This is a genomic window from Streptomyces sp. NPDC001100 (assembly GCF_053598575.1).
Window position 1 is genome coordinate 167,458 of record NZ_JBSFKO010000001.1, and the last position, 56,543, is coordinate 224,000.

At 71.2% G+C, this 56,543-nt stretch carries 50 protein-coding genes and 2 pseudogenes (2 of these 52 only partly in view); 36 read left to right on the forward strand and 16 right to left on the reverse strand.

What is annotated here, in order from left to right; translation table 11 throughout:
• Positions 1-139: the final stretch of a winged helix-turn-helix transcriptional regulator gene (locus ACWDEW_RS00795; protein WP_450508278.1), read on the forward strand. Its footprint begins 491 nt before the window's first position; 139 of the gene's 630 nt are visible here — the last part of the coding sequence; the start codon falls outside the window, past its left edge; it ends in the stop codon at positions 137-139.
• Positions 140-193: 54 nt separating this feature from the next.
• Here the strand turns inward: ACWDEW_RS00795 and ACWDEW_RS00800 are convergent, their stop codons facing one another.
• From ACWDEW_RS00800 to ACWDEW_RS00810, 3 genes are read right to left on the reverse strand one after another with little or no spacing between them, the layout of a single operon-like run.
• Positions 194-1,009: a hypothetical protein gene (locus ACWDEW_RS00800; RefSeq protein ID WP_450508280.1), complete on the reverse strand. Its 816-nt coding sequence runs from the start codon at positions 1,007-1,009 to the stop codon at positions 194-196.
• Entirely contained in the window at positions 1,009-2,274 is a 1,266-nt protein-coding gene (locus ACWDEW_RS00805; RefSeq protein WP_450508282.1) for a VWA domain-containing protein, read from the reverse strand. The genes ACWDEW_RS00800 and ACWDEW_RS00805 overlap by 1 nt, the downstream gene beginning before the upstream one ends.
• A 9-nt stretch (positions 2,275-2,283) precedes the next feature.
• A complete protein-coding gene (locus ACWDEW_RS00810) occupies positions 2,284-3,852 on the reverse strand; it encodes an IucA/IucC family protein (protein WP_450508283.1) in 1,569 nt (522 codons plus the stop codon).
• A 37-nt stretch (positions 3,853-3,889) separates the two neighbouring features.
• On the opposite strand from ACWDEW_RS00810, the gene ACWDEW_RS00815 reads away from it, so the two are divergent.
• Genes ACWDEW_RS00815 through ACWDEW_RS00825 form a run of 3 tightly spaced genes read left to right on the forward strand, consistent with a single transcriptional unit; the run spans position 3,890 to position 6,616 of the window.
• A complete protein-coding gene (locus ACWDEW_RS00815; protein WP_450508285.1) occupies positions 3,890-5,392 on the forward strand; it encodes an IucA/IucC family protein in 1,503 nt (500 codons plus the stop codon).
• Positions 5,393-5,415: 23 nt separating this feature from the next.
• Positions 5,416-6,330, forward strand: coding sequence for a HipA family kinase (locus tag ACWDEW_RS00820; protein WP_450508287.1), 915 nt, complete (start codon positions 5,416-5,418; stop codon positions 6,328-6,330).
• 16 nt (positions 6,331-6,346) lie between these two features.
• Entirely contained in the window at positions 6,347-6,616 is a 270-nt protein-coding gene (locus tag ACWDEW_RS00825; RefSeq protein WP_359613297.1) for a SelT/SelW/SelH family protein, read from the forward strand.
• Positions 6,617-6,640: 24 nt separating this feature from the next.
• Here the strand turns inward: ACWDEW_RS00825 and aceB are convergent, their stop codons facing one another.
• The gene (gene aceB / locus ACWDEW_RS00830; protein ID WP_450508289.1) at positions 6,641-8,263 is read right to left on the reverse strand and encodes a malate synthase A; all 1,623 of its coding nucleotides are present in this window, start codon (positions 8,261-8,263) and stop codon (positions 6,641-6,643) included.
• A gap of 186 nt (positions 8,264-8,449) precedes the next feature.
• On the reverse strand, positions 8,450-9,049 hold the full coding sequence (locus ACWDEW_RS00835) for a nucleotidyltransferase family protein (protein ID WP_450508290.1): 600 nt from the start codon (positions 9,047-9,049) through the stop codon (positions 8,450-8,452).
• A gap of 215 nt (positions 9,050-9,264) precedes the next feature.
• Here ACWDEW_RS00835 and ACWDEW_RS00840 point away from each other — a divergent pair, with 215 nt between their 5' ends.
• Positions 9,265-9,558: a DUF5955 family protein gene (locus tag ACWDEW_RS00840; protein WP_235029506.1), complete on the forward strand. Its 294-nt coding sequence runs from the start codon at positions 9,265-9,267 to the stop codon at positions 9,556-9,558.
• Here ACWDEW_RS00840 and ACWDEW_RS00845 read toward each other — a convergent pair.
• The gene (locus ACWDEW_RS00845; protein ID WP_450508291.1) at positions 9,555-10,247 is read right to left on the reverse strand and encodes a DUF6304 family protein; all 693 of its coding nucleotides are present in this window, start codon (positions 10,245-10,247) and stop codon (positions 9,555-9,557) included. The two genes, ACWDEW_RS00840 and ACWDEW_RS00845, sit on opposite strands and share 4 nt — an antisense overlap.
• On the reverse strand, positions 10,244-11,038 hold the full coding sequence (locus ACWDEW_RS00850) for an IclR family transcriptional regulator (RefSeq protein ID WP_359613303.1): 795 nt from the start codon (positions 11,036-11,038) through the stop codon (positions 10,244-10,246). Before ACWDEW_RS00850 ends, ACWDEW_RS00845 begins: the two co-directional genes overlap by 4 nt.
• 290 nt (positions 11,039-11,328) lie before the next feature.
• Here ACWDEW_RS00850 and allB point away from each other — a divergent pair, with 290 nt between their 5' ends.
• From allB to ACWDEW_RS00880, 6 genes and pseudogenes are all read left to right on the forward strand, one after another.
• Positions 11,329-12,666 (forward strand): allantoinase AllB, encoded by a 1,338-nt coding sequence (allB, locus tag ACWDEW_RS00855; RefSeq protein WP_450508294.1) that lies wholly within the window; start codon positions 11,329-11,331, stop codon positions 12,664-12,666.
• Positions 12,667-12,714: 48 nt separating this feature from the next.
• The gene (alc, locus tag ACWDEW_RS00860) at positions 12,715-13,830 is read left to right on the forward strand and encodes an allantoicase (RefSeq protein ID WP_450508296.1); all 1,116 of its coding nucleotides are present in this window, start codon (positions 12,715-12,717) and stop codon (positions 13,828-13,830) included.
• A gap of 111 nt (positions 13,831-13,941) precedes the next feature.
• Positions 13,942-14,757: an AIM24 family protein gene (locus tag ACWDEW_RS00865; RefSeq protein WP_450508298.1), complete on the forward strand. Its 816-nt coding sequence runs from the start codon at positions 13,942-13,944 to the stop codon at positions 14,755-14,757.
• A gap of 92 nt (positions 14,758-14,849) precedes the next feature.
• Positions 14,850-15,476, forward strand: a complete 627-nt coding sequence (locus ACWDEW_RS00870; RefSeq protein WP_450508300.1) for a dihydrofolate reductase family protein — start codon at positions 14,850-14,852, stop codon at positions 15,474-15,476.
• A gap of 91 nt (positions 15,477-15,567) precedes the next feature.
• Entirely contained in the window at positions 15,568-16,473 is a 906-nt protein-coding gene (locus ACWDEW_RS00875; protein ID WP_450508302.1) for a DMT family transporter, read from the forward strand.
• A gap of 194 nt (positions 16,474-16,667) precedes the next feature.
• Positions 16,668-17,753: pseudogene (locus ACWDEW_RS00880) on the forward strand (glycosyl hydrolase family 95 catalytic domain-containing protein); the annotation flags it as partial.
• Positions 17,754-17,851: 98 nt separating this feature from the next.
• Here the strand turns inward: ACWDEW_RS00880 and ACWDEW_RS00885 are convergent.
• From ACWDEW_RS00885 to ACWDEW_RS00895, 3 genes and pseudogenes are all read right to left on the reverse strand, one after another.
• Positions 17,852-18,850, reverse strand: coding sequence for a CHRD domain-containing protein (locus ACWDEW_RS00885; protein ID WP_450508303.1), 999 nt, complete (start codon positions 18,848-18,850; stop codon positions 17,852-17,854).
• Between the two features lie 357 nt (positions 18,851-19,207).
• Positions 19,208-19,345, reverse strand: a pseudogene (locus ACWDEW_RS00890) (STM4012 family radical SAM protein); the annotation flags it as partial.
• A 153-nt stretch (positions 19,346-19,498) separates the two neighbouring features.
• Positions 19,499-19,888 carry a ribonuclease gene (locus ACWDEW_RS00895; RefSeq protein WP_450508305.1) on the reverse strand — a complete coding sequence of 130 codons (390 nt, stop codon included), beginning with the start codon at positions 19,886-19,888 and terminating at the stop codon, positions 19,499-19,501.
• Between the two features lie 245 nt (positions 19,889-20,133).
• Here ACWDEW_RS00895 and ACWDEW_RS00900 point away from each other — a divergent pair, with 245 nt between their 5' ends.
• From ACWDEW_RS00900 to ACWDEW_RS00920, 5 genes are all read left to right on the forward strand, one after another.
• Positions 20,134-21,390: a sensor histidine kinase gene (locus ACWDEW_RS00900; protein ID WP_450508307.1), complete on the forward strand. Its 1,257-nt coding sequence runs from the start codon at positions 20,134-20,136 to the stop codon at positions 21,388-21,390.
• A gap of 39 nt (positions 21,391-21,429) precedes the next feature.
• Positions 21,430-22,116, forward strand: coding sequence for a response regulator transcription factor (locus ACWDEW_RS00905; protein WP_450508309.1), 687 nt, complete (start codon positions 21,430-21,432; stop codon positions 22,114-22,116).
• 65 nt (positions 22,117-22,181) lie between these two features.
• Positions 22,182-23,366 carry a cytochrome P450 family protein gene (locus tag ACWDEW_RS00910; protein WP_450508311.1) on the forward strand — a complete coding sequence of 395 codons (1,185 nt, stop codon included), beginning with the start codon at positions 22,182-22,184 and terminating at the stop codon, positions 23,364-23,366.
• 108 nt (positions 23,367-23,474) lie between these two features.
• Positions 23,475-23,873, forward strand: a complete 399-nt coding sequence (locus ACWDEW_RS00915) for a PaaI family thioesterase (protein WP_450508733.1) — start codon at positions 23,475-23,477, stop codon at positions 23,871-23,873.
• A 12-nt stretch (positions 23,874-23,885) separates the two neighbouring features.
• A complete protein-coding gene (locus ACWDEW_RS00920; RefSeq protein ID WP_450508313.1) occupies positions 23,886-24,386 on the forward strand; it encodes a hypothetical protein in 501 nt (166 codons plus the stop codon).
• Here the strand turns inward: ACWDEW_RS00920 and ACWDEW_RS00925 are convergent.
• A complete protein-coding gene (locus tag ACWDEW_RS00925; protein ID WP_450508315.1) occupies positions 24,379-25,395 on the reverse strand; it encodes a Gfo/Idh/MocA family protein in 1,017 nt (338 codons plus the stop codon). The genes ACWDEW_RS00920 and ACWDEW_RS00925 overlap by 8 nt on opposite strands.
• Before the next feature lie 129 nt (positions 25,396-25,524).
• On the opposite strand from ACWDEW_RS00925, the gene ACWDEW_RS00930 reads away from it, so the two are divergent.
• The 8 genes from ACWDEW_RS00930 (at position 25,525) to ACWDEW_RS00965 (ending at position 36,528) form a co-directional block, all read left to right on the forward strand.
• Positions 25,525-26,262 (forward strand): GntR family transcriptional regulator, encoded by a 738-nt coding sequence (locus tag ACWDEW_RS00930; protein WP_450508734.1) that lies wholly within the window; start codon positions 25,525-25,527, stop codon positions 26,260-26,262.
• Between the two features lie 216 nt (positions 26,263-26,478).
• A complete protein-coding gene (locus ACWDEW_RS00935) occupies positions 26,479-27,627 on the forward strand; it encodes an ROK family glucokinase (protein ID WP_399117572.1) in 1,149 nt (382 codons plus the stop codon).
• Positions 27,624-28,205: a sugar kinase gene (locus ACWDEW_RS00940; protein WP_450508317.1), complete on the forward strand. Its 582-nt coding sequence runs from the start codon at positions 27,624-27,626 to the stop codon at positions 28,203-28,205. Before ACWDEW_RS00935 ends, ACWDEW_RS00940 begins: the two co-directional genes overlap by 4 nt.
• A 97-nt stretch (positions 28,206-28,302) precedes the next feature.
• A complete protein-coding gene (locus ACWDEW_RS00945) occupies positions 28,303-31,137 on the forward strand; it encodes a DEAD/DEAH box helicase (RefSeq protein WP_450508319.1) in 2,835 nt (944 codons plus the stop codon).
• Between the two features lie 446 nt (positions 31,138-31,583).
• Positions 31,584-33,521, forward strand: coding sequence for an SWIM zinc finger family protein (locus tag ACWDEW_RS00950; protein WP_450508736.1), 1,938 nt, complete (start codon positions 31,584-31,586; stop codon positions 33,519-33,521).
• A gap of 189 nt (positions 33,522-33,710) precedes the next feature.
• On the forward strand, positions 33,711-35,003 hold the full coding sequence (gene pcaDC / locus ACWDEW_RS00955) for a bifunctional 3-oxoadipate enol-lactonase/4-carboxymuconolactone decarboxylase PcaDC (RefSeq protein WP_450508738.1): 1,293 nt from the start codon (positions 33,711-33,713) through the stop codon (positions 35,001-35,003).
• 70 nt (positions 35,004-35,073) lie between these two features.
• The gene (locus ACWDEW_RS00960) at positions 35,074-35,718 is read left to right on the forward strand and encodes an MBL fold metallo-hydrolase (protein WP_450508321.1); all 645 of its coding nucleotides are present in this window, start codon (positions 35,074-35,076) and stop codon (positions 35,716-35,718) included.
• A gap of 30 nt (positions 35,719-35,748) precedes the next feature.
• Positions 35,749-36,528 carry an exodeoxyribonuclease III gene (locus ACWDEW_RS00965; RefSeq protein WP_450508323.1) on the forward strand — a complete coding sequence of 260 codons (780 nt, stop codon included), beginning with the start codon at positions 35,749-35,751 and terminating at the stop codon, positions 36,526-36,528.
• Positions 36,529-36,547: 19 nt separating this feature from the next.
• Here the strand turns inward: ACWDEW_RS00965 and ACWDEW_RS00970 are convergent, their stop codons facing one another.
• A complete protein-coding gene (locus ACWDEW_RS00970; RefSeq protein ID WP_450508324.1) occupies positions 36,548-37,789 on the reverse strand; it encodes a lipase in 1,242 nt (413 codons plus the stop codon).
• Between the two features lie 174 nt (positions 37,790-37,963).
• Here ACWDEW_RS00970 and ACWDEW_RS00975 point away from each other — a divergent pair, with 174 nt between their 5' ends.
• The 5 genes from ACWDEW_RS00975 (at position 37,964) to ACWDEW_RS00995 (ending at position 41,660) form a co-directional block, all read left to right on the forward strand.
• Positions 37,964-38,371, forward strand: a complete 408-nt coding sequence (locus ACWDEW_RS00975) for a DUF6278 family protein (protein WP_450508326.1) — start codon at positions 37,964-37,966, stop codon at positions 38,369-38,371.
• Between the two features lie 112 nt (positions 38,372-38,483).
• Positions 38,484-39,227 (forward strand): amino acid ABC transporter ATP-binding protein, encoded by a 744-nt coding sequence (locus ACWDEW_RS00980; RefSeq protein WP_450508328.1) that lies wholly within the window; start codon positions 38,484-38,486, stop codon positions 39,225-39,227.
• A 17-nt stretch (positions 39,228-39,244) separates the two neighbouring features.
• Positions 39,245-40,150 (forward strand): glutamate ABC transporter substrate-binding protein, encoded by a 906-nt coding sequence (locus tag ACWDEW_RS00985; protein WP_450508330.1) that lies wholly within the window; start codon positions 39,245-39,247, stop codon positions 40,148-40,150.
• An 11-nt stretch (positions 40,151-40,161) separates the two neighbouring features.
• Complete coding sequence (locus ACWDEW_RS00990; protein ID WP_450508331.1) at positions 40,162-40,806, forward strand: amino acid ABC transporter permease; 645 nt, start codon at positions 40,162-40,164, stop codon at positions 40,804-40,806.
• Positions 40,803-41,660: an amino acid ABC transporter permease gene (locus ACWDEW_RS00995; protein WP_359613345.1), complete on the forward strand. Its 858-nt coding sequence runs from the start codon at positions 40,803-40,805 to the stop codon at positions 41,658-41,660. Before ACWDEW_RS00990 ends, ACWDEW_RS00995 begins: the two co-directional genes overlap by 4 nt.
• Positions 41,661-41,696: 36 nt before the next feature.
• Here ACWDEW_RS00995 and ACWDEW_RS01000 read toward each other — a convergent pair whose 3' ends face one another.
• Both ACWDEW_RS01000 and ACWDEW_RS01005 read right to left on the reverse strand, forming a co-directional pair.
• On the reverse strand, positions 41,697-43,265 hold the full coding sequence (locus ACWDEW_RS01000) for a CocE/NonD family hydrolase (protein WP_450508334.1): 1,569 nt from the start codon (positions 43,263-43,265) through the stop codon (positions 41,697-41,699).
• A 116-nt stretch (positions 43,266-43,381) separates the two neighbouring features.
• The gene (locus ACWDEW_RS01005; RefSeq protein ID WP_450508336.1) at positions 43,382-44,137 is read right to left on the reverse strand and encodes a hypothetical protein; all 756 of its coding nucleotides are present in this window, start codon (positions 44,135-44,137) and stop codon (positions 43,382-43,384) included.
• Between the two features lie 143 nt (positions 44,138-44,280).
• Here ACWDEW_RS01005 and ggt point away from each other — a divergent pair, with 143 nt between their 5' ends.
• Entirely contained in the window at positions 44,281-46,083 is a 1,803-nt protein-coding gene (gene ggt, locus ACWDEW_RS01010; RefSeq protein WP_450508338.1) for a gamma-glutamyltransferase, read from the forward strand.
• On the opposite strand, the gene ACWDEW_RS01015 is transcribed toward ggt, so the two are convergent.
• Positions 46,067-48,643 carry an ATP-dependent Clp protease ATP-binding subunit gene (locus ACWDEW_RS01015; protein ID WP_450508340.1) on the reverse strand — a complete coding sequence of 859 codons (2,577 nt, stop codon included), beginning with the start codon at positions 48,641-48,643 and terminating at the stop codon, positions 46,067-46,069. The genes ggt and ACWDEW_RS01015 overlap by 17 nt on opposite strands.
• Positions 48,644-48,785: 142 nt before the next feature.
• Positions 48,786-49,556 carry a type I methionyl aminopeptidase gene (map, locus tag ACWDEW_RS01020; protein WP_450508342.1) on the reverse strand — a complete coding sequence of 257 codons (771 nt, stop codon included), beginning with the start codon at positions 49,554-49,556 and terminating at the stop codon, positions 48,786-48,788.
• A gap of 32 nt (positions 49,557-49,588) precedes the next feature.
• Here map and ACWDEW_RS01025 point away from each other — a divergent pair, with 32 nt between their 5' ends.
• From ACWDEW_RS01025 to ACWDEW_RS01050, 6 genes are all read left to right on the forward strand, one after another.
• Positions 49,589-49,840 carry a helix-turn-helix domain-containing protein gene (locus tag ACWDEW_RS01025; RefSeq protein WP_019071243.1) on the forward strand — a complete coding sequence of 84 codons (252 nt, stop codon included), beginning with the start codon at positions 49,589-49,591 and terminating at the stop codon, positions 49,838-49,840.
• Between the two features lie 166 nt (positions 49,841-50,006).
• On the forward strand, positions 50,007-51,884 hold the full coding sequence (locus tag ACWDEW_RS01030) for a hypothetical protein (RefSeq protein ID WP_450508345.1): 1,878 nt from the start codon (positions 50,007-50,009) through the stop codon (positions 51,882-51,884).
• A gap of 158 nt (positions 51,885-52,042) precedes the next feature.
• Entirely contained in the window at positions 52,043-52,885 is an 843-nt protein-coding gene (locus tag ACWDEW_RS01035; protein ID WP_450508347.1) for a nitrilase-related carbon-nitrogen hydrolase, read from the forward strand.
• Positions 52,882-54,168, forward strand: a complete 1,287-nt coding sequence (locus ACWDEW_RS01040; RefSeq protein WP_450508348.1) for an aspartate aminotransferase family protein — start codon at positions 52,882-52,884, stop codon at positions 54,166-54,168. Before ACWDEW_RS01035 ends, ACWDEW_RS01040 begins: the two co-directional genes overlap by 4 nt.
• 27 nt (positions 54,169-54,195) lie before the next feature.
• Positions 54,196-55,758, forward strand: a complete 1,563-nt coding sequence (locus tag ACWDEW_RS01045) for a PucR family transcriptional regulator (protein WP_450508349.1) — start codon at positions 54,196-54,198, stop codon at positions 55,756-55,758.
• A gap of 155 nt (positions 55,759-55,913) precedes the next feature.
• Positions 55,914-56,543 carry the 5' portion of a nitrilase-related carbon-nitrogen hydrolase gene (locus ACWDEW_RS01050; protein WP_019071248.1) on the forward strand. It continues 213 nt past the right edge of the window, so only the first 630 of its 843 coding nucleotides appear in the window; the start codon lies at positions 55,914-55,916; its stop codon lies beyond the right edge, outside the window.

Sequence of the window (56,543 nt, forward strand, 5' to 3'; positions counted from 1 at the left end):
CGACGCCCGGCTGGTCCTCGGCGTCGAGACGTGCACGGCCGTCGCCCAGGGGGAGTTGAGCCTTGCCGAAGGGGTGCGCGCCGGACGCATCGACGTGAGCGGCGACGGCACGCTCGCGAAGGCCCTGCGGGAGGCCTGAGAAGCGCCTCGAAATGGCAGAAGGCCCGCCAGGGGCGGGCCTTCTGACGAGACGTCACATACCAGGTGGCGGTACCCGCCGAGGCCGTCCCGACCCCCGCGTCAACGCATACCCGCCGATCCCCGCGAGCGCGGCCAGCACACCGCCGATGCCGGTCCACACCCAGCGGTCCGACCACCACCCCGACGACCAGCCGCCGTCGGGCTCGATGCTCGACAGCGCGGCCGACGTCGACGACGAACTGTCCTCGTCCGAAGACGACTTGACCGCGATCCCCGGTGTCAGCGGCTCCGCCAGCGAGCCGTCCACCGCCGCCGAACCGCCGATGTCCTCGGAGTCCACGCGCAGTTCGGTGCTCACCGGCTGGCCCAGGTCCGAGGACTGGAGGTCCACGACCGTCAGCCGGACGTAATAGGTGCCGGGCAAGGGGTCGTTGGCCCACTGCTCCGACCAGGCGCGGACCGTGCGCAGCGTGCACGCCAGGTCCAGGGAGGCGGTGCCCTGCGCCGCGGTGCGCGTCGCGGCCCCGTACTGGCAGGCCTGGCGGCGCCGCAGGCCGTCGTAGACATCGAGCTGCCAGGTCTCGCCGGCGTGCGTGTCCGGGAGCTTCACCGTCGCCTTGACGGTGGGGCGTTGACCGGCGTCCGCGGCGAACGACCAGTACAGGTAGTCACCCGTGGAGCCGCTCGCGGTGGCCTGCCGGCCCTGGTCGAGTTCCGTGGCCGTACGGAAGGAAGTGCCGGCCTGGGTCGGGGCCGAACCGCCGTCGGAGGAGGAGGCGCTCGCCGAGGGCGAGGAGTCCGCCATCGCGGGGCCCGCCGCCATCCCCGCCAGCAGCAGGGCCGTGCTCAGCACACGTGTGATCCGCATCAGTTGGTCCTCCAGACCGCGAGACGCCAGCGCGACAGCCAGCCCCAGAGCAGACCCGCGACGAAGCCGGTCAGCACGAGGGCACCGAGCAGCCACCAGCCGCGGCCGAGGCCGAAGGAGGCCACGTCGCTCGAACTGCTGGGCGCGTCCACGACGTCGACGGTCAGTTCCAGCGGCAGACCGGGCGTGGTCTTCACACCGGAGGCCGCCGAGAAGGAGTTGGTGACCTGGAGACACACGGTCTCGGCCGGTGCGTTGTCGTCGTCGCTCTCCGCCTTCGGGTAGCGAAGGCCGGTGGAGATGACGTCCGTACGGCCGTTGCCCGTACCCTCGCCGCGCACGATCTCACGGCCGTGCACGGTGACCGCCCGCAGCAACACCCCGTAGTCCGGGTTGACTTCACGGTCGGCGCCGACGCTGACCGAGGCGCGCAGCTCCTGGCCCGGGTCGACGTCCACGCGGTAGAAGCGCTGCTTGCCGAACTCCTCGCGGTCCGTGTACAGCCCGGACTTGAGGGCCGGGGCGCTGGAACACTGGGCGGTGCCCTCGGTGGCGACCGGAGTCACCACGGGGTCGGCCGCGCGGTCCACCAACTGGCCCACCCGGTCGGAGAGTTCCTCCTTGTGCTGCACCGAGGTGTACGTGCCGCCGGTCGCGTCCGCGATGCAGCTGAGCTGGTCGCGGGTCTTGGCGTCCGGCACCAGACCCAGGGTGTCGATGGTCAGGCCGATGCCCTTGGCCGCGATCTCGCGGGCCACCTCGCACGGGTCCAGCGGCTGGCAGGTGTCCTCGCCGTCGCTGATCAGGACGATACGGCGGGTGCCGTCACCGCCGTTCAGGTCGTCCGCCGCCTTGAGCAGCGCGGGCCCGATCGGCGTCCAGCCGGTGGGCTGGAGCGTCGCCACCGCGGTCTTGGCCTCGGTGCGGTTCAGGGTGCCCACCGGGTAGAGCTGCGCGGTGTCCTTGCAGCCCGTCTTGCGGTCGTTGCCGTGGTAGTTGGCGCCCAGGGTGCGGATGCCGAGCTGCACTTCCTCGGGTGTCGCGTCGAGCACCTCGTTGAACGCCTGCTTCGCCGCTGCCATCCGGGAGCCGCCGTCCATGTCCTTGGCGCTCATGGATCCGCTGACGTCCAGCACGAGTTCGACCTTGGGGGAGGCCGTGGAGTCCGTCTCGTCGGCGACCGCTCCGGCCGGGAAGGCGACCCCAGCCGAGAGGGTGGCGAGCAGGGCACAGATCCCCGCCGCCAGCCGTTGTCTTGTGATCATCGCCGGATCCTATTGATCAGATGGACCGGGCTCCAAAACGAGCGGGTTCGGCAGCCCCGTCCACTGGTCCCCGGACAGCTCCGGCGACAGCCGCATCAGGGTCAACGCCTTGGTGGGCAGCGGCTGTCGGAGGAGCGCGAGGAGGTCGGGCGTCCGCTCCAGCTTCGGTACGACGGTGGCCAGCGCAGCCCTGAGCGCCGTACCGGAACCGGCCGTGCCCGCGAGGGCGCCCGCCACCAGCGAGCCGAACAGCTTGCGGCGCAGGGTCGTTTCATCGTCGGTGACGATCCGTCCGCTCAGCTCCGGGACCGGAATCCCGTGCCGGGCAAGGCGCTTGGGGCTCACCCGGATGTCGGCGAGATCGCGGTAGACCAGACGGATCGGGGCACCCGTCCGTGACAGCACGACCAGCAGGTTCTGACCGTGGGCCTCAAGGGCCACACCGGACTCCAGCAGCCGCAGACCGACGACGAGGGCGAGACGCGTGAACTCGGCCAGCCAGGCGGGCGATCGGGGCAGGTCGGTGGTCGCGAGCGCGGCCACCGGCAGCACCCGCTCACCTGCTTCCGTGTCCGCGTACGTCTGCGGCGACTCCCGCAGCACGGCCGCCAGATCGGGGGAGTCGGCCGTGGCGGCGCCCAGGGTGCGGGTGACGTGCAACAGGCCGTCCGAGCGCGCCGCCAGGGTCTCCCCGAACGCCGACAACGCCGCCGACAGACCGATCGAGTAGACCGAGATGTCCCGCACCGAGGACGTCAGCCGGGCGCTCAAGGCGGTCTTGACGTGTGTACCGCCCGCCAGGGCCAGCGTGCGCAGCGACATCAGCGGATGCGCGTCCACCGGAGCGTCCCCCGCCCGCTTCAGCACATGGGCCGACTGCCAGGGGTGCACCGGGATCAACAGCCTCCCCGCGTCCCGTAGTTCGTCCGGCCACACGCCGGTCAGCAGACACTCCTCGGCCCGCACCGGCACCGACCCCAGCGCCACCACCGGCCGGTGCTCGGGCCCGTACGCGAGCTGCTCGGACACCGAGAACCCGGGCCGGGAACGGCAGTTGGGGTGGAACGGATGCCCGTCCACGATCCGCTGCTCCCACTCCCAGTCGTGCTCCGGCCACTCCTGGGTGTGCGTGGGCTGGTTGGCCCGCGACAGCGCCAACGAGGCGACGCTGTGTCCGAGTTCGGTGGCGAAGGCCGTCCCGTGCGGCACCGCGAGGTCGGTCATCAGCCGCGCCGGATCGTCGTAGGCCGTGCCGTCGAGGTGGACGACGGTGACGTACGCGGCGGTCGCGTACGGATCGGCGGGCGGGCCGTGCAGCGTCCGGCCGCCGGAGAGCCGCAGGACCGGGCCCGGGGACCGGCCGGTGATCCACGGCAGCGGCTCGTGGGCGAGCGCCCGCCACAGCCGGGTGAGGACCGCCGCACGGGCGCCGGGCAGCTCGGCCGCGTACCGTTGCAGGAGGTCGGGCCGTACGGCGGCGAGCTCCTCGGCCACCTCTGCCTCGGGATGCGGGGGACGGTCCACGGTCGACTCCTCGGGTGCGGACGGGGCGTCAGGGTCGGTGACGACGAGAGACATACTGATCGCGATCACAGGACACGGACTTAGGGAACGAATGGATCGCGTCGACTTCACACCTCCGGGCGCCGGCACGGCCGAGCGGGCCGACGCGTACGCTGCGGCGCCCCTGCTCAACTGTCTGCTCCGGGAGGTGGCCCGGCCACTTCCGGATCCCGGGGAGCGGCGGGTGTACCGGCTGCCGGCGAGCGGCCGGCTGCTGCGGGTTCGCGGTGCGCGGCGGCCCGCCGAACCCGAGGTGTACGCGAACGGCGACTGGCACCGCGTCGGCCACCCCGAACTCGTGAAACTCGTCGCCGACGAGCTGCGCGGGCACACCGGGGTGTCCAACCACGACCTGCCCGCCGAGATGACCGACAGCCGTGACGCGATCGCCGCGCTGCTCGCCGCGCGCGAGCGGGCGACGGCGCCCGACGACCCGTATCTCCGCTCCGAACAGTCCTTGATCACCGGCCATCCCTACCATCCCGCGCCCAAGGCCCGCGGCGGCGGCCCCGTCTCGGGCTGGCTGCCCTACGCCCCGGAGGCGTACGCCCGCTTCCCGCTGGTGCTGCTCGGGCTGCGCGAGGACGCCGTCGTGGAGGAGGGGGACGTGTCGGCGCTGGACGCGCTGGGCGAGGCTCCCCCCGGCTACCGGCTGCTGCCCGCCCACCCCTGGCAGCTCGACCTCGTCGGTGACGGACTCTCGGACGCCTTCGCGGACGGCCGGCTGATCCGGCTCGGTACGACCGCGACCGAGGCGTGGCCCACGGCCGCGATCCGCACGGTCTACAGCCCCGCCGACGACCTGTTCCTCAAGTTCAGCCTGGACGTGCGCATCACCAACGACGTGCGCCGGCTCTGGCGCCACGACCTGCTGAAACTCCGGCGCACCGACGCGGCCGTCCGGGCTGCCTTCGCGGCGACGGGCGGCCCGGCCGGCTGGCTGAGCGACCGTGGCTACCGCACCGCCGCCTTCGCCTTCGAGGAACTCGCCGTCCTGGTCCGCGACGGTCTGCGCGACCACGTGCTGCCCGGCACCACCCCGCTGCTCGCGGCGGCGTTGGTGGAGGGCTTCGAGGGCGACCCGCTCTCCGCCGCGGCCGACCCGGCGGCCTGGTGGAAGGCGTATCTGCGGCAGGTCGTACCCCCCGCGCTGGGCGCCTTCGCGGACCACGGCGTCGTACTCGAAGCGCATCTGCAGAACACGGTGGTCGCCGTCGACGCCGACGGAACGCCCGTGCAGGCGCTGTACCGGGACGCGGAGGGCGTGAAGCTGCTGCCGGACGTGGAACGGGCCGCCGGGTGGGAGCGGCTGGTGTACTGCCTGGTCGTCAACCATCTCGTGGAGGTCGCCGGAGTCCTCGCCGAACGCCACCCGGAGCTGGACCCCTGGCCCGCGGTCCGCGCGGAACTGGCCCGGCGGTCCGACCTTCCCGGGATCGCCGAACTCCTCGTCTCACCCACCCTGCCCGGCAAGACCAATCTGCTGCTGCGCTGGACAGGCGCGGACGGCGCCGACGCGCGCTATCTGCCGGTGCCCAGCCCGCTGGCCGGGTGAGCGCCTGACATACCCTGACCGGTGTGCTGCGCGAAGTGACCGCTGTCCGATACGTGACCCCGCTGAGGTCGGGCGGCTCCGTCCCCGGAGTCGTGGAGGCCGACGACCTCGGCACCTACGTCGTGAAGTTCACCGGCTCCGCGCAGGGCCGCAAGGCGCTGGTCGCCGAAGTGATCGTCGGGGAACTGGCCCGCGCCCTCGGGCTGCGCTTCCCCGAGCTGGTGCTCGTGCACTTCGACCCGGAGATCGCCGACGGGGAACCGCACCAGGAGGTCCGGGACCTGCACAGCGCGAGCGCGGGACTGAACCTCGGTATGGACTATCTGCCGGGCGCGCGGGACTTCACCCCGGAGGTCGCCGCGCGCTGCACGGTCGACCCGCTGGAGGCCGGGAGGATCGTCTGGCTCGACGCGCTGACCGTCAACGTCGACCGTACGGTCCACAGCTCCAACCTGATGATCTGGCCGACCCTCGGCATCGCGCCCCCGCGCCTGTGGCTCATCGACCACGGCGCCGCCCTCGTCTTCCACCACCGCTGGGACGGCGCCGACCCCACGAAGGCCTACGACTTCCGCCACCACGCCCTCGGCCGCTACACGCCCGACACCCGGGCCGCCGACGCGGAACTCGCGCCCCGGGTGACCGAGGAGCTGCTGCGCCGGATCGTGGCCGAGGTGCCGGACGCCTGGCTGGCCGGCGAACCGGGCCTCGCGACCCCCGACCTCGTCCGGGAGGCGTACGTCGACCACCTCCACGCGCGCGTGCGTGCCTCCGCGGCCTGGCTGCCCACCGACTTCCCCAGCGGGGAGGAACTCGCCGCCGAGGAGGCCCGGCGCGCGGCGAAGACACAGCAGGGCCGCCCGAGTTGGCTCAAGCGGGTCCCCGACCTGCACGGGAAGCCGGCGGCGGAACAGGATTGGTCGGTACACCTGGGATGACGGGAAGACGACGGGCATGACCCAACGAGTTCAGATCGAGTACTGCACCCAGTGCCGTTGGCTGCCGCGCGCCGCCTGGCTGGCGCAGGAGCTGCTGACCACCTTCGAGACCGAGCTGACGGAACTCTCCCTGAAGCCCGGCACCGGCGGTGTCTTCGTCGTCCGCGTCAACGACGAGGTCGTGTGGGACCGTCGTGTGCAGGGTTTCCCCGAGCCCACGGCCGTGAAGCAGCTCGTACGTGACCGAGTGGCCCCGGAGAAGTCCCTGGGCCACTCGGACAAGTGAGTTTCTTCCCGCGGTCGTTGGGCCTCAGCCCTTGAGCTGCTCGTACGCCGGCAGGGTCAGGAAGTCCGCGTAGTCGGCGTCGAGCGCGACCTCCAGGAGCAGGTCGTGGGCCTGCTGCCAGTGGCCCGCGGCGAACGCGTCGGCGCCGATCTCGGCACGGATGTTCTCCAGCTCCTCGGCGGCGATCCTGCGCGCCAGCTCGGGAGTCGCCTTCTCGCCGTTCTCGAACTCGACGTCCGCGTTGATCCACTGCCAGATCTGCGAGCGCGAGATCTCTGCGGTGGCCGCGTCCTCCATCAGGTTGAAGATGGCGACCGCGCCGAGCCCGCGCAGCCACGCCTCGATGTATCGGATGCCCACCTGAACGGCGTTGACGAGCCCCGGGTACGTCGGCCTGGCGTGCAGCGAGTCCACGGCGATCAGGTCGGCGGCCTTGACGTCGACGTCCTCGCGCAGCCGGTCCTTCTGGTTCGGCCGGTCGCCGAGCACCGCGTCGAAGGAGGCCAGCGCGATCGGCACCAGGTCCGGGTGGGCCACCCAGGAGCCGTCGAAACCGTCGCCCGCCTCACGGTCCTTGTCCGCCTTGACCTTCTCGAAGGCGACCTTGTTGACCTCCTCGTCCCGGCGGGACGGGATGAACGCCGCCATGCCGCCGATCGCGTGCGCCCCGCGCTTGTGGCAGGTGCGGACGAGGAGTTCGGTGTACGCCCGCATGAACGGGGCCGTCATCGTCACCGCGTTGCGGTCCGGGAGGACGAACTTCGGCCCGCCGTCACGGAAGTTCTTCACGATGGAGAACAGGTAGTCCCAGCGTCCCGCGTTCAACCCGGAGGCGTGGTCGCGGAGTTCGTAGAGGATCTCCTCCATCTCGTACGCCGCCGTGATCGTCTCGATCAGCACGGTCGCGCGGATCGTGCCCTGCGGGATGCCGACGTAGTCCTGCGCGAAGACGAACACGTCGTTCCACAGCCGGGCTTCGAGGTGCGACTCGGTCTTCGGGAGGTAGAAGTACGGGCCCTTGCCCAGGTCCAGCAGCCGCTGGGCGTTGTGGAAGAAGTACAGCCCGAAGTCGACGAAAGCGCCCGGGACCTGCTCACCGTCGACGAGGAGGTGCCGCTCGTTGAGGTGCCAGCCGCGGGGCCGCATGACGACGGTCGCCAGCTCGTCGTCCGCCTTCAGGTCGTACGACTTACCGGAGCCCGGGTCGGTGAAGTCGATGGCTCGGGTGTAGGCGTCGATCAGGTTGAGCTGGCCCGTGACGACGTTCTCCCACGTCGGCGCCGAGGCGTCCTCGAAGTCCGCGAGCCAGATCTTCGCGCCCGAGTTGAGGGCGTTGATCGTCATCTTGCGGTCGGTGGGTCCGGTGATCTCGACTCGCCGGTCGTTCAGCGCGGCGGGGGAGGGGGCCACCTTCCAGGAGTCGTCCGCGCGGATCGCGGCGGTCTCCGGGAGGAAGTCGAGCGTCGAGGTGCGGGCGATCTCCGCGCGGCGCTCGGCCCGGCGGGCGAGGAGTCCGGCCCGGCGGGGCGTGAACCGCCGGTGCAGCTCGGCCACGAAGGCGAGGGCCTCGGCGGTGAGGACCTCCTCCTGCCGGGGCAGGTGTTCGGCGTCGACGACGACCGGCGAGGACGGCGCTGGTGCGGACATGAACTGTCACTTCCTTCAGCGAGCGTGGCACCGGGTGCCAGATGACCCGGGTAGGACGGGGAGCACCCGAGGGCCGCCGGGCGCTTCTGAACAGTGGATACTAGTTTCCTCATCGTGGAAGTTCAATGGTTTGTTGATGTCGAGATTCTCCGCATCGAGCCAAAGTGGCGCTCAGTGTCACCCCGTTCACTCAAGGTGGACGAGATCCGCCTCAGTGTCGATGTCGTACGGCTCGGCCGCATCCCCGCACTCGACGAGCACGACCGAATCCGCGTGCGCCTTGAGGTAGGCCCGCGCTCCCCGGTCCCCGGTCGCGCTCTCGGCGATCCCGGCCCAGTGCGCGGCCCCGAACAGCACCGGATGTCCGCGTACCCCGTCGTAGGCGGCCGAGACGAGCGAGTCCTCGGAGCGGTGGGCCGCCAGTACCCGCGCCACCGCCTCCGCACCGATCCCGGGCTGGTCGACGAGCGACACGAGCGCCGCCCGCGCCCCCGTACCGGCGAGCGAGTCCAGCCCGGCCCGCAGCGAGGACCCCATGCCCGTCTCCCACTCCGGGTTCTCCACGACCACGCACCCGGTCAGCTCCGCCCGCTCCCGTACGGCGTCGGCGCGCGCCCCCAGGACCACGTGGACGCGGCTGAGCCCGGCCGCGCGCAGCACCCCGACCGCGTGCTCCACGAGGGGCCGCCCCCGGTGTTCCAGCAGCGCCTTGGGCCGCCCGCCGAGCCGCCTGCCGCCCCCGGCGGCGAGCAACAGCCCGGCCACCTGGTCTTCGTTTCGCGTCATGGGTCCTGCATACCTGACCGGGCGCCGACGGCACGGAATCCTCCGACTTAATTTCGGTCCGCGGAGTGGCGCAGCCCGTACCGGGTGGCGTTTACTGGCCCGCGTCCCTCGGTGCCCGACCAGTGTCGCGGGGTGCGCGGCGGGATCACAAAGTTCTTGCGCACGACGGCGTGCGAGGGGGGAGAGCTGTGTTGCGGAGCTTGGGGCAGAGGCCAGTGACCGGCAGCGACGAGGATCCGAGAGTGGCGGAACTGCGGACCGCGGTGTCCCGGTTGCGCCGCGAACTGGCCGCGCATCCGGCCGAGTTCCCCGACCGCGTCATCGCCGAGGACGAACTCGCGGCGCTGGCCGCGATGACCATCGACGGCATCCCCGAAATCCCGCGCCTGCGCCGCTCGTTGCTCCTCATCGCGGGCGCGATCGGCTCCGTGAGCGCCCTCACGAGGGGTTTGACGGACGTACGCAACGCCGTGGACCTGTTCGGGCAACCTCGCGGAGGCCAGGGCTAGTTCGGCGCCGGGAACGCTCCGCGGTAGCCCGCGTTCCCGGACCGGTGCTCGAACTCCCCGCACAGCCAGGTCTCCTGGACGAACTCGGTGTGTTCGTCCCAGAGGGTGAAGATGCCCGTCGCGCCGTGCTTGCCGTCGACCCGGCGGTAGCGGTCCTTGACGTCACGGAAGCAGGCCAGGCCTCCCATCAGCCCGCTGCCGAGCGGGCTGTAGTCGGACCAGGCGCACGCGATACAGGCCCGGAGCCGGACTCCCGCCGGAAGCCGGCGCTGGACGTCTTCCAGCGCCGGCTCGAAGTCCCCTTGCCCGTGCCTGTTCCGGTACTCGTGCCCGTCCAGACGCAGGGCGATGGTCAGCGTCTGAGCGTCCAGGCCCCTGCCCGGCCCGCCCGGCGCCCCGAGCCGCAGCGCGCAGTCCAGCGCCGCCGTACGTACGCCCTGCCCCTCGACCGCGACGGGGAGCGGCACCTCCCACTCCAGGAGGCAGGAGCAGAGCGCCCCGTCGAAGAAGGTGAACGAGGCGTCCGGAGGGTCCCCTCCGAGCGCGCCGAGGTCGTCCATGCTGTTGCCCTCGAAGCGGACGCCCCGGATCGTCGTGCGGATCAGCTCCCGGCCGTCCGACTCGAAGACGACCGCCTCGCCGCCGTGCCGGTCGGTGTACCGGCCCGGCCAGAACTGCCCGGCGCTCACGCGGGGTTCTGGCTGGCGAGCGCCTCCGACAGTTCGCCGGCCACCTGCTGGAGGATCGGCACGATCTTCTCGGTCGCCGACTCGGTGACCCGGCCCGCCGGACCCGAGATCGAAATCGCGGCGGCGGTGGGGGAGTTGGGCACGGAGACGGCCAGGCAGCGGACGCCGATCTCCTGCTCGTTGTCGTCGATCGCGTAGCCGAGTCGGCGAACGTCCTCCAGGGCCGCGAGGAAACCCTCGGGCGTGGTGATCGTCTTCTCGGTCGCGGCCGGCATGCCGGTACGGGCGAGCAGCGCGCGCACCTCGTGGTCGGGGGTGTTGGCGAGCAGGGCCTTGCCGACGCCCGTGGAGTGCGGCAGGACGCGCCGGCCGACCTCGGTGAACATGCGCATCGAGTGCTTGGACGGCACCTGTGCCACGTACACGATCTCGTCGCCGTCGAGCAGCGCCATGTTCGCCGTCTCGCCGGTCTCCTCGACCAGCCGGGCGAGGTAGGGGCGGGCCCAGGTGCCGAGCAGTCGCGACGCGGACTCGCCGAGGCGGATGAGCCGCGGGCCGAGGGCGTACCGCCGGTTGGCCTGCTGGCGGACGTAACCGCAGACCACCAGCGTGCGCATCAGCCGGTGGATGGTGGGCAGCGGCAGTCCACTGCTCGCGGAGAGTTCGCTCAGGCCGACCTCACCGCCCGCGTCGGCCATCCGCTCCAGCAGGTCGAAGGCGCGCTCAAGGGACTGGACACCACCCGTGGCGGACTTGGTGGAGTCGGTGCTGCTGGCGCTGGACGGCGGCACGGCGCGTTCCTTTCGGCACGGGCGGGAAGGGCTGAAGCCTACCCGGGGGTCGGTTGACTCCCCGCCTGTGCGTAGCTACGTTCTGCTTGCCGGAAGTTTAATTCCGCTTTGTGGAAACGTCCAGAGTGTGCGCGGTGGGCGCATCGTGGAGAAGTGTGCCCTTGACGGTACGGGAGCTGGAGTGAAGACTCCTTCAACAGAACGTTGAATTCCGTTACGCGGACGTAAATCCCGTTTCCCGGAAGTAACGGAAGCAGCGGAAGCGACGACGGCGGCAGAGAGGGGTCCGGGTGTCCGACGCTGAACTGGTGGTGCGCTCCACACGTGTCATCACTCCCGAGGGGACGCGAGCCGCGGCGGTCGCCGCAACCGGCGGAAAGATCACGGCCGTTCTCCCCTACGACGCCCAAGTCCCGTCCGGAGCACGGTTCGAGGACTTCGGCGACGACGTCCTGCTGCCCGGCCTGGTCGACACCCATGTGCATGTGAACGACCCCGGCCGCACCCACTGGGAGGGCTTCTGGACCGCCACGCGCGCGGCGGCGGCCGGCGGCATCACCACCCTGATCGACATGCCCCTCAACTCCCTCCCGCCCACCACGACGGTCGACAACCTCCGTATCAAGCAGGAGGTCGCGGAGGCGAAGGCCCACATCGACGTCGGCTTCTGGGGCGGCGCCCTGCCCGACAACGTCAAGGACCTGCGCCCGCTGCACGACGCCGGGGTCTTCGGCTTCAAGGCGTTCCTGTCCCCGTCCGGCGTGGACGAGTTCCCGCACCTCGACCAGGACCAACTGGCCCGTTCCCTGGGTGAGATCGCCGGTTTCGGCGGCCTGCTCATCGTGCACGCCGAGGACCCGCACCACCTGGAGGCGGCCCCGCAGCACGGCGGCCCCAAGTACGCCGACTTCCTCGCCAGTCGGCCCCGCGACGCCGAGGACACGGCCATCGCCGGGCTGATCGCGCAGGCGAAACGCCTCGGCGCACGCGTGCACGTCCTGCACCTCTCCTCCTCCGACGCGCTGCCGCTGATCGCCGCCGCCAAGGCCGAGGGCGTGCGCATCACGGTGGAGACGTGCCCCCACTACCTGACCCTCACCGCCGAGGAAGTCCCGGACGGCGCAAGCGAGTTCAAGTGCTGCCCGCCCATCCGCGAGTCCGCCAACCAGGACCTCCTGTGGCAGGCGCTGGCCGACGGCACGATCGACTGCGTGGTGACGGACCACTCGCCCTCCACGGCCGACCTCAAGACCGCCGACTTCGCCACCGCGTGGGGCGGCATCTCCGGCCTCCAGCTGAGCCTCGCGGCGATGTGGACGGAGGCGCGCAAGCGGGGGTACGACCTTGAGGACGTGGTCCGCTGGATGTCGTCAAGGACCGCACAGCTGGCGGGACTTGGGCAGAAGGGCGCCATCGAGGCGGGCCGCGACGCCGACTTCGCGGTCCTCGCGCCCGACGAGACGTTCACCGTGGACCCGGCCGCCCTCCAGCACCGCAACCGCGTCACGGCGTACGCCGGGAAGACCCTCAGCGGCGTCGTGAAGTCGACCTGGCTGCGCGGCGAACGCATCGTGCTGGACGGCGAGTTCACCGACCCGAAGGGCCAACTGCTGACCCGTACCCCCTGATTCACCCTCCCCGCACCCGCAGCGGCCGACTCCCGAAAGGCAAATTCAGTGACGGCGATTCCTCGTTTCACCGGCGACGCGAACCCCTACGGAGGCGGTGACCCGTACGCGGACTACCGCACGGCCGACTTCCCCTTCACCCAGTACGCCGACCTCGCCGACCGGCAGCTCGGCGCCGGGGTCATCGCCGCCAACGACGAGTTCTTCGCCCAGCGCGAGAACCTCCTGGTGCCCGGGCCCGCCGAGTTCGACCCCGAGCACTTCGGCCACAAGGGCAAGATCATGGACGGCTGGGAGACCCGCCGCCGCCGCGGCGCCTCGGCCGAGCACCCCTGGCCGACGGCCGAGGACCACGACTGGGCACTGATCCGGCTCGGCGCGCCCGGCGTGATCCGGGGGATCGTCGTCGACACGGCCCACTTCCGGGGCAACTACCCCCAGGCGGTGTCGGTCGAGGCCACCTCGGTGCCGGGTTCTCCGTCCCCCCAGGACCTGCTCTCCGACGACGTGAAGTGGACGACCCTGGTCCCGCGCACACCGGTCGGCGGCCACGCGGCGAACGGTTTCTCCATCTCGGTCGAACAGTGCTTCACCCACCTCCGCGTCAACCAGCACCCCGACGGCGGCATCGCACGCCTACGGGTCTACGGCGAGGTCGTCCCCGACCCCGAGTGGCTGGCGGCGCTGGACACCTTCGACGTGGTCGCCCTGGAGAACGGCGGCCGGGCCGAGGACGCCTCCAACCTCTTCTACTCACCCGCCACCAACACCATCCGGCCCGGCCGCTCCCGCAAGATGGACGACGGCTGGGAGACCCGCCGCCGCCGCGACCGGGGCAACGACTGGATCAGCTACGCCCTCGCCGCCCAGGCCCAGGTTCGCGCCGTCGAGATCGACACGGCGTACCTGAAGGGCAACAGCGCGGGCTGGGCGTCGCTGTCGGTACGCGACGGCGACACCGGCGACTGGCACGAGATCCTCCCGCGCACCCGCCTCCAGCCCGACACGAACCACCGCTTCGTACTCCCCGCGCCGGCGATCGCGACGCACGCGCGCGTGGACATCTATCCCGACGGCGGGATCTCGCGGCTGCGGTTGTTCGGTTCGCTGACTGAGGAGGGGGCGGCGGCGCTGGCGGCGAGGCACCAGGAGCTGGGCGGCTGACGCGAGTTTCCAGGGCCGAAGCGGGGGTCCGGGGCGCAGTCCCCGGAAGGACCCGAGCCACAACCCTCCCGCACCAGGAACCGGTACGACCCCCCGCCGCGTTCTCCTCTCGTGACCCTTCAGCAAGAAATCGTCGGCAACGCCATGCAGATGGCGGTCGTCAACCTGAGCCCCGGCCAGACCGTGTACTGCGAGGCCGGGAAGTTCCTCTTCAAGACGACGAACGTGACCATGGAGACCCGTCTGAGCGGCCCGCCCGGCGCCGGACAGCAGCAGGGCGGGGGCGGCTCCGGCGGTATGGGCGGCATCCTCCGGCAGGCCATGGGGACGGCCATGCAGGTCGGCCAGCGCGCGCTCGCCGGCGAGTCGCTGGCGTTCCAGTACTTCACCTCCCAGGGAGGCGAGGGCACCGTCGGCTTCGCGGGCGTGCTCCCCGGAGAGATGCGCGCCCTGGAACTGGACGGCACGCGCGCGTGGTTCGCGGAGAAGGACGCCTTCGTGGCCGCCGAGTCCAGCGTCCAGTTCGGCATCGCCTTCCAGGGCGGCCGCACCGGCATGAGCGGCGGCGAGGGCTTCGTCCTGGAGAAGTTCACCGGGCGCGGCACGGTGATCATCGCCGGCGCGGGCAACTTCATCGACCTGAACCCGGCCGACTTCGGCGGCCGCATCGAGGTCGACACCGGCTGCCTCGTCGCCTTCGAGGAGGGCATCCAGTACGGCGTCCAGCGCATCGGCGGCCTCAACCGCCAGGGCCTGATGAACGCCGTGTTCGGCGGCGAGGGCCTCTCCCTGGCCACCCTGGAGGGCAACGGCCGCGTCATCCTCCAGTCCCTCACCATCGAGAGCCTCGCCAACGCGCTGAAGAAGGCCCAGGGCGGTGACAAGCAGGGCCCGACCGGCGGCATGTTCTCGACGCACGCGGGATGAGGTGTCGTAGCGACGACCGATGAGTTGCGGGGGTGGGCGGGGTCTGAGCTGATGACACCATCGGCCCCCGCACCAGGAAGCAGGCACCCGACATGGGCAAGCTCGTCTCCACCATCTTCGTCACCCTCGACGGCGTCTACCAGGCCCCCGGCGGCCCCGAAGAGGACACCCGGGGCGGCTTCGAGCACGGCGGCTGGAGCTTCGTGTACGGCGACGACGACTTCGGCCGCTTCGTGGTCGAGGTCTTCGACCGCTCCGGCGCCTATCTCCTCGGCCGCCGTACGTACGACATCTTCGCCTCGTACTGGCCGAACATGACCGACCCCGCCGACCCGATCGCGTCCAAGCTGAACGCCCTGCCGAAGTACGTCGCCTCGGCCACCCTCACCGACCCCTCCTGGGCCGGCACCACCGTCCTCGGCGGCGATCTGGCGAAGGAGGTCACCGACCTCAAGGAGCGCATCGACGGCGAGGTCCAGGTGCACGGCAGCGGCGCCCTCGTCCGGTCCCTCCTGGAGCTGGACCTCCTCGACACCATCCACCTGGTGACCTTCCCGGTCGTGCTCGGCACCGGCCTGCGCCTGTTCCCCGAGGGCACCACGCCGAAGGCCTTCAAGCGCACGGGCGGGACCATCACCAGCACCGGGGTCTCCATCCAGTCGTACGACGTGGCGGGCCGTCCCACGTACGGCTCGTACGTCGACCCGGAAAACGCCTAGTCGGCCGGGGTCCGCGCGGGTACGGTGATCGTTCCGTGTGGCAGCCGCCGATGTCTCCACCCCTTCGCCGGAGACCGGGAGAGCCGCCCCCATGTCCTCGATCGCCGTACCGCGCGCCGCCGCGCCCCGCCGCACCTGGTCGACCGACCTGCCCGTCCTGCTCGTCGCCGTGGTCTGGGGCGCCAGCTATCTCGCCGCCAAGGACATCACCACCGCCCGCACGGTCCTCGCCGTCCTGGTCCTGCGCTTCGCCCTCGCCCTGCCCGTCCTGGCCGTCGTCGGCCACCGCTCGCTGCGCGCCCTGACGGCCGCCCAGTGGCGCGGCGCGGCCCTGCTCGGGCTGATCCTCGCCGGGATCTTCCTTCTGGAGACCTACGGAGTCGTCCACACCTCGGCGACGAACGCGGGCCTCATCATCAGCCTCACCATGATCTTCACTCCACTCGCCGAGGCCGCGGTGACCCGCACCAGGCCCTCCCGCGCCTTCCTCGGAGCGGCCGCGCTCTCGGTGCTCGGCGTACTGCTGCTGACCCAGGGCGCTGGCTTCAGCCGCCCCTCCCTCGGCGACCTCCTCATGCTGCTCGCGGCCCTGGCCCGCACCCTGCACGTGCTGGCCATGTCCCGCGTGAAGTCCGTGCGGGGCGCCGACGCGCTGCCCCTGACCACCGTCCAACTCGGCGCCGCCGTAGCGGTGTTCGCGCTGCTGTCGGCCGGCGCCGACTCCACACCGTGGGCGACGGCGGCGGACTTCGGGCCGCGCGAGTGGGCCGGACTGCTGTTCCTGTCGGTGTGCTGCACCCTCTTCGCGTTCTTCGTCCAGATGTGGGCCGTACGCCGGACCTCCCCGTCCAGGGTCAGCCTGTTGCTCGGTACCGAACCCCTCTGGGCCGCTGCGGCCGGTATCGCGATCGGGGGTGAACGGCTCGGCGCGTTCGGGCTGGCGGGCGGGGTGCTCGTCCTGGTGGGGACGGCGTGGGGACGCGGCGCCGCGCGGTGACTCCCGGAAAACTCAACGGTATCGGCCATTCATCCGATAAATAGTCCCGGTACGATCACTAATCGCCTTTTTGGTGGCGAAGGACTTCCTGTACCTCACGGACGGTTCGTTCTGGACGGGCGGGCGCAACGACACCCTCACCAGCGACGGCCAACATCCTTACCGCGCCGACGACTTCGGCGGTTTCGGGCTGCCGCTTCCGCAACAGCACGGGAAACGTGGCCGGCTGGGCCATCGCCTTCTCCACCAACGTCTACGGCGGCAGCGGCAGGGCCTGGCAGCCCTCGGGCAACGCCTGGCTCTGCGCCACGCTGTGGCGCCACTACGAGTACTCCCAGGACCGCGCCCACCTGGAGACGATCTATCCGGTGCTGAAGGGGGCCGCCGAGTTCTGGAAGGCGCGGCTGATCACCACCGAGGTGACCGACGCGGACGGCTCGTCCCACGAGGTCCTGGTGGACGACACCTCCTGGTCGCCGGAGCACGGACCGGACGGCAAGGGAAACACCTACGGGCAGGAGCTCGCGTGGGAACTCTTCCGGGAGTTCGCCGTCGCCGCCCGCACACTGCGCCGCGACGAGGACCTCGCCGCCGAACTGGACGCGATGCGGGCCCGGCTCCACCTCCCGCGCGTCAGCCCGAAGACCGGCTGGCTGGCTGGTTGGAGGAGTGGATGAGCCCCGACAACCTCGGCGAGACGACACACCGTCATCTGTCCCCGCTCATCGGATTCTTCCCCGGCGACCGGATCTCCGTGGACACCAGCCCGCGTGAACTGGTGGACGGCGTAGGCGCACTCCTCACCGCCAGGGGAATGGACAGCTTCGGCTGGGCCTGCGCCTGGCGGTCGCTGTGCTGGTCCCGGCTCAAGGACGCCGAAAACGCCTACCAGCTCTGTCTCACGGTGCTGCGCCCTTCGATGAACAACGGCAACGGGACCTCGGCGAACTGGTTCGACATGTACAGCCAGGGCCGCTACACGATCTTCCAGATCGACGCCAACCTCGGCGGCCCCGCCGCAGCGCTGGAGATGCTCCTGTACTCCGGGCCGGGAGTCCTCGAACTGCTCCCGGCGCTGCCGAAGGCCTGGGCGCCGAAGGGTTCCGTCACCGGGATCGGCGCCCGCGGCGGATTCACCCTCGACTTCTCCTGGCGGGACGGCAGGGCGACCACGGTGACGGTCCGGAGCGTCGGGAGAACGGAGACGGAACTCCGCGCCGGAAAGGTGCGCAGGAAGATCTCCCTGAAGGCCCGGGGCGTCCGTGACGATCGACCTCTAGCGAGGCGCGAAGCGTCCGTTGTCGCAAACACGCGGCGATGCGAGTCCGCGGGGGCTCGCATCGCCTGGCCGTGTTCGGGTGCGACCGTTCGGCCGCCGCTACTTGGTGGCGAGGAACAGGTAGTCGGCCGTGTAGGGGACGCGGACGGTGGGCTGCGTGGCCGGGTTGCAGGTGCCGGCCGGGGCGACGCCGCCGGCGGTGTTGAGCCGCAGGACCGAGGTGGTCTTGGACAGGAGTCCCTCACTCTTGCCGGTCTGCTGTGCGCGGAGCAGGAGTTGGGGGATGTTGCCCTTGCCGTTGTCGAACTTGTTGAGGACGGTGCCGGTCACCGAGGAGCCGTCGGGAGCGATCCACTGCGGCGGGCCGGCGGGGCCGTGCTTGGCGAAGCTGTGCTGGATGCCGCCCTGGAGGGTGGCGTCGACGTTGTCCTGGGTGAAGGCGTAGGAGCCGTCGTCCTGCTTGGTGCAGGCGTAGATCTGGGCCCCCTTGACGACGCCGGCCAGCGAAGAGTGCCGGACGGCGTCGGGCAGCGAGACGGCGCCCGGCAGTGCGACGGCCTGTCCGCGGACCGCGCCGCCGGGGAACTCGGCGGTGTGCAGGTTGAAGTAGAACCGGTCGGGATGCGCCTCGATGCTGCGCAGCAGGCCGGCGTCCTTGACCTTCACGGTGCCGAACACGAACGGCGTGCCGCCCTTGAGCTTCTCCATGAAGAACGGGATCTTCACGTCGCCGTTGGTGCCCCGCGCACCCTGGTGGAGGTGGGCCATGGTCGGGGTGCCGATCCCCGTCCACGCGAACGCGAAGGACACCTCGTGGCCCTGGATGCGCATGAGGGCCACCGCGCTGCCGTCCTTGTCGCCCACCGCCGGCTTGCCCTTGACGGGCACCTCGTTGTCACCGGTGAGGATCGTGGTGAAGTACCGCGCTCCCGGCGCGTTATGGGTGTAGCGGCCGATGGCCCCCGCCGCCTGCGTCGCCCCCGCCGCCGGATGGGACACGGTGGCGTCGGCCGCACCGTCCACGCCGTTGCAGGCGGTCAGGAGCAGGGTGCCGGTGATCGCGGTCGCGGCGATGGTCCCGAATCGCTTGAACATCATGTGTCTCGTTCTCCCCGTGATTGCCGATCCGCGGGTGCCCCGCGGTCGTTCTCCCTCCATCACGGGGCCCCTGGGGCGATCCCTCAGCCGATGACACTCCTGAGACACGCCTGAGAAGGGACGGCATCACTGAGGACACGATCTCGACATTCAGCCCCAGACGGCCGACGGACCCGCGCGCGGGCGCAACGTCGCCCGGTAGGAGCCGTCGTACGGGTTCCCCACCCCGTCGCGGACGAGGTGGCAGCGGCGAACCGCGCCGACGCCGTCGACCGAGACCACGGCCTCGCCGGTACGGCGGGGGAGTCCGGCGCCGCGCCGCGGGCACGGGCCGGACGGGAAGCGGGAGTCGAGCGCGGCCCAGTCGGCGGAGCAGTGCAGCACCGACGTGTACGAGCGGGCCCCGCAGCCGAGCCCGATCGTGCCGTCCGTCTGGCGGGCGCAGTCGTCGACGCCCTGGGGCGGGGCGTGGGCCCGGCGGAGCATTCGCGTCGACGCCGGACGGAGCCCGGCTTCGGACTGCGGCCGGACGTGCCTCGCCCCGCAGCCCATGAACGTGGGGGGAGCCGCGGGGCGAGGGGTGAGCGATGGTGCAGCCGGTGGGATCCGGGCGTCCGGGTGACTACGTAACGGACCTGACGGATCGGCTCAGCAGTCGAAGTCGATCAGGTTGAACGTGACGTAGTGGTCCGAGGTGTAGTAGTCCTCCTGGGTCCTCTCCCCGGTGACGATCCGGCGCGCTCCGCGCGTGGACGAGCCAGGAGTCTTGACCGTGTACTCGTGGTAGTAGCCGGAGGCCTGGCTGGGGAGGACGCCTTCCTGGTTGCGGAAGACGACGCCGTCCTGCGAGTACGGGAAGGGCCCGTTCGTCGCGATCAGGTCGAGTGTGTCGTACGCCTGGGAAGGCAGGTCGCTGTAGCAGATGCTGCCGACCGCGGCGGCCGCCGGGGTCGCGGTGGCGACGGTTCCACCGATGAGGAGAGTGGACAGGACGGCGGCTGCCGCGCCGATGCCGGTGATTCGTGGGGGGAATCTCATGGCCTCATGATGACGCGCGTAGATAGTGGCATGTCAATGACAACCGCAGAGATTTTCCCGTCAAGTCCGATGAGTTTTCGGGAAGTTAACCTGGCGCACGCCCGCTCCACGCGGTCTGCGCACGGACGGGGAACACCTCCGTGGGGGGCGCGCGGCGAGGCATGTCCGCCGAAAGTCTGTGATCCCGCGACTTTGGTCGACGATCCCCGTCGGGGTGGGGTGACCGGGCCCGGCCCTGCGTAGATTTGTCGACCGTGACCGATGACAGGACCGCGCAGGTATCGTCGGCGTTCGCGGGGCGCCGCTGGCTGCTGCCGTCCGCCGTGGCAGACGAACTCGACCCCGACGTCGAGCGGCCGGGACGGCCCCGCCGTACCGCCCGCGACTGGGTCGTCGACACCTCCTGCTTCCTGCTGGCCGTGATCATCGCGCTGATCGCCGCGCAGAGCCTCAGGGACGACACCTCGACCTCCCACGCCCTGTCCGTCGTGGACCAGTTGATCGGAGTCCTGGCCTGCTTCGCGGTGTGGCTGCGCCGCCGCTGGCCGGTCGGGCTGGCGATCGCCATGATCCCCGTCGGCCTCGTCTCGACCACGTCGGGCGGCGCCGGCCTGGTCGCCCTCTTCACCCTCGCCGTGCACCGCCCCTTCCGGTACGTGGCCTGGATCGGCGGCATCCAGCTCGCCCTGACCCCGATCTTCTTCTGGCTGCGCCCCGACCCCGACCTGCCGTACGCCGGCGCGGTCGCGTTCACCGAACTGTTCACCCTCACCGTCATCGGCTGGGGCATGTTCGTCCGCTCCAAGCGGCAGCTCATGCTCAGCCTGCGCGACCGCGCCCGGCGCGCCGAGACGGAGGCGGAGCTCCGTGCCGAGCAGGCCCAGCGGCTGGCCCGGGAGGCCATCGCCCGCGAGATGCACGACGTGCTCGCCCACCGGCTGACCCTGCTCAGCGTGCACGCCGGCGCGCTGGAGTTCCGGCCGGACGCGCCCCGCGAGGAGGTCGCGCGGGCGGCCGGCGTCATCCGGGAGAGCGCCCACGAGGCGCTCCAGGACCTGCGCGAGATCATCGGCGTCCTGCGCGCCGGCGAGCCCGACGACACGGGCCGCCCGCAGCCCACGCTCGGCGCCCTGGACGCACTGGTCACCGAGTCCCGCGAGGCCGGCATGAAGGTCACCCTCGTCAACCGGGTCACCGACCCCGCGGCGGTGCCCGCCTCCGTGGGCCGCACCGCCTACCGCATCGCCCAGGAGGGCCTCACCAACGCCCGCAAACACGCCCCCGGCACCGAGGTCACGGTGACCGTCAGCGGCACCCCGGGCGACGGCCTGGTCGTCGCCGTGCACAACCCGCCCCCGGAGGGCGCGGTCCCGCACGTCCCCGGCTCGGGCCAGGGCCTGATCGGCCTGACCGAGCGGGCGACCCTGGCGGGGGGACGCCTCGAACACGGCCCGGAGACGGGCGGCGGATTCCGGGTCCGGGCCTGGCTGCCCTGGGGGTGAACGGGCTCTGGTCCACGGGGCCGTGGTTACGTAGCCCCCATGACTGCGATCAGACTGCTCCTCGTCGACGACGACCCGCTGGTACGGGCCGGACTGTCCCTCATGCTGGGCGGCGCCGCCGACATCGAGATCGTCGGCGAGGCCGCCGACGGCAGCGAGGTCGAGGAACTCGTCGACCGCGTCCACCCCGACGTCGTCCTGATGGACATCCGCATGCCCTCGGTGGACGGACTGACCGCCACCGAGCGGCTGCGCGCCCGCGGCGACGCGCCCCAGATCGTGGTCCTCACCACCTTCCACGCCGACGAACAGGTGCTGCGGGCCCTGCGCGCGGGAGCCGCCGGCTTCGTCCTCAAGGACACCCCGCCCGCCGAGATCCTCGACGCGGTACGCCGGGTCGCGGCCGGCGACCCCGTCCTGTCGCCCGCGGTCACCCGACAGCTGATGGAGCACGCGGCCGGCACGGGCACCGGTACCGACACCCGTCGCGCACGCGCGCGTGCGCGCCTCGCCGTCCTGGGAGACCGCGAACGCGAGGTCGCCGTCGCCGTCGGACAGGGCCTCGCCAACGCCGAGATCGCCGCCGGCCTCTTCATGAGCGTCGCCACCGTCAAGACCCACGTCTCCCGCATCCTGGCCAAGCTCGACCTCAACAACCGTGTGCAGATCGCCCTGTTGGCGTACGACGCGGGCCTCCTCGAAGAGGACGGCGACGGCGGGCACTAGCCGCTGCCGCCGCGCGTTCCCACTGCACTGGGAGATCTCGGGGGATCGTCCGGAGGGGGCAGGGAATGACCGGGGCAATCGATTTAGGAGAGTTCGGCGAGGAGTTCCGAAGGGACCCGCATCCGGTGTACGCCAGGCTGCGCGAGCGCGGCCCGGTGCACCTCGTGCGCCTGCCGGAGCCGGAGGAGCGCCATGTGACCTGGCTGATCGTGGGGTACGAGGAGGCGCGCGCGGCGCTCGCCGACCCACGGCTGGCCAAGGACGGCAGCAGGATCGGGGTGACGTTCCTCGACGAGGAGCTGATCGGCAAGTACCTGCTGAGCGCCGACCCGCCGCAGCACACCCGCCTGCGCGGGCTCGTCACCCGCTCCTTCACCATGCGCCGCGTCGAGGAACTGCGCCCTCGCGTCCAGCAGATCACCGACGAGCTCCTCGACGCGATGCTGCCGCTCGGCCGCGCGGACCTCGTCGAAGCGCTCTCCTACCCGCTGCCCATCACCGTGATCTGCGAGCTGCTGGGCGTGCCCGACATGGACCGCGCGGAGTTCCGCAAGCTGTCCACGGAGGCGGTCGCACCCACCAGTTCGGGCAGCGAGTACGACGCGTTCGTGCGGCTCGCCGAGTACCTCGGCAACCTGATCGAGGACAAGCGCCGCGCGGGCCCGAGCGGCGACCTCCTCAGCGACCTGATCCGCACCACCGCCGAGGACGGCGACCGGCTCTCCCCGCAGGAACTGCGGGGCATGGCCTTCGTCCTGCTCATCGCCGGCCACGAGACCACCGTCAACCTCCTCACCAGCGGCGTCCACGCCCTGCTCACACACCCGGACCAACTCGCCGCCCTGCGCGCCGACATGACCCTCCTCGACGGCGCGATCGAGGAGATGCTGCGCTACGAGGGCCCGGTGGAGAACGGCACGTTCCGCTTCGCCGCGGAATCCCTGGACATCGCCGGTACCCGCATCGTGAGGGGTGACGCCGTCATGATCGGCCTGACCGCCGCCGACCGCGACGCGGGCCGCTTCCCCGCCCCGGACCGCTTCGACATCCGCCGCGACAGCCGAGGCCACCTCGCCTTCGGCCACGGCATCCACTACTGCCTGGGCGCTCCGCTGGCCCGCCTCGAAGCACGCACGGCGATACGGACGCTGCTGGAGCGTGCCCCCGGCCTCGCCCTGGAGGGCCCGCCCGGCGACTGGCTCCCGGGCATGCTGATGCGCGGGATGCGCAGCCTGCCGGTGCGCTGGTAGAACGGCCGCACCGGAAGGCCGTAGCAGCCGTCCAAGGTGTGACGAAAGCCGTAGTGGAAGCCCCAGGAGGCCCCTCTCGTGACCGCACTCGTGGAGTTCGACCTGGCCATGGCCCGGAAGGCGTTGGAGAGCCAACCCTTCAGCAGGCTGATCGGCGCGCGGCTGAGTGCCTTCGGGGACGGGGGCGCCACCCTGGAGATCGACATCAGGGAGGACCTCCACCAGCAGAACGGCTTCGTACACGGCGGAGTCCTCTCCTACGCCGCCGACAACGCGCTCACCTTCGCCGGCGGCACCGTCCTCGGCCCCGCGGTCCTCACCGGCGGCCTCACCATCCAGTACGTCCGCCCGGCCACCGGCACCACCCTGCGCGCCCGGGCCGAGGTCGTCCAGTCCGGCCGCCGCCAGGCCGTGGTCCGATGCGACGTCCTCGCGGTCGCCGACGACGGCACGGAGTCGCTGTGCGCGGTCGCCCAGGGCACGGTGCTGCCGGTCCGTACGGTCTGAGGGGAGCCGTACATGCTGCGCACCGCGGAGATCACCGCCGAGCTGACCGGGCCCTTCGCCGGGGACAACGGGCATCATCTGCACTGGAGTTCACAGCTGGAGTTCACCGTCGACTACTTCGTCTGCGAGCGGACCGGCCGCACGCAGGTGTTCGAGTGCGGTGCCGAGCGGGCCCTGTGCTCCGGCAGCCGCAGCGGTCTCCAGCGCCACCGCACGGCCGGCCGGATCGCCGCGTACGACACGACTTCGGGTCCCGAGCGGCTGGCCCTGCGGGCCCTGGTCGACTTCTGGTGGGCGCCCTTCGAGGACACCAGGAACAGCAGGCCCGCCATGGCCCCCACCAGTCACCCCTGGGTGCGGCTGCACCTGCGCTCCTACTGCCCCGAGGCGAAGGAGGCGGCCACGTACAGCATTCAGACCAACCAGGGACGGCCGCGCGAACTGCGTTGCCCCCACTGCGACTTCGGGGCCGCCACGGACGCGGCGACCCCTGCGATACGACTGCTCAGCTGAGGGCGTAGCCGCCCGCGATCTCACCGAGCCTGACCGGTCTTCGCTCGCGCCGGGACACCTCGCACGCCTCGGCGATCCGCAGCGCCTGGAGGGCCTCGCGTCCGTCGCACGGATTGGTGCGCTGACCGACCACGACCTCGACGAAGGCGATCAGCTCGGCCTCGTAGGCGGGCCCGAAGCGCTCCAGGAAGCCGGTCCACGGCTTGGTCGCGGCCGGCGGCCCGGACGGTTCGGTGGACGCGATCGGGGTGCGGTCGTCCAGGCCGACCACGATCTGGTCCAGTTCACCGGCCAGTTCCATCCGGACGTCGTAGCCCGCCCCGTTCAGCCGGGTGGCCGTCACCGTGGCCAGGGTGCCGTCGTCCAGCGTGAGGACGGCGGCGGCCGTGTCGATGTCACCGGCCTCGCGGAACATCGCGGGCCCGGCGTCCGACCCGGCCGCGAACACGTCGACCACCTCGCGCCCGGTCACCCAGCGCAGCATGTCGAAGTCGTGGATCAGGGTGTCCCGGTACAGCCCGCCGGATATCGGCAGATAGGCGGCCGGCGGCGGGGTCTGGTCGGAGGTCATCGCCCGGACCGTGTGCAGCCGTCCCAGCCGCCCCGAGCGCACCGCCTCCCGGGCACCCGTGTAACCCGTGTCGAACCGGCGCTGGAACCCCATCTGAAGGATCGTTCCCGCCGTCTCGACCTCGGCGATCGCCGCCAGCGAACCCGGCAGATCGAGCGCGATGGGCTTCTCGCAGAACACCGGGAGCCCGGAGCGCGCCGCCCTGCCGATTAATTCGGCGTGCGCCGATGTCGCCGTAGTGATCACCACGGCGTCCACGCCCCACTTGAAGATCTCCTCCGTGCTCGGTGCCGCCGTTTCCCCCAGCCGGTTCGCCAGCTCCTGGGCCCGTGCCGGGTCCACGTCGGTGAGGATCAGCGAACCGACCTCACGATGACGGCTGAGCGTCCTGGCATGGATGGTCCCGATGCGGCCCGTACCGATGACTCCGATGCGCATGGAAACAAACTGAGGGCCGACCAGGCACGCTGTCAATGCGTATGTCCGGACAATCGAACTACATCACTTCCCGTCAACCATTCACAGAGCTACGCTCGGCCCGTGCCGAAACCAGATGTGGACCCGACAGTGCCGCTCGAACTCAGCGTGGACCGGAGCAGCCCGGTGCCGCTGTACTTCCAGCTGTCCCAACAACTGGAGGCCGCGATCGAGCACGGCTCGCTGACCCCGGGCAGTCTGCTGGGCAACGAGATCGAGCTGGCGGCCCGGCTCGGTCTGTCCCGGCCCACGGTCCGCCAGGCCATCCAGTCCCTCGTCGACAAGGGCCTCCTGGTGCGCCGCCGGGGTGTCGGCACCCAGGTCGTGCACAGCCAGGTCAAGCGACCGCTCGAACTCAGCAGCCTCTTCGACGACCTGGAGGCGGCCGGACAGCGCCCCGCCACGAAGGTCCTCGTCAACACCGTCGTCCCGGCGTCCGCCGAGGTGGCGGCGGCACTCGGCGTGGCCGAGGGCAGCGACGTACACCGCATCGACCGGTTGCGCCTCGCGCACGGCGAGCCGATGGCGTACCTCTCCAACCACCTCCCGCTCGGCCTGCTCAACCTGGACACCGCGCAACTGGAGGCCACCGGCCTGTACCGGATGATGCGCACCGCCGGGATCACCCTGCACAGCGCCCGCCAGTCCATCGGCGCCCGCGGCGCGACGGCGGAGGAGGCCGAGCGCCTGGCCGAGACCGAGGGCGCCCCGCTGCTCACGATGCAGCGCACGACGTTCGACGACACGGGCCGCGCGGTCGAATTCGGTAGCCACACGTATCGACCGACGCGCTATTCGTTCGAGTTCCAGCTCTTGGTACGTCCCTGAGTGCACCGCTTCGCCCGCGATGTTCGTCGTAATGTCCGGACAACGCGGATTTGATCGGGGCTCGCCACAGAGCCCTTTCGGGCGCGGGGCTGTGTCGATTTGCGGCTCCGCCGCGGGGCGCGACCAGCCACGACGCACCCGCACAAGACAACGATCCGCACCCCCCGCACGCCCCCGCACAGCACCCACGGTCACGGTGAGGCAGAATCGGGCCTGATGAGCACCTACGGCAATTTCAGCGCCCCCATAGGCTCCCGCCGCGCCCCGGCGCTCCGAACCGTCGGCACGCGCGAGCGCAGGTCGCACCTGACCGCCCCCCGCGTGCCCACCGTCGGCATCGACATCGGCGGCACCAAGGTCATGGCGGGCGTCGTGGACGCCGACGGCAACATCCTGGAGAAGCTCCGCACGGAGACCCCGGACAAGTCCAAGAGCCCCAAGGTCGTCGAGGACACCATCGTCGAACTGGTCCTGGACCTGTCCGACCGGCACGACGTCCACGCGGTCGGCATCGGCGCGGCCGGCTGGGTCGACGCCGAGCGCAACCGCGTCCTGTTCGCGCCCCACCTGTCCTGGCGGAACGAGCCCCTCAGGGACCGCATCACGAGCAGGCTCTCCGTCCCCGTCCTGGTGGACAACGACGCCAACACCGCCGCCTGGGCCGAGTGGCGCTTCGGCGCCGGCCGCGGCGAGGACCACCTCGTCATGATCACGCTCGGTACCGGCATCGGCGGCGCGATCCTGGAGGACGGCCAGGTCAAGCGCGGCAAGTACGGCGTCGCGGGCGAGTTCGGCCATATGCAGGTCGTGCCCGGTGGCCACCGCTGCCCGTGCGGCAACCGTGGCTGCTGGGAGCAGTACAGCTCCGGCAACGCGCTGGTCAGGGAGGCCCGCGAGCTGGCCGCGGCGGACTCCCCGGTGGCCTACGGGATCATCGAGCACGTCAAGGGCAACATCGGTGAGATCACCGGACCGATGATCACCGAGCTGGCCCGTGAGGGCGACGCGATGTGCATCGAACTGCTCCAGGACATCGGCCAGTGGCTCGGCGTCGGCATCGCCAACCTCGCCGCCGCCCTCGACCCCTCCTGCTTCGTCATCGGCGGCGGTGTCTCGGCCGCCGACGACCTGCTCATCGGCCCCGCGCGGGACGCGTTCAAGCGGCAGCTCACCGGCCGCGGCTACCGCCCCGAGGCCCGCATAGTGCGCGCCCAGCTCGGTCCCGAGGCCGGCATGGTCGGCGCCGCCGACCTCGCCCGCCTGGTCGCCCGCCGCTTCCGCCGCGCCAAGCGCCGCCGGGTCGAGCGCTACGAGCGCTACGAGCGGTTCGCCGAGTCCCGGCGCGACACCCAGGACACCGCATGATCGCATCGCTGCCCCGCCAGGTCACCCCCAGGGACGAGCCGCCCCGCCCTCCGGAGGACCCCCGCCACAAGGCCCGCCGTCGAGCGCTCACCCTGCTCATCATCGTGCTGCTCATCGGCGTACCGGCCGTCTATCTGGTGATCTCCGCGAACCAGAGCCGCAACAGCGGCAAGGACAAGGAGGCCAAGTACTCGGCGACCGGCCTCACCGTGGGCTGGCCCTCGAAGGTCCAGCGCCGCCTCTACCAGGTACCGGTCCCGCACCCGGCGGAAGAGATCGCCTTCTACGAGACGAACAACTGGAAGACCAGCCGCCTCTACGTCCAGTTCCAGACCTCCGAGGCCGGCCTGGACACCTTCCTCGCCGGCATAGGAGTCGACCGGGACACGCTGAAGAAGAACGACATCACCATCGGCGACCGCGACCAGAAGATCACCGGCTGGAAGTTCACCCGCCCCGGCCCCTGGTGGGGCGTGGTCAACAAGCAGAAGGAGCCGGCACCCACCCAGGACGTCGTGGTGAACCTGTCCGATCCGGCCCTCCCCATGGTCTACGTCGTCTCCCGCACGGTTCCCTAGCGGGTGGCCCCGGCCGGTCGCCGGGGCCGATTGTCAGACCCCGCCCGTAGAGTCGAAGACAGCTGACGCGACCGACGGGCGGGAGGTGACAGGACGTATGACGGACACGGCACTCATGGAGCAGATCTCCGTACGGCTGGCCGCGGTCTTCCTGCCGTCCCCCGTCGTCCCGCGCGAGGGCCGCGTCGCCTTCTGGGACCCCGACGGAGAGCGCGCCCTCCCCGAAGCAGAAGAGGGCGTGGAACAGACCGAGTTGACGGTCGTACGACGACACGGCGCCGGAGTCCGCCGCAGGCCCACCCCCGCGCTGACCCTGCCGATCGAAGCGGCGCTGCCCCTGCTCGTGCGCGCCCGCCGGAACCCCGCCGCCCATCCCGCCACGGCCTGCTGGGGCGCCGCCGCCCTGCACGCACTGCGCCTCGCCGCCCGCGGCCGACTGCTCCCCGGCCTCACGGCCACGGGCCACGACGCCTGGCGGGCGGGCCCGCTGGATCCGGAGGACATCGCACACGTCCGCGCGGTCGCGGCGGCCCTCCCGTACGAGGGGCACTCGGTCCCGCTGCCCGGCCCGGGACCGCTCCGGCTGCCCGAGCCGGAAGCGCTGATGCGGTCCTTCCTGGACGCCGTCGCGGACACCCTGCCCCGCACCCCGGCCGCGCCGTACACCTCCGGGATGCCCTTCGCGGCCCGTCCGCCGCAGCGCCTGCGCGACGCCCGGGACTGGGCCGCCGAGGTCGCCGCCGGCATGGACGCGGGCGTGCGGATCTCGCTCCGCCTGGACCTCTCGGCCTACGACCTGTTCGACGACGGCGGCCGTGTACGCAGCGCGGGCGCGGCCATCGTCCAGGTGCACAGCCTCGCCGACCCCACCCTCGTGGTCGACGCGGCGGCCCTGTGGGCGGGCACGGCGGACAGCGCCTTCGGCCCCCGCGCGCGTGTGGACGCCGCGCTGGCCGTACGTCGGGCCGCCCGCGTCTGGCCCCCGCTGGACCGACTCACCGAGCAGGACGTGCCCGACGTACTCGCCCTCTCCGAGGAGGAGTTGGGCGATCTGCTCGGCATGGCGGCCACCCGGCTCGCGGCGGCCGGAGTCGCCGTCCACTGGCCCCGGGACCTGGCACAGGACCTGACGGTGTCCGCGGTGGTCCGGTCGGCGCCTGGCTCGGCGACCGACGGCACCGGTTTCTTCGAGAGCGAGGAACTCCTCCAGTTCCGCTGGCAGTTGGCGCTCGGCGGCGACCCGCTCACCGAGGCCGAGATGGACACCCTGGCCGAGGCCCACCGTCCGGTCGTACGGCTGCGGGACCAGTGGGTGCTGGTCGACCCGGCCCTCGTTCGCAAGGCCCGCAAACGCGAACTGGGCCTGCTCGACCCGGTCGACGCGCTGTCCGTCGCGCTCACGGGCACGGCGGAGGTCGACGGCGAACAGGTGGAAGCCGTCCCGGTCGGCGCACTGGCCACCCTGCGCGACCGCCTCACGGCAGGCATCCGGCCCGCCGAACCTCCGGCCGGCCTCCGGGCCACCCTCCGGGACTACCAACTCCGGGGCCTGGCCTGGCTCGACCTCATGACCAGCCTCGGCCTCGGCGGCTGCCTCGCGGACGACATGGGCCTCGGCAAGACCATCACCCTCATCGCCCTCCACCTGCGCCGCGCACACCGCGACCCCACCCTCGTGGTCTGTCCCGCCTCGCTCCTGGGCAACTGGCAGCGGGAGATCACCCGCTTCGCCCCCGGAGTCCCCGTCCGCCGCTTCCACGGCGCGGACCGCACCCTGGACGACCTGACCGGCGGCTTCGTCCTCACCACGTACGGCACGATGCGCTCGGCGGCGGCGACCCTCGCCCAGCAGCCGTGGGGCATGGTCGTCGCCGACGAGGCACAGCACGTCAAGAACCCGTACTCGGCGACCGCGAAGGCCCTGCGCACGATCCCGTCCCCCGCGCGCGTGGCCCTGACCGGCACCCCGGTCGAGAACAACCTCTCCGAACTCTGGGCCCTGCTGGACTGGACGACCCCCGGACTTCTCGGCCCCCTGAAGTCGTTCCGCGCCCGGCACGCGCGCGCGGTGGAGAACGGCGAGGACGAAGAGGCGGTGACCCGCCTGGCCCGCTTGGTCCGCCCCTTCCTCCTCCGGCGCAAGAAGTCCGACCCCGGCATCGTCCCCGAGCTGCCGCCCAAGACGGAGACCGACCACCCGGTCCCGCTCACCCGCGAACAGGCCTCGCTCTACGAGGCGGTGGTGCGCGAGTCGATGCTGGCGATCGAGACGACGGAGGGCATCGCACGCCGGGGCCTGGTCCTCAAGCTCCTCACCTCCCTGAAACAGATCTGCGACCACCCGGCGCTGTACCTGAAGGAGGAGCACACGGCGGCCCAGGCCGGCGGCGACCGCCTCGCCGCCCGCTCCGGCAAACTCGCCCTGCTGGACGAGCTGTTGGACACCCTGCTGTCGGAGGACGGTTCCGCGATCGTCTTCACGCAGTACGTCGGCATGGCCCGCCTGATCACCGCCCACCTGTCCGCCCGCGCGGTTCCGGTCGAGCTGCTCCACGGCGGCACGGCGGTACCGGAGCGGGAGCGCATGGTGGACCGCTTCCAGGCCGGCGCGACCCCGGTCCTGATCCTGTCCCTGAAGGCGGCGGGCACCGGCCTGAACCTCACCCGCGCGGGCCACGTCGTCCACTTCGACCGCTGGTGGAACCCGGCGGTCGAGGAACAGGCCACGGACCGCGCGTACCGCATCGGCCAGACCCAGCCGGTCCAGGTCCACCGCCTCATCACCGAGGGCACGGTCGAGGACCGCATCGCCGAAATGCTCGCATCCAAGCGGGCGTTGGCCGACGCGATCCTCGGCTCCGGCGAGTCGTCCCTGACCGAGCTGACGGACCGTGACCTGTCGGACCTGGTGCGGCTGCGGAGGGAGTCATGACGGCAGCTGAGGGGGTTGCGCAGGGTGCGGGTGACGCGGAGCGCGACGTAGAACTCGCGGTGGGCGAAGGCGAGTCGGGGCGGACGCGACCCGCGCCGCGCGGGAGCGAAGAGCCGGAGCAGCTGGCCGCGCGCCCCGCCGACCTCGCACGACAGGCACTGCGGGCCGCGCGTGAGCGGCGGGAGCGGGAGACGGAGAAGCCCGCGGGGCATGCGGCGGCCCCTGGTGAACCGGTGGTCAACATGCGTGCGTCGGCCGGTTCTGAGGATGCGGTGACCCGCGCGCCCCGGCCGACCGATGCTGGGAGGCCGGTGTCCCGCGTGCCTGTGCCATCTGGTTCCGAGGCGTCCGTGTCCCGTGCGCCTGTGTCGGCCGGTTCCGAGGCGTCCGTGTCCCGCGCGTCTGGGCCGGCCGATCCCGAGGCGTTGGCGTCCGCCGCTCCTGAGGTGACCGGCGCCGAGGACGCGACGGTCGCCGCACCCCCGGCCGCCGATTCCGCGCCACCCGCCCCACGCCCCGGTGACGCCGCCCGCGCCGCGCTGCGCGCCGCCCTGCCGGTCCGACGCGAGGCGACCGAAGCGGCAGCCCCCGAGAGCACCCATACCGAACCGGAGGCTCCCGACCCCGTAGACGCCGTGGAGCAGCAAGGCGACCACCCGGCACCCCCCGCCACCGTTCCCGCCCCCGGAGGCAGCGCCCCCGACCAGCCGTCCCCCCGGCCCGCCGACCTCGCCCGCGAGGCACTGCGAACCGCCCGGCGGGAGAGTCAGCAGGCCCGGGCCGACGTAGGGAGCAAGGGAGTTGAGTCCGCGTCCCGACCGCCCCGCCGGACCTCCGCCCCCTCCAGCACCCGCACCACCACGACCGGCACCGCGCGAACACGCGCCCGAGTGCCCGGCGGTGTCGAGGCCAACCGGGCGCGCGCCGTACGGGACATGCTCGCCGGTGCCTTCCGGATGCCCGAGGACGACGACCCCAGCACGGTGCCGCCCGCCGACAACGCCCCCGAAGACCAAGCGAGTTGGAACGAACGGACGCAGGACCACACCGCCCCCCGAGTCACGGCCGCACCCCCCGGCCTCAGTAGCGCCCCCGCAGCCCCCACGCTCCCCACCTCCATGGCCGCCCCCACCCGCGACGGCGACATCCGCCGTACCTTCCCCGCGCTCCCGCCCAAACCGTCGAAGGACCCGCGATTCGCCGAGACCTGGTGGGGCAACGCCTGGGTCACCGCGTTGGAGGAAGGCGCGCTGGACGCCAAGAGGCTGGTGCGCGGGCGGGGTTACGCCGAGAAGGGCCATGTCGACGCGATCACCGTGACGCCGGGGCTGGTGCTCGCGTATGTGCAGGGCAGCCGTCCGCGCCCGTACCGCGTACAGGTGCGGCTGCGGACGCTGGACGACGCCGACTGGGACCGGTTCCTGGACGCCGCCGCCGATCGGCCCGGGCACATCGCCGCACTGCTGGACAAGGAGATGCCCAAGTCCCTTGCCGAGTGCGGAGTTCCGCTGCTGCCGGGGCCCGGGGACCTGGACCCCCACTGCAGTTGCCCCGACGTCGGGCACCCCTGCAAGCACGCCGCCGCCCTCTGCTATCAGACCGCGCGGCTCCTCGACGCCGATCCCTTCGTGCTGCTCCTGCTGCGCGGCCGGGGCGAACGTCCACTGCTCGACGCGTTGTCGCGCCGCAACGCGGCCCGGGCCGCCCGCGCCGCGCAGGAGCAGGAACCGGCCCCGCTCCCCGGCGTGCGGGCCACGGACGCCCTCGCGCCGGAACGCCGACTCCCGCCGCTCCCACCCCCGTTGCCCACACCCCCGCACCCCGAGCAGCCTCCCGTGTACCCGGCGTCGCCCGGCGGCCCGGATCCCTTCGCCCTCGACCAGCTGGCGACCGACGCCGCCGCCCGCGCGCACGCGCTGCTCAGCACCGGCCGGGATCCGGTCGGGGAGCTGACCCTGTGGCAGGACGCGGTCCGGCTCGCCGCCGCCCGCCCGGGTTCGGGGCTGACCGCCACCACCCGCTCCCTCTACGCCTCCCTCGCCAGGGCCACCGGACGCAGCCCGGGCGAGCTGGCGCGCGCGGTCGCCGCCTGGCGGCAGGGCGGTATCGAGGGGCTCGTGGTGCTGGAGGAGCCCTGGGACCCGCCGGCCGGCCGCTTCGACCGGGCCCGCCCGCTGCTCCTCGCCGCCGACCTCCCGGCCTTCCGCCCCTGGCACAACCACCTCACCCACCCCCACGGCCACGTCCAACTACGCCTGGGCCGCGACGGGTTGTGGTACGCCTACGAATCGGAGCCGGGCCACGACGACTGGTGGCCCAGAGGCACCCCGGACCTGGACCCGGTCGGCGCACTCACGGGCCTGGGCGCCCCCGGCGAACTCTGAGCCTCGGCTCTCCTCCCGGCACCCACGATCACCGTCCGAGCCGCAGCTCACCCGCCGTCCACGCCCTGCCCGACGTCCGGTGAAGGCGATGTGAGGGTTCCCCACCGAAGTGTGGGAGCCGGGTGGGGAGACCGGGGGCCCCACAGCCGGGCCGTAAGAAACGGCGGTTACGTTGGAGCGGTGAGCGACATGAACAACAGCCCCGCCCTCCAGTACCGCTTCGACGGCCCCGAGGACGCCCCGGTTCTCATCCTGGGCCCCTCGCTCGGGACCACCTGGCACATGTTCGATCGCCAGGTGCCCGAGCTGGCGAAGCAGTGGCGGGTCTTCCGGTTCGATCTGCCGGGCCACGGCGGCTCGCCCGCGCACCCGGCCGACTCGGTCTCCGACCTGGCCGACCGGCTGCTCGCCACCCTCGACGCGCTCGGCGTGCAGCGCTTCGGCTACGCGGGCTGCGCGCTCGGCGGCGCGGTCGGTCTCGAACTGGTCCTGCGCCACCCGGAGCGGGTGGCCTCGCTGGCGCTGATCGCCGCCTCGCCCCGCTTCGGCACGGCGGACGAGTTCCGCCAGCGCGGGGTGATCGTGCGCACCAACGGGCTCGACCCCATCGCCCGTTCGTCGCCCGAGCGCTGGTTCACCGGCGGTTTCGCCGCCACGCAGCCCGCGATCACCGAGTGGGCCGTACAGATGGTGCGCACCACCGACCCCGGCTGCTACATCGCCGCGTGCGAGGCACTGGCCGCGTTCGACGTACGGTCCGAACTCGGCCGGATCGGCGTGCCGACCCTCGTCCTCGTCGGCTCGGACGACCAGGTCACAGGGCCCGCCGAGGCCCGCACCCTGGTCGCCGGGATCCCGGACGCCCGCCTCGCGGTCGTACCCGGCGCCTCGCACATGGTCCCGGTCGAGCAGCCCGCCGCCGTCACCGATCTCCTGGTCCGGCACTTCTCCACCGCCTGGCAGCCGGCCTACGACCAGTCCACCGGGCAGATGGCCATAGTGGCGTCCCCGGTCAGGCCGGTCCTCGCCGCGCCGCAGCAGGCCGCGCCCATCGCCGAGATCGCGCCGCCGCCCCCCGCGCCGCCGCAGGTCATGGGCCGTCCGGACCCCTACGACGCCGGGATCAAGGTCCGCCGGGAGGTGCTCGGCGACGCGCATGTGGACCGGGCGCTGGCGCAGGCGGACGAGTTCTCCGGGGACTTCCAGGAGTTCATCACGCGGTACGCGTGGGGCGAGATCTGGGACCGCCCGGGCCTCGACCGGCGTTCGCGCAGCTGTGTCACCCTCACCGCGCTGGTCGCGGGCGGTCACCTGGACGAACTGGCCTTCCACACCCGGGCGGCGCTGCGCAACGGCCTCACCCCGGTCGAGATCAAGGAGGTGCTGATGCAGGCGGCGGTGTACTGCGGAGTGCCCGCGGCGAACAGCGCCTTCAGGGTCGCCCAGCAGGTCATCCGCGAGGAGACGACCCCCACGGAGTGATCTTCAGCCCGGTACCGAAAGCACCAGTCTCAGGCGCCCGCCCGACGTCGGGCAGCGGCAGGATGGACCCATGACGCTCACCACGCTCACCAAGAAGTCGCACGCCTGCATCCGTCTGGAGAAGGACGGCCGGACGCTCGTCATCGACCCGGGCACCTTCACCGAGGAGGACGCCGCGGTCGGCGCGGACGCGATCCTCGTCACGCACGAGCACCTCGACCACTTCAACGAGGACCGGCTGCGGGCGGGCCTGGAGGCCAACCCGGGCGCCGAGATCTGGACCCTGAAGTCGGTCGCGGACCAGCTCTCCGCCGCCTTCCCGGGCCGGGTGCACACCGTCGGCCACGGCGACACCTTCACGGCGGCGGGCTTCGACGTCCAGGTGCACGGCGAATTGCACGCCGTGATCCACCCCGACATCCCGCGCATCACCAACGTCGGCTACCTCATCGACGCCGGCCGCGTCTTCCACCCCGGCGACGCCCTCACCGTCCCCGACCACGCCGTAGAGACGCTGATGCTCCCGGTCATGGCCCCCTGGAGCAAGATCTCCGAGGTCATCGACTACGTCCGCGAGGTCAAGCCGCAACGCGCCTACGACATCCACGACGCCCTTCTCACGGACCTCGCCCGCCCGATCTACGACCACCAGATCGGCGCGCTCGGCGGCGCGGAGCACCTGCGGCTGGCACCGGGGGACAGCGCGTCGGTCTGAGTGTCAGTGCCGTTCGGTAGGTTGTGAGGCATGCGCATCGCGACCTGGAACGTGAACTCGATCACCGCCCGTCTGCCGAGGCTCCTGGCCTGGCTGGAGAGCAGCGGCACCGACGTGCTGTGCCTCCAGGAGGCCAAGCTCGCCGAGGCGCAGTTCCCGTTCGACGAGCTGCGCGCGGCGGGCTACGAGGCGGCGGTCAACGCGACCGGCCGGTGGAACGGCGTGGCGGTGCTCTCCCGCGTAGGACTCGAAGACGTGGTCAAGGGCCTCCCCGGGGACCCCGGTTACGACGGCGTCCAGGAGCCCCGCGCCGTCTCGGCGACCTGCGGCCCGGTCCGCGTCTGGTCGGTGTACGTGCCCAACGGCCGCGAGGTGGACCACCCCCACTACGCGTACAAGCTCCAGTGGTTCGAGGCCCTCAGGGCGGCCGTCGCGGAGGACGCACAGGGCAGCCGCCCGTTCGCGGTGCTCGGTGACTACAACGTGGCACCGACCGACGACGACGTCTTCGACGTGGCCGCCTTCGAGGGCCTCACCCACGTCACCCCGGCCGAGCGCGCCGCCCTGACCGCCCTGCGCGAGGCGGGTCTGACGGACGTGGTCCCGCGCCCCCTCAAGTACGACCACCCGTACACCTACTGGGACTACCGCCAGCTCGCCTTCCCGAAGAACCGGGGCATGCGCATCGACCTGGTCTACGGCAACGAGCCCTTCGCGAAGGCCGTCACCGACTCCTACGTCGACCGCGAGGAGCGCAAGGGCAAGGGCGCCTCGGACCACGCCCCGGTCGTCGTCGACCTGGACGTCTGACCGGGCCCGCCCCGCCCGCTCAGCCCAGCGAGGCGAACCACCGTACGACGGCCCCCGTCGCCGCCTGCTGGGAGCCCAGATGGCGGGAGCCGCCGTAGTCCGGAGTGCCGAGGTCGACGAGCGGTACGTCGACACCCCGGGCCCGGAACGACGCCCTGCAGTGTTCGCTGTTCCCGTTCACGGCCTGCTCGTCGCCCTCGGCGTAGTACAGCCGCATGGGCATCTTCGGTGTCCAGCCCGTGCACACCCCGTCGGTGATCCGCAGCGCGGCGGCCAGTCCGCCCGTCGGGTGCGCGACCAGCGCCCGCCCGTGCCGGGTGAGGAGTCCGTCGATCGTGTCCGGGGTCCTGGCCACGACCTCCTGCCCGGTGTGCGTGCCGTCCAGCAGGCCCTCGATGGTGCGGGAGTACGGCGCCCGGAAGACCTCGCCGGGGCTGTCGTAGACGTGATGGAGCAGGTTGAAGGAGACCAGGGCCAGCGCGGTGTAGATCACGCCGTCCTTCGGGTTCGCCCGCCCGTCCAGCAGGGACGGGAACGCCACGTCCCGGAAGGCGTAGGCGCCGCTCACCGGTGCCACCGCCGTGACCCGGAAGCGGGGATCGGCCCCCTCCTGAAGGGCCCGGGTCAGCCCGAGGGCGGCGGTCGCGCCCTGCGAGAAGCCGGTGGCCAGCACCTCGTGCCCCAACTGCCGCCCCACCGAGGGCGCGTAGGAGTGGGCGGCCCGCAGCAGGTCCAGCGCGGCCGTCGTCTCGGACGGCACGTCCATCCACGCCTGGAGCCCGGGGCCGAGGCCGAGCCCCAGGTAGTCGGGGAGTACGACGGCGAAGCCCGCCGACGCGTAGGTGAGGGCGGGCGCCTGCCCCCACACCTCGCTCGACACCGAGGCGACATCGCCCTTGAAGAGTTCGGTGCCGTGCGTGAACGACACCGTCCGCAGCCGCCGCTCACCACCGCGCGGGAAGGCCAGCAGCCCGCTCGCGGTGGTCGGCCGGCCCTTGGCGTCCACCGTGCGGTAGACCACCCGGTACGTGTCCACGCCGTAGCGGACGCTCCCCGTGTACCAGTCCGGGCCGTCCTCGTCGCTCCTCAGCTCGGCGGCCACCTGCCGCGCGGACAGCGTCCGCAGCCGCACCACCGACACGACCCGCCCCCGCCCCGCGTCGTGCAGGGCCTGCGCCGACGGTGCCGGGACCGCCCCCGTCCCCACGGCACCCGCGGACACCGAACCGCTCACCACGAGGGCTGCGGCAACCGACGACATCACGATCATCCTGCCTGTCCGATTCATACTGCGACCGTACGAACGGGACATCGCGCCCACCATCCGGCCAACCCGCGCCCGGCCGAAGGGCTTTCCCCCCTCCGTGCGGGGTGCTGACACGCCACCCGCGACGCCCTGTGGTGCGTACGGCGATGCGAATGACACGCTGTATGTATGAACATCCCTTTCCTGGGCGACCGGGCCGAGAAGCACCGTATCCACGACGCCGAGGGCATCGCCGAGCTGCTGGCCGAGTGCGAGCTGCTCCGCTCGCACGCTGCCCGGGAGGGCATCCAACTCGACGACTCCGCAAGCTCGTTGGAGGCACTCGACCAGCTGGTGCCGCGCTGGCGGGACGACGAGGAGACCGTGTCCTGGCTCGGCAACGACGCCGGTCTGTATCTGGGCACCGTGATCGTGCGCGCGGTGGAGGGCGCCGCCTGGGAGATCCGGCCGGACGGTCAGCCCGTCGTACGGCTGGACTCCGGGCGCGAGTTCGACGTCGTGGCCTCCGGTCACGAGTGGGCCGCGAGCGGTGTGCCCGAGCTCTCGCAGCTGTACGCGGAGGTCGCCGAAGAGTAAGAGGGGCGTAAATACGGCTAATGCCCGAAAAGTGCGTGTCGTGCGTTAACTCCGTTCTTGTGTGGATAGTTTGCGGCAACCACGACACAGCTGAGAGTGAGTAGGGCTGGGCATGGCCGTCGATCCGTTGATCGAACTGCGTGACGTCAACAAGTACTACGGGGAGCTGCATGTCCTGCAGGACATCGACCTCACCGTCGGCAAGGGGGAGGTGGTCGTGGTGATCGGCCCTTCGGGGTCGGGAAAGTCGACGCTGTGCCGGGCGATCAACCGGCTGGAGACCATCGAGTCCGGGACGATCCAGCTCGACGGCCGGCCGCTGCCCGAAGAGGGCAGGGCCCTCGCGAGGCTCCGCGCCGAAGTCGGCATGGTTTTCCAGTCGTTCAACCTCTTCGCCCACAAGACGGTGCTGCAGAACGTCTCGTTGGCCCAGATCAAGGTCCGCAAGCGCAAACGGGACGACGCCGACAAGCGGTCGATGGAACTCCTGGACCGCGTGGGACTCGCCTCGCAGGCACCCAAGTTCCCCGCGCAGCTCTCCGGCGGCCAGCAGCAGCGCGTGGCCATCGCCCGCGCCCTCGCCATGGAACCCAAGGCCCTGCTCTTCGACGAGCCGACCTCGGCCCTCGACCCGGAGATGATCAACGAAGTCCTCGAAGTCATGCGGCAGTTGGCCCACGACGGCATGACCATGGTCGTCGTCACCCACGAGATGGGCTTCGCCCGCTCCGCCGCCAACCGCGTCGTGTTCATGGCCGACGGCCGCATCGTCGAGGACCGCACCCCCGAGGAGTTCTTCACCAACCCGCGCAGCGACCGGGCCAAGGACTTCCTGTCCAAGATCCTCAAGCACTGAGCGGGGGAGTGCGATCCATGTTCCGTACCACCCGTGTGCTCCTCGTGCTGATCCTCGTGCTGCTCGCGACCGCCTGCGGCAAGGAGGGCAGCCCGCCCGTGAAGGGTCCGGCCGCCGAGAAACTCCCCAACTACCAAGTGGCACAAGGCTTTCAGCTCCCCGACTCCACGACCTGGAAGCGGGCGAAGAAGCGCGGCCACTTCGTCGTCGGCGCCAAGGAGGACCAGCCCTACCTCGGCGAGAAGGACCCGGCGACCGGCACCTACTCCGGCTTCGACATCGAGATCGCCAAGATGATGTCGGCCTCCCTCGGCTTCGCCCCGAAGACCGTCCACTTCAAGACGATCGCCTCCGCCAACCGTGAAACCGCCCTGCAGAACGGCCAGATCGACTACTACGTCGGCACCTACACCATCAACGACATGCGCAAGAAGCTCGTCGGTTTCGCCGGCCCCTACTACATGGCCGGCCAGTCGCTCCTCGTGCGCAGCGACGAGCACGACATCCACGGCCCGCAGGACCTCGCCGGCAAACGCGTCTGCTCGGCGGCCGGATCCACGCCGTACCAGCGCATCAAGGACGACTACCCCAAGGCCCAACTCGTCGCCTACGACACCTACTCGGTCTGTGTCGACAACCTGCTCACCTACCAGGTCGACGCCGTCACCACCGACGACGCGATCCTCATCGGCTACGCGGCGAAGGTCCCCGATCAGCTCAAGGTCGTCGGCAAGCCCTTCTCGAAGGAGCCGTACGGCATCGGAGTCCCGCACGGCGACAACGCCCTGCGGTTCGCCCTCGACGACGCCTTGGAGGCCCGTGAGAAGAACGGCGACTGGAAGAAGGCGTACGAGGCGACACTCGGCCTGTCCGGAGTGCCCGCGCCCACCCCGCCCGCGATCGACCGCTACCCGGCGAGCTGAGCGAGGCCGATGTGAACGTACTGACAGACAACTTCTCGACCTTCGTCGACGGGTTCCTCGGCACCGTAGAACTCACCGTCTACGCCTCGGTGTTGGCGCTCGCCCTCGGCTTCCTGATGGCCTCCTTCCGGGTCGCCCCCGTCGGCTCGCTGCGGGTGTTCGGCACCGTGTGGGTCACCGTGCTGCGCAACACCCCGCTCACCCTGCTGTTCTTCGCGGTGCTGCTCGGCCTGCCGCGCTTCGGACTCGTGCTGCCCTTCAAGGTGTTCGCGGTCCTCGCGCTCGGCTGCTACACCTCGGCGTTCATCTGCGAGGCGCTGCGCTCCGGCATCAACACCGTGCCCAGGGGGCAGGGCGAGGCGGCCCGCAGCCTCGGGATGTCCTTCGGGCAGAGCCTCGGACTGGTCGTGCTGCCGCAGGCGTTCCGCTCGGTGATCCCGCCGGTCGGCTCCACGCTCATCGCGCTCGCCAAGAACTCGGCGATCGCGGGCGCCTTCAGCGTCACCGAACTCCTCGGCACCTACCGGACGTTGAGCGAGCTCGGCTACAACATCGTCTGGACCTTCGTCTGGATCGCCCTCGGCTACCTGATCATCACCCTCGCCATCAGCGCGCTGTTCAACGTGCTGGAGAGGAAGTGGGGAGTCGCCCGATGACCACCGCCAACGCCCTCTACGACGTCCCCGGCCCCAAGACCCGCAAACGCCACCGCCTTTACGGCATCGCGTCCACCGTCGTCATCCTCGGCCTCCTCGCCTGGATCCTGTATCTCCTGTTCGACACCGACCAGTTCACGTACACGAAGTGGATGCCTTTCGAGTACAAGGGAATTCAGGAACTGCTGCTGCGGGGCCTCGGCAACACGCTCAAGGCCTTCGGGCTCGCGGCCGTACTGTCACTGGCACTTGGCACCCTGCTCGCCGTAGGACGGCTGTCGGACCACCGGCCGGTGCGCTGGCTCTCCACGCTCGTCGTGGAGTTCTTCCGCGCCATGCCCGTCCTGGTGATGATCTTCTTCATCTTCGTGGCGCTCAAGGTGCAGCCGCTGCCCGCACTGGTCGCGGGACTCACCCTCTACAACGGCTCGGTGCTCGCCGAGGTCTTCCGCTCCGGGGTCAACAGCGTCGAACGCGGCCAGCGGGAGGCCGCGTTCGCACTCGGCATGCGCAAGACCCAGGTCATGTCGTACGTCCTCGTACCGCAGGCCGTACGAGCCATGCTGCCCGCCATCATCAGCCAGTTGGTGGTCGCGCTGAAGGACACCTCGCTGGGCTATCTGATCACCTATGAGGAGTTTCTCCACGCCGGGAAGCTGATCGCGTCGAACCTCGACTACGATTTGCCGTTCATCCCCGTGGTGATGGTGATCTCGCCGATCTACATCGGGATGTGCATGCTGCTCTCCTGGTTCGCCGGATGGGTGTCCCGCCGGGAGCAGCGCAGTCCCAAGACCGAGGCCGTGGACGTGGCCCCGGCCGAACCAGGGACGCTGCTGCCGCGGGTGCAGTAGTTGGAGGGCACTTGCCCGTCCGGCGGCAGCCGGAGATCACTGCTCGCGCAGCGGGATCGACACGTACGACGGGTCGTTCGTGGGCGAGGAGAAGGTCAGCTGCGCGCCGGTCGGGTTGTGCTCGATGTAGAGCGGGTCGACCGTGTCGACGACCAGGGCGAGACGATGCCCTGCCGGGACGTCGTAGGCCGTGGAGAACAACTCCAGGTCCACACCGAACGGCCGGCCGGGCGTCTGCCCGTGCCAGGTGTACGGCGCGTTGGTGACCAGCTTGCCGAGGCCGAGCGGGCCCACGTCGTAGAGGTATGCGACGAGGGTGCCGCTCTCCTTGGTGTCCGTGACCGTTGTGTGCAACTTGACGGTGCCGCGCACCTGTTGGGCGCTCGCGTACTTCTCCGACTGCCATACGGCGGCCCAGCGGCGGGGGAGGAGGGGAAGGGCGGCCACCGGAGGTACCTGCGCGACCTGGTCGAGGATGCTGGACAGGAAGACGATCCCGCCGTCGGCGCCCGAGTCGACGTTGGTGTGGATGGTGGTCGTGCCCGCGAGGTCGATCTTCTTGCGGGTCGCGCCCACCGACTTCCAGTCCGGATAGCCCTCGTAGCCGCCCGTGGAACGGGACTTGAGCTCCACGGGGTCCTCGCGGTTGATCCCGTTGTCCTCGCCCTTGAGGTAGTGGTCGAACCAGCGCTCGGTGTCCGTCCACACGCCGTTGGGCAGCCCGAACAGTCCGGTCAGCTCGGCGGTGGCGTGGTCGCCGGGGCGGATTTCGAGCCGCTTGGGGCCGGTCAACTTACCGTAGAAGTAGGCTATTTGGTTGGGCGGGAAGATCGTGTCGCCCCAGGCGTTGGCGAGCAAGATGGCCGCGCCGTTCTTGTTGATCTGATCGAGGTAGGTCGCGGGTGAGCGTTCCTTGCCCCAGTCGATCAACTCCTGTTCCTTGGAAAGGTCGGAGGCGAAGAAGTCCTTGAAGACCTGGCTCGTCTCCGCGCTCGGCCGGCCGGTGACGAGGCCGACGCCGTCCAGCAGGGCGGTCGCCTGGGAGTGTTCGGTGCGGCCCGAGTAGATCGAGTCGATCAGATCCGCCCAGCCGCTGAGAGACGCAACTGCCTTGATCCGCTTGTCGTGTGCCGCCGCGAGCAGGCTGATGCCGGCGCCGTACGACACGCCCGCCATGCCGATGTGCCCCGCGTCGGACGGGGTGTTGGCGAGCGCCCAGTCGATCACCTTGGACGCGTCGGCCACGTCGGCCGGGCCGCCGACCTCTATCCCGCCGCCGGACTGCCAGAAGCCCCGGACGTTGTAACTCACCACGACATAGCCGGAGTTCGCGAGCTTCTCGGCCTGGGCCAGGTACTGGACCTGGGGGAAGCCCCAGCTCGTGGGCAGGACGAGGAGGGGGTAGCGGTGCGAGCCGTCCGCGTCGGCGGGCAGGACGACGTTCGCCGCGAGCTTCGTGCCGCCGTCGCCCGCGATGTCGACGAAGCGGACGGCGCTCGTGGCGGCCTGGGCGGCGGGGGCGAGTCCGAGGACGCCTCCGGCGACGAGAGCCGCGGAGACGGCGACCGCGGCGGTCGTACGCAGGGACTGGCGACGGTTTCGCACGGGTCACTCCTCACACGTGTCAATGCAAAGTGACCCGACGGTAACCGCGGCCCTTTACCTGAGGTAACCCGTGGGTAAGTTACGTGCCAGTAACGATTGTTGAAGTGTGTGTGACTTCAGGACGCGCGGTGCGAACTTCGTGGTGCCGGTGCAGGCAGGGGCGTTTCCGCCGCCCGGGTCACGTCCGCCACCAGCTCCACCACATCGGGGCCGTACGCCTGCGAGTTGACCACCTTCAGCAGCAGGACGAAGGTGTTGCCGCCGTGTTTGCGGGCCAACTTCTCATGGTTGCGGGCGAGATAGCGGGTCGCCGCCTGGTTGGTGATCGCGCGCTGGCCGCAGAAGAGGAACACCGGACGGGCGCCGCCCAGTTGGCCGGCGGTGAGCCGGGCGAGAAGCACGTACTCGCCCTTGCCGGGCTCAAGTCGGTAGCGCTCGCTGCCTATTTGGAACGCGCCACGGTCCGGTCCCGGCTCCGGGTCGACGTTGACGCGGATACCGGGCAGCAGGGACGCCAGATGTGCGGCCATCCGGCGGTTGGAGGCCGGGCCGCCCACGCAGAACTCGGTGCGTTCGCCGAAACCCTGCTGGGCCGCGTCGTGCGCGACGACCTGGGCGTGCGCGTTGCAGTCCTTGATCAGGGCCGCGAGTTCGAGCAGCGCGAACACGTCGTGCCGCATCACCGTGAGTTCGGGTCCGCCCGCCTCGCGGTTGACCACGAGCAGCGACTCGGAGTTGTCGGGCAGCCCGAAGAACGCCTGCTTGCGCCGGAGTTTGCGCTTCCACAGGTAGGTGCGGGCGAGCCAGCCGAGCGCGGCGCTGATGCCGGCGGCGGCCACGCCCAGAACGATGTTGCGCAGGTCGTCATTCATGGGCGCGCATGTTAGCGGCCCGATGTGGCTGGTACGTACCGGTGTTCGACGTGTGACGTTCGTGTGGCGGCGGCCGGAAGCGGTCTGTCGGGGCCCGTGCCAGGTGGATACGCTGCGCGGACGGTTCTGGACTGGAGGTACGGATGCGTCGCCCTGTGGCACGGAAACTGTCGGTCCTGGCGGTCTCGGCCGCCGTGGCGTCGGTCGGGGCCGCGGCCCCACCCGCCGCGACGAGCAGCAGCACACCGACGAAGGTTCCGGTCGCCGTCGGCTACGGCGGCGCCGTGGCGAGCGTCGACGCGGACGCCACCGCCGCCGGTATCGAGGTGCTGAAGAAGGGCGGCAACGCGGTCGACGCGGCCGTCGCCACCGCCGCCGCGCTCGGCGTCACCGAGCCCTACTCCTCCGGCATCGGCGGAGGCGGCTACTTCGTCTACTACGACGCCAAGTCCCGTACGGTGCACACCATCGACGGCCGCGAGACCGCGCCGCTGACCGCCGACTCCAACCTCTTCGTGGAGAACGGCAAGGCCCTCGCCTTCGCCGACGCCGTCAGCAGCGGCCTCAGCGTCGGCACCCCGGGCACGCCGGCCACCTGGCAGAAGGCCCTCGACCAGTGGGGGAGTGAGAAGCTCGGTACGGTCCTCAAGCCCGCCGAGCGGATCGCGTCCGACGGGTTCACGGTCGACAACACCTTCCGCACCCAGACGGCGGCCAACGAGACCCGCTTCCGCTACTTCCCCGACACAGCCAAGCTGTTCCTGCCGGGCGGTGCCCTGCCGGTCGTCGGCTCCACCTTCAAGAACCCCGAGCTTGCCGCCACCTACAAGGAGTTGGGCAAGAAGGGGATCGGTGACATCTATCGCGGTGCCCTCGGCAAGGACATCCTCGCCACGGTGAACCAGCCGAAGGCGGACGCGAGTTCCGGCTGGAACGCCCGCCCAGGCAAGCTGGCCGCCGAGGACCTCGCCGCCTACCGCGCCAAGCTCCAGGCGCCCACGAAGACTTCGTACCGCGGACTCGGCGTCTACTCCATCGCGCCCTCCTCCTCCGGTGGCACGACCGTCGGCGAGGCCCTCAACATCCTTGAGAAGACGGACCTTTCGAAGGCCAGCGAGGTCCAGTACCTGCACCACTACATCGAGGCCAGCCGGATCGCGTTCGCGGACCGGGGGCGATGGGTCGGCGACCCCGCCTTCGAGGACGTGCCGACGAAGGAACTCCTCTCGCAGAAGTTCGCCGACTCGCGCGCCTGCCTCATCAAGGACGACGCGGTCCTCACCAGCCCGCTGGCACCGGCCGACCCGCGCCACCCGACGGCCTGCACCGCCGCCGGGAAGGCCGCCCCGACGACGTACGAGGGCGAGAACACCACTCACCTCACCGTCGCCGACAAGTGGGGCAACGTCGTCTCCTACACGCTCACCATCGAGCAGACCGGCGGCAGCGCGATGACCGTGCCCGGCCGCGGCTTCCTGCTCAACAACGAGCTGACCGACTTCTCCTTCACCCCGGCCAACCCGGCCGTCCACGACCCGAACCTCCCGGGTCCGGGCAAGCGCCCGCGTTCGTCGATCTCCCCGACGATCGTCCTCGACAAGCACAACAAGCCGGTCGTGGCGCTCGGTTCACCCGGTGGCGCGACCATCATCACGACCGTGCTGCAGACCCTCACGGAGTTCTTGGACCGGGGGCTTCCGCTGGTGGACGCGATCGCGGCGCCGCGCGCGAGTCAGCGCAACGCGGCCAACACGGAGCTCGAACCGGCGCTCTACAACAGCGACTTGAAGACCAAGCTGCAGGCCATCGGGCACTCCTTCACGCTGAATCCGGAGATCGGCGCGGCGACGGGCGTGCAACGGCTGCCGAACGGAGAGTGGTTGGCCGCCGCCGAGAAGGTACGGCGCGGCGGCGGCTCGGCGGCCGTGGTCAGTCCGGCGCCGTAGACGGTGAGTCGGAGGCGGGCGGAGTCGTGGGCGCCGAGCCGGAGGCCGGCTGGGCCGCCGTCTCCGTCCGGAACGCGAGCCGCCCGTCCTCCGCGTCCACCGTCACCCGGCCGCCCTTCGCGATCCGGCCGTCGAGGAGCAGCCGGGACAACTGGTTGTCGACCTCCCGCTGGATGGTGCGGCGCAGCGGCCGGGCGCCGTACTCGGGCTGGTAGCCCTGCCGGGACAGCCAGTCGACTGCCGGGTCCGTGAACGCGACCGTGATGCCCTGCGCGTGCAGCAGCCGGCGGGTGCGCTCCAGCAACAGGTCGGTGATCAGCCGGAGTTGCTCGGCGGTGAGCTGACGGAAGACAACGATCTCGTCGATGCGGTTGAGGAACTCGGGGCGGAAGTGCCCGCGCAGCGGGCGCAGGATCTGCTCGCGCCGCGCCTCCTCGTCCGCGTCGGCGCCGCCGGGACCGAAGCCGATGCCGGCCCCGCGCCGGGTGATCGCCTCGGAGCCGAGGTTGCTGGTCATCACGATCACCGTGTTGGTGAAGTCGACCGTGCGGCCCTGCGCGTCGGTCAACCGGCCGTCGTCCAGGACCTGGAGCAGGATGTTGAACACGTCCGGGTGCGCCTTCTCGACCTCGTCGAGGAGGAGGAGCGAGTAGGGGTGGCGGCGGACGACCTCGGTCAGCTGACCGGCCTCCTCGTGGCCGACATAGCCGGGCGGAGCGCCGACGAGACGGCTCACCGTGTGCCGTTCCTGGTACTCGCTCATGTCGAGGCGGACCATCCGGTCCTCGCTGCCGAACAGGGCCTCGGCCAAGGCGCGGGCAAGTTCCGTCTTGCCGACGCCGGTCGGTCCCAGGAACAGGAAGCTGCCGATCGGCCGGTCGGGGCTCGCCAGCCCGGCGCGGGAACGCAGCACAGCGTCCGACACGACCCGGACCGCCTCCTCCTGGCCGACGACCCGCCGGTGCAGATGTTCCTCCAGGCCGAGCAGCCGGTCCTTCTCCTCCGCGGTGAGACTGCTCACCGGGATACCGGTCTGCCGGGACACCACCTCGGCGATCGCCTCACCGGTGACCTCCAGGTGCTGGCCCTCGTCACCCGTGTCCTCGCCGCCGGCCTCCGCCAGCCGCACCTTCAACTCGGCGATGCGGTCACGGAGTTGGGTCGCCTTCTCGTAGTCCTCGTCGGCCGCCGCCTGGTCCTTGTCGCGGGAGAGCTGCTCCACCTCGCGCTCCAGGGCCCGTACGTCCGTGCCCTTCGTGCGGGCCCGCAGCCGTACCCGCGCGCCCGCCTGGTCGATCAGGTCGATCGCCTTGTCGGGCAGTCGGCGGTCGGTGAGATAGCGGTCCGAGAGCTCCACGGCCGCCACCAACGCCTCGTCGGTGTAACGGACTTGGTGGTGCGCCTCGTAGCGGTCGCGCAGTCCGCGCAGGATCTCGATCGCGTCCGCGACGGTCGGCTCGGGCACCAGGATCGGCTGGAAGCGCCGGGCCAGCGCCGCGTCCTTCTCGATCCGGCGGTACTCCTCCAGCGTCGTGGCACCGACGATGTGCAACTCGCCGCGCGCGAGGGCCGGTTTGAGGATGTTGCCCGCGTCCATCGAACCGCTCTCGCCGCCACCGCCCGCGCCGACCACGGTGTGCAACTCGTCGATGAACACGATCAGTTCGTCCGAGTGCGCGCGGACCTCGCCGACGATGTTCGTCAGCCGCTCCTCGAAGTCGCCCCGGAAACGGGTGCCCGCGACCACGCCCGTCAGGTCCAGGGCGACCACCCGCCGTCCGGTCAGCACGTCAGGCACATCGCCGTCGGTGATGCGCTGGGCGAGCCCCTCCACGATCGCGGTCTTGCCGACGCCCGCGTCGCCGATCAGCACCGGGTTGTTCTTGCCGCGCCGGGACAGCACCTCGATGGTCTGCTCGATCTCCTCGTCGCGGCCGATCACCGGGTCGATACGGCCCTGCCGGGCCAGGTCGGTGAGATCGCGGCCGTACTTGTCGAGGGTGGGAGTGCCGGTGGGGCGCGGCTGATCCGTGCGCGGCAGCGCGCCGTCGGGTGCCTCCGGCGGCAGGCCCGTGGGGGCGAAGCGGGCCGCGTTCAGGATGTGTCCGGCGGCGGAGTCCGGGTTCGCGGCGAGGGCCCCGAGCACGTGCTCGGGGCCGATGTAGCCCGTGCCGCCCGCCCTCGCCAGGTCGTGCGCGTCCAGGAGGGCGCGTTTGACGGCCGGGGTGAGGGCGAGCGAGGTGCCCTCCGGGGGTTGGACCGGTCCCGAGCGCGCGTCGATCTCCGCGGCGAGGGAGTCGGGATCCGCGCCTGCGCGGGTGAGGAGGCCGCGGGTCGGCTCCGCGGACAGGGCTGCGCGGAGGAGGTGCTGGGTGTCCAGGTCGTGACTGCCGTGCTCTGCGGCGTACTGGGCGGCGCCTCGGACGAGGTCCCTGGCCGGTTGGCTGAGCAGGCGGCCTATGTCCACGTGGCGTGGACCGGGGCGGGCGGCTCCGCCGAAGAGCCTGGCGAGGAAGTCTCCGAAGGGGTCGTTTTCGGGGGGTATGTAGCCGCTGGTCATCAATCCACCATGGCACGGACCACTGTGTGGGGCATGTGCGGTTTGGGTGATTTCATGGCTGCGGGTTCGTTGTGGCTGGTCGCGCCCACGCGGCGGAGCCGCAAATCGACACAGCCCCGCGCCCCCAAAGGGGGCGCTGACCTTACCGTCGCTCAGTAAGCACCCTGGGTCCTGCCTCCGTAATCGCCACCGTGTGCTCGACGTGTGCCGCCCTCGACCGGTCGTTCGTGCGGAGGGTCCAGCCGTCGGGTGCCTCGTGGTAGCCGTCCTTGCCGCCGGCGATCAGCATGGGCTCGATCGCGAGGGCCATGCCGTGGCGGAGGGGGAGGCCGCGGCCGGGGCGGCCCTCGTTCGGGACGCCGGGGTCCTCGTGCATCTGGCGGCCGATGCCGTGGCCGCCGAAGCCCTGGGGGATGCCGTAGCCCGCCGCACGGCACACCGTGCCGATCGCGTGGGCGATGTCGCCGATGCGGTTGCCCACGACGGCCGCCGCGATGCCCGCCGCGAGGGCGCGCTCGGCGGTGTCGATCAGGCGTACGTCGGCGGGGCGCGGTTTGCCGACGATGAAGCTGATCGCCGAGTCGCCGGCCCAGCCGCCCAGCTTCGCGCCGAAGTCCATCGAGACCAGGTCGCCGTCGCGCAGGCGGTAGCCGTCCGGGATGCCGTGCACGATCGCGTCGTTCACCGAGGCGCAGACGACCGCCGGGAACGGGGTGGGCGCGAACGAGGGGCGGTAGCCGAGGAAGGGCGAGGTCGCGCCCGCCGCGCGCAGCACGTCGTGCGCCAACTCGTCCAGTTCCAGCAGGGATACGCCCACGTCGGCGGCTTCCTGCACGGCCGTGAGGGCGCGGGCCACGACCTGGCCCGCCTCGTACATCGCATCGATAGACGTGTCCGTCTTGAGTTCCACCATGCCAATTACTATACCGGTATTAGAATGACGGCATGGTACGCACCCCTCTCACCCCCGAAGAGCGTGAACGCGGCGAACGGCTCGGCCGGCTGCTCCGCGAGGCCCGTGGTGGCCGGAGCATGACGGACGTGGCGGCGCACGCGGGCATCTCGGCGGAGACCCTCCGCAAGATCGAGACCGGCCGGGCTCCTACGCCCGCCTTCTTCACCGTCGCCGCTCTCGCCGACGCGCTCGGGTTGTCCATGGACCAACTCGTGGTCAGGTGTGCGCCGTTGGCGGCCTGAATCGAGTGGCGGGCGTGGCGGATACGGCGGAATCCGGCGGGCGCACAGGAGGGAGGCGTAGGCTCCGAGCTCTCTGCGCCCGGCTCGAAAAGCTTCCGTAGCCGCGTCGTAACACAAATGGTGTTTTCTACGGACCGGAGCATTCCGGTCTGGCGGGAGTTGGAGCATGGCTGTGGATCAACTCCCCGGACAGGTGCGGGAGTTCGCGAACTACCTCGACCGGCTTCTGACGCGCCTCGACCAGGGCGGCGGCTGGTGCGGGGTGTTCTGGCAGCGCGATCCCGATGGTATGCAGGCCTGCCTGGGCGGCCGTGAGATACCGCCCTGGGACGTGGTGGAGGCGTTGCTCCAGGACCTCGCCGCCGAGTACGGCCCCGGTGTCGCCGCCCAGGAGAAGGAGCGGGCCCGCGCCCTGCACGCGGCGGCGCTCGCCGCGTTCGACGCCCGGCCCGGCAGCCGGGACGCCCTCGTTGACCGGCTCGACGTGATGCTCCGCGAGCAGAAGTACGCCGCCGAACGGCAGGCGGAACTGGGGCGGTTGCTCGGCGCCGCCACCACGCAGGAGGAGGCCGACGCGCTCCGCCTCGACCTCGCCTGGGCCCACGACGACCATGAGCGCGCCACCGCCCGCTGCGCCGAACTCCGCTCCCGCATCGAGGAGTTGGACAACCGCGTCCACCTCCGGGGTGGCGGGGCGGTCCACCGCGACCGGCACGGCAACGTGTTCCGGGCCGACGACACCTTCCAGGACCAGGCACAAGTCCAGGCCCAGGACGGCCGGTCCGGCGGGGAGGATCCGTACGGTTCGTACGACAACGGCCCGGCGCCCCACCGCCTGCCCCGCCAGCGCGACACCGAACAGACACCCGGCACCGGCCCGCAGAGCGGCTACGGCGGCCCCGACAACACCGGAGGACGGGCCTACGGCGGCCCCGATCCCCTGCGCCACGACGAAGGGCTGCGTGAGGCGCCCCGCGGCTACGGCCCGATGGGCGGCCCGGTGGGCATCGGCCGCACCGAATCCCAGCCCGCGCGCCGAGACGACAGCGCCCCCGACGCGCGCCGCGGCTACGAGGACTTCGAGCGCGCCAACCCCGGCTACGGCAGCCCGGCCCCCCTGCGGGACGACTTTCCGAGCCCCGCCGGCACTCCCGCGCCCGAGCCCTCCGACTGGCCCGCGACCGGCGCCTCCGACTGGCCCGCACCCGAGGCGACGCGCTCCGCCGCCCCCGACTCCGTACAGCCCGCGGCCCCCGAGCCCGCGCAGTCCACCGACGCCGCCCCCGAAGCTGCCCCCGCCCCCAAGCAGCGCAAGCGCCGCCGAGGCAGCGCCCGCTTCGCCGGTATGGCCGAGGACGACACCGCCGCGGGCGCCCCGGCCCCGGGCCCCGCAGTTGCCGTACCGGATCTGCCGACCTCCGCGCCAGCCGCCCGCCGCACCCCGCGCGGGGCCCGTTTCGCCGGGGCCGCGCGGCCGGCCGAGCGGGCGCAGCCGAAGCGGGAGGCGCTGGACGCGGAGGCGCGGCAGGCCACCGTGGAGGCCGTGCAGCGGCTCGTGGGGCTGCGGCGGGAGGGTAGGAGCGGCGAGGCGCACGCGTTGCTCGCCGAGGCCGCGTACTGGCCCGCCGCGCGCTTCCCGCTGCTCGCGGCCGAGCTCCAGCGCGCCGGACTCGGCGCGGACTGGGCGACGCTGCTGTGGGAGGCCGCCTCGCTGCCCGCCGACCGGCTGGTCGGCGCGGCGGACGCGCTGGTCGCGGCGGGCCGTACGGCGGACGGCGAGCAGATCCTGCGGCAGGGCGTGGCCCGCCCGGCCGAGGAGATAGGAGAGGCGGTGCTCGCGCTCGCCGCCGAGGGCCGCCGCCGCGAGATCATGGCCCTGCTCGACGCCTACGTCAGGGTCCGCACCCCCGAGGAGGCGGCCCGCAGTGTCGCGGCCGACCCCCAGCAGCTCGTCCCGCTGCTGGTGGAGGCGGCCCGGGGTGTCTCGGACGAGCGCCACTGGGATCTTGTCCATGCCCTCCGGGTGGCGGGTTTCACTGCCTGAGTGGCCCATCGGCTCGCCCACCGGAGTGTGAAACGCGATCGACTCCGCGGGTTAACGACGATGGTCTTGGCAAGGCTCCTCCGGAGGCTTACGTTCATCCCTCTACGGCCTTTGTCTACGGGCGTAGAGGCTCTGACGTCCCGTCGAAGGAGCAGCTCATGGCCAACGTCGTACGCGCCGCTCTGGTCCAGGCCACCTGGACCGGCGACACCGAGTCCATGGTGGCGAAACACGAGGAACACGCCCGCGAGGCCGCCCGCCAGGGCGCCAAGATCATCGGGTTCCAGGAAGTGTTCAACGCCCCCTACTTCTGTCAGGTCCAGGAACCGGAGCACTACGACTGGGCCGAGCCGGTGCCCGACGGGCCGACCGTGCGCCGTATGCAACAGCTCGCGCGCGAGACCGGCATGGTGATCGTCGTCCCGGTCTTCGAGATCGAGCAGGACGGCTTCTACTACAACACCGCGGCCGTGATCGACGCGGACGGCACCTTCCTCGGCAAGTACCGCAAGCACCACATCCCGCAGGTCAAGGGCTTCTGGGAGAAGTACTACTTCAGGCCGGGCAACGCCGGCTGGCCCGTCTTCGACACCGCGGTCGGCAAGGTCGGCGTCTACATCTGCTACGACCGCCACTTTCCCGAAGGTTGGCGCCAACTCGGCCTCAACGGCGCCCAGTTGGTCTACAACCCGTCCGCCACCTCACGCGGTCTCTCCGCCTACCTCTGGCAGCTGGAACAGCCCGCGGCGGCGGTCGCCAACGAGTACTTCATCGCCGCGATCAACCGGGTTGGACAGGAGGAGTACGGGGACAACGACTTCTACGGGACGTCGTACTTCGTCAACCCGCGAGGCCAGTTCGTCGGCGACGTCGCCAGTGACAAGGACGAGGAACTTCTCGTCCGCGACCTGGACTTCGGGTTGATCGAGGAAGTACGCCAGCAGTGGGCGTTCTACCGCGACCGTCGTCCCGACGCCTACGAAGGGTTGGTGCAACCGTGACCAAGGATCTGCTGGGGCGGCACAAGGCCGTGCTCCCGGAGTGGCTCGCCCTCTACTACGACAACCCGCTCGAAATCACGCACGGCGAGGGCCGGCACGTGTGGGACGCCGAGGGCAACAAGTACCTCGACTTCTTCGGCGGCATCCTCACCACCATGACCGCGCACGCGCTCCCCGAGGTCACCAAGGCGGTCAGCGAGCAGGCCGGGCGGATCCTCCACTCCTCCACGCTCTACCTCAACCGGCCGATGGTCGAACTCGCCGAGCGCGTCGCCCAGTTGTCCGGCATCCCCGACGCCCGCGTCTTCTTCACCACCTCGGGCACCGAGGCCAACGACACCGCCCTGCTGCTTGCCACCGCCTACCGGCGCAGCAACCAGATCCTGGCCATGCGCAACAGCTACCACGGCCGCTCCTTCAGCGCGGTCGGCATCACCGGCAACCGCGGCTGGTCCCCGACCTCCCTCTCCCCGCTCCAGACGCTGTACGTCCACGGCGGTGTGCGCACGCGCGGACCCTACGCCCACCTGTCCGACGCCGAGTTCATCGCCGCCTGCGTGGCCGACCTCAAGGACCTGCTCGGTCACGTCCGCCCGCCGGCCGCCCTCATCGCCGAACCGATCCAGGGCGTCGGCGGCTTCACCTCTCCTCCGGACGGCCTGTACGCGGCCTTCCGCGAAGTCCTCGCCGAGCGGGGCGTGTTGTGGATCGCGGACGAGGTGCAGACCGGCTGGGGCCGCACCGGCGACCACTTCTGGGGCTGGCAGGCGCACGCCCAGAGCGGTCCGCCGGACATCCTCACCTTCGCCAAGGGCATCGGCAACGGCAGCTCGATCGGCGGTGTCGTCGCCCGCGCCGACATCATGAACTGCCTGGACTCCAACAGCATTTCGACCTTCGGCGGCACCCAGATCACCATGGCGGCCGGCCTCGCCAACCTCACCTACCTCCTGGAGCACGACCTCCAGGGCAACGCCCGGCGCGTCGGCGGCCTCCTCATCGAGCGGCTGCGGGCCGCCGCGGCGAAGCATCCCGGCGTACGGGAAGTGCGCGGGCGCGGACTGATGATCGGCATCGAGCTGGTGAAACCGGGCACCGACGAGGCCGATCCGCAGGCCGCCTCCGCCGTGCTCGAAGCGGCCCGCGAGGGCGGGCTGCTGATCGGCAAGGGCGGCGGCCACGACACCAGCGCCCTGCGCATCGCCCCGCCGCTGTCCCTCACCGTCGCGGAGGCCGAAGAGGGCGCCGCCATCCTCGAACGGGCTCTGGCGAGCACGCAGTAGCAGCAGTACGAGCAAGGGAACATCGTCATGGCCACCACCTTCGACACCCTGGAACCCGCCCTGTCGGTCCGTCAGGTCCTCGCCCTGGAACGGGTCCTGGCCGGGGAGCCCGAGGTGGTGGCCGGCGCGAGCCAGCTCGACCGCGCCGTGCGGTGGGTGCATGTCGCCGAGGCCGCCGACGTCGGCGTGATGCTCAGCGGCGGCGAGATGATCCTCACCACCGGCGTCCTCCTCGCCGGTGACGAGAGCGCCCAGGCCGAGTACATCCAGTCCCTGCACCGCGCTGAGGCCTCGGCCGTCGTCCTCGGTCTCGGCCGTGCCTTCCCCGCCCCGCCGGACGTGATGCGCCGTGCGGCCGAGCGGTGCGGACTGCCCATGGTGGTGCTGCACCGCCCCTTCCCCTTCGCGGAGTTGACGGAAGAGGTCCAATCCCGGCTGGTACGGCGGAAGTTCGCCGCCGTCAGCCTCTCCGAAGCCGTACGGACCGCGCTCACCGCACTCATCACCGGCGGCGCCCCGCTGCAGAGCCTGCTCGACGAGGTCGCCGCGCACAGTGCCTGCCCCGTGGTCGTCACCAACCTCGCCCACCGCGTCCTCGCCACGGCGGGGGAGCGGTCCGCGGTCGACGACGTGCTGCGCGACTGGGAGCGCATCTCCCGCCAGGCCGGCGGCAGCGAGGGCGACGGCTGGATCCGCGCCGAACTGGGCGGACGCGGCGAGCGCTGGGGCCAGATCATGCTGTGCGGCCACCGCGGCGACACCGCCACCGGACGCCTCCTCGCCGACCGCGCCGCCGAGGCCCTGGTCCTGCACCGCATGCTCGGCGGCTCCGCCCACACCTGGGAGGAACAGTCCGCGCAGAGCCTGCTGACCGACCTGGCGAGCGGCGTCGTGCCGGCCCGCCAACTCCTGCCCCGCGCTCGGGCCGCAGGACTCCCGGTCAACCGCCGCACCTTCGTCCCGATGGTCGTACGCGACGGCGACACGAACCAACTGGACCGGGTTCTAAGGCTGTTGGGCCTGCCCGGACTCGTCGCGGAACTGGCCGACGGTGTCACCGCCGTGCTGCTCAGCCTGCCCCGGGACCAGGACGCGGACGCCCTCGCCGCGCACTTCGCGAGCCGGCTGCGCACCGAGTCGGGGGCGTTGAAGGCGGTGGTGGCAGCCGCCGGGCAGCGCACTGTCTGGGACGACGTGCCCGCCGGTCTGCGCGAGGCACAGCACGTCGCCGACGCCGTGGCCGACTCCAGCGACGCCCTCGAACTCCCCACCGTCGTACGCCTCAAGGACGTTCATCTGCGCGGCCTGATCCGGCTGTTGAGGGACGACCCGCAGGTGCAGTCGTTCGCCGAGCGGGAGTTGGACGGGCTGCTGTGCGCGGCCGACGAGGACCTGCTCGCCGTACTGCGGACGTATCTGGCCACCGGCCGCAACAAGTCGCGCACCGCGCAGCTCCACCACGTCTCGCGGCCCGCGCTGTACCGCCGGCTGGAGGCGATAGAGGGCCGGCTCGGGGTGGACCTCGACGACTTCGAGCAGGCCGCGTCGGTGCACATCGCGCTCCTCGCGCACGACGCGCAACAGGGGTGAAACATGGGACTAGCTGCGAAAACGGCGGTGAAACATGCGGCCACGACAGGGTGACACCGTGGAACGCCGAGCGTCCGCAGACGTGACACCGTGCAACTCAAACCGGACTTCAGGACTTCCTAGGCTCCTCGCACACCTAGCGACCGGAGGTCCCGATGAGCACCGTGATTCGTGCCGCCCTGTTCCAGACAGCCTGGACGGGCGACAAGGAGTCCATGATCCAGGTCCACGAGCAGGCGGTGCGCGACGCCGCCGCGCAGGGTGCTCAAGTCCTGTGCTTCCAGGAGCTGTTCTACGGACCGTACTTCTGCCAGGTCCAGGACAAGGCGTTCTACGAGTACGCCGAGGCGATCCCGGACGGCCCGATCGTCAAGCGCTTCCAGGCGCTCGCCAAGGAACACGGCATCGTCCTGGTCCTGCCGATGTACGAGGAGGAGCAGCCCGGCGTCCTCTACAACACGGCCGCCGTGATCGACGCGGACGGCTCCTACCTCGGCAAGTACCGCAAGCACCACATTCCCCAAGTCCCCGGATTCTGGGAGAAGTTCTACTTCCGCCCGGGCAACAGCGGCTGGCCGATCTTCGACACCAAGGTCGGCAAGATCGGTGTCTACATCTGCTACGACCGCCACTTCCCGGAGGGCTGGCGTGCGCTGGGCCTCGCGGGCGCCGAGATCGTCTTCAACCCGTCGGCGACCTCGCGTGGTCTGTCGGCGTACCTGTGGCAGCTGGAGCAGCCCGCTGCCGCCGCCGCCAACGAGTACTTCGTCGGTGCCATCAACCGG

What these genes read in the sequence shown, in the direction of transcription:
- ACWDEW_RS00800 (WP_450508280.1), bottom strand. Translation starts at nt 1,009, where the DNA reads ATGCGGATCACACGTGTGCTGAGCACGGCCCTGCTGCTGGCGGGGATG.
- ACWDEW_RS00805 (WP_450508282.1), bottom strand. Translation starts at nt 2,274, where the DNA reads ATGATCACAAGACAACGGCTGGCGGCGGGGATCTGTGCCCTGCTCGCC.
- ACWDEW_RS00810 (WP_450508283.1), bottom strand. Translation starts at nt 3,852, where the DNA reads ATGTCTCTCGTCGTCACCGACCCTGACGCCCCGTCCGCACCCGAGGAG.
- ACWDEW_RS00815 (WP_450508285.1), top strand. Translation starts at nt 3,890, where the DNA reads ATGGATCGCGTCGACTTCACACCTCCGGGCGCCGGCACGGCCGAGCGG.
- ACWDEW_RS00825 (WP_359613297.1), top strand. Translation starts at nt 6,347, where the DNA reads ATGACCCAACGAGTTCAGATCGAGTACTGCACCCAGTGCCGTTGGCTG.
- aceB (WP_450508289.1), bottom strand. Translation starts at nt 8,263, where the DNA reads ATGTCCGCACCAGCGCCGTCCTCGCCGGTCGTCGTCGACGCCGAACAC.
- ACWDEW_RS00835 (WP_450508290.1), bottom strand. Translation starts at nt 9,049, where the DNA reads ATGACGCGAAACGAAGACCAGGTGGCCGGGCTGTTGCTCGCCGCCGGG.
- ACWDEW_RS00870 (WP_450508300.1), top strand. Translation starts at nt 14,850, where the DNA reads ATGGGCAAGCTCGTCTCCACCATCTTCGTCACCCTCGACGGCGTCTAC.
- ACWDEW_RS00875 (WP_450508302.1), top strand. Translation starts at nt 15,568, where the DNA reads ATGTCCTCGATCGCCGTACCGCGCGCCGCCGCGCCCCGCCGCACCTGG.
- ACWDEW_RS00885 (WP_450508303.1), bottom strand. Translation starts at nt 18,850, where the DNA reads ATGATGTTCAAGCGATTCGGGACCATCGCCGCGACCGCGATCACCGGC.
- ACWDEW_RS00895 (WP_450508305.1), bottom strand. Translation starts at nt 19,888, where the DNA reads ATGAGATTCCCCCCACGAATCACCGGCATCGGCGCGGCAGCCGCCGTC.
- ACWDEW_RS00905 (WP_450508309.1), top strand. Translation starts at nt 21,430, where the DNA reads ATGACTGCGATCAGACTGCTCCTCGTCGACGACGACCCGCTGGTACGG.
- ACWDEW_RS00910 (WP_450508311.1), top strand. Translation starts at nt 22,182, where the DNA reads ATGACCGGGGCAATCGATTTAGGAGAGTTCGGCGAGGAGTTCCGAAGG.
- ACWDEW_RS00915 (WP_450508733.1), top strand. Translation starts at nt 23,475, where the DNA reads ATGGCCCGGAAGGCGTTGGAGAGCCAACCCTTCAGCAGGCTGATCGGC.
- ACWDEW_RS00920 (WP_450508313.1), top strand. Translation starts at nt 23,886, where the DNA reads ATGCTGCGCACCGCGGAGATCACCGCCGAGCTGACCGGGCCCTTCGCC.
- ACWDEW_RS00925 (WP_450508315.1), bottom strand. Translation starts at nt 25,395, where the DNA reads ATGCGCATCGGAGTCATCGGTACGGGCCGCATCGGGACCATCCATGCC.
- ACWDEW_RS00935 (WP_399117572.1), top strand. Translation starts at nt 26,479, where the DNA reads ATGAGCACCTACGGCAATTTCAGCGCCCCCATAGGCTCCCGCCGCGCC.
- ACWDEW_RS00940 (WP_450508317.1), top strand. Translation starts at nt 27,624, where the DNA reads ATGATCGCATCGCTGCCCCGCCAGGTCACCCCCAGGGACGAGCCGCCC.
- ACWDEW_RS00945 (WP_450508319.1), top strand. Translation starts at nt 28,303, where the DNA reads ATGACGGACACGGCACTCATGGAGCAGATCTCCGTACGGCTGGCCGCG.
- pcaDC (WP_450508738.1), top strand. Translation starts at nt 33,711, where the DNA reads ATGAACAACAGCCCCGCCCTCCAGTACCGCTTCGACGGCCCCGAGGAC.
- ACWDEW_RS00960 (WP_450508321.1), top strand. Translation starts at nt 35,074, where the DNA reads ATGACGCTCACCACGCTCACCAAGAAGTCGCACGCCTGCATCCGTCTG.
- ACWDEW_RS00965 (WP_450508323.1), top strand. Translation starts at nt 35,749, where the DNA reads ATGCGCATCGCGACCTGGAACGTGAACTCGATCACCGCCCGTCTGCCG.
- ACWDEW_RS00970 (WP_450508324.1), bottom strand. Translation starts at nt 37,789, where the DNA reads ATGTCGTCGGTTGCCGCAGCCCTCGTGGTGAGCGGTTCGGTGTCCGCG.
- ACWDEW_RS00975 (WP_450508326.1), top strand. Translation starts at nt 37,964, where the DNA reads ATGAACATCCCTTTCCTGGGCGACCGGGCCGAGAAGCACCGTATCCAC.
- ACWDEW_RS00980 (WP_450508328.1), top strand. Translation starts at nt 38,484, where the DNA reads ATGGCCGTCGATCCGTTGATCGAACTGCGTGACGTCAACAAGTACTAC.
- ACWDEW_RS00985 (WP_450508330.1), top strand. Translation starts at nt 39,245, where the DNA reads ATGTTCCGTACCACCCGTGTGCTCCTCGTGCTGATCCTCGTGCTGCTC.
- ACWDEW_RS00995 (WP_359613345.1), top strand. Translation starts at nt 40,803, where the DNA reads ATGACCACCGCCAACGCCCTCTACGACGTCCCCGGCCCCAAGACCCGC.
- ACWDEW_RS01005 (WP_450508336.1), bottom strand. Translation starts at nt 44,137, where the DNA reads ATGAATGACGACCTGCGCAACATCGTTCTGGGCGTGGCCGCCGCCGGC.
- ggt (WP_450508338.1), top strand. Translation starts at nt 44,281, where the DNA reads ATGCGTCGCCCTGTGGCACGGAAACTGTCGGTCCTGGCGGTCTCGGCC.
- ACWDEW_RS01015 (WP_450508340.1), bottom strand. Translation starts at nt 48,643, where the DNA reads ATGACCAGCGGCTACATACCCCCCGAAAACGACCCCTTCGGAGACTTC.
- map (WP_450508342.1), bottom strand. Translation starts at nt 49,556, where the DNA reads ATGGTGGAACTCAAGACGGACACGTCTATCGATGCGATGTACGAGGCG.
- ACWDEW_RS01025 (WP_019071243.1), top strand. Translation starts at nt 49,589, where the DNA reads ATGGTACGCACCCCTCTCACCCCCGAAGAGCGTGAACGCGGCGAACGG.
- ACWDEW_RS01030 (WP_450508345.1), top strand. Translation starts at nt 50,007, where the DNA reads ATGGCTGTGGATCAACTCCCCGGACAGGTGCGGGAGTTCGCGAACTAC.
- ACWDEW_RS01035 (WP_450508347.1), top strand. Translation starts at nt 52,043, where the DNA reads ATGGCCAACGTCGTACGCGCCGCTCTGGTCCAGGCCACCTGGACCGGC.
- ACWDEW_RS01045 (WP_450508349.1), top strand. Translation starts at nt 54,196, where the DNA reads ATGGCCACCACCTTCGACACCCTGGAACCCGCCCTGTCGGTCCGTCAG.